Origin of the sequence: Bacillus sp. 3255, assembly GCF_031456485.1 — a bacterium.
In the GTDB taxonomy this organism is placed as follows: Bacteria; Bacillota; Bacilli; order Paenibacillales; family NBRC-103111; genus Paenibacillus_E.
In genome coordinates this window covers 115,344-173,014 of the sequence record NZ_JAVDUS010000018.1, presented here as the reverse complement: position 1 = coordinate 173,014, position 57,671 = coordinate 115,344, and the positions used below count along the sequence as shown (strand labels likewise).

At 53.6% G+C, this 57,671-nt stretch carries 44 protein-coding genes and 1 riboswitch (2 of these 45 cut by a window edge); of the genes, 14 read left to right on the top strand and 30 right to left on the bottom strand.

Annotated features, from left to right (window positions below; genetic code table 11):
• A protein-coding gene (locus J2X61_RS25505) for an ion channel (RefSeq protein ID WP_310191786.1) crosses the window boundary here: on the top strand, nucleotides 1-866 show its 3' portion. It extends 169 nt beyond the left edge of the window; the window shows 866 of its 1,035 coding nt (coding positions 170-1,035); the start codon falls outside the window, past its left edge; its stop codon occupies nucleotides 864-866.
• A 51-nt stretch (nucleotides 867-917) separates the two neighbouring features.
• On the opposite strand, the gene J2X61_RS25500 is transcribed toward J2X61_RS25505, so the two are convergent.
• The 4 genes from J2X61_RS25500 to J2X61_RS25485 all read right to left on the bottom strand — a co-directional run bounded on the left by J2X61_RS25500 (nucleotide 918) and on the right by J2X61_RS25485 (nucleotide 3,346).
• Complete coding sequence (locus tag J2X61_RS25500) at nucleotides 918-2,330, bottom strand: M23 family metallopeptidase (RefSeq protein WP_310191782.1); 1,413 nt, start codon at nucleotides 2,328-2,330, stop codon at nucleotides 918-920.
• 107 nt (nucleotides 2,331-2,437) lie between these two features.
• A complete protein-coding gene (locus tag J2X61_RS25495; protein ID WP_274471829.1) occupies nucleotides 2,438-2,665 on the bottom strand; it encodes a cold-shock protein in 228 nt (75 codons plus the stop codon).
• Between the two features lie 83 nt (nucleotides 2,666-2,748).
• Entirely contained in the window at nucleotides 2,749-2,949 is a 201-nt protein-coding gene (locus J2X61_RS25490; protein WP_274471830.1) for a cold-shock protein, read from the bottom strand.
• Nucleotides 2,950-3,181: 232 nt separating this feature from the next.
• Nucleotides 3,182-3,346, bottom strand: coding sequence for a hypothetical protein (locus tag J2X61_RS25485; RefSeq protein ID WP_274471831.1), 165 nt, complete (start codon nucleotides 3,344-3,346; stop codon nucleotides 3,182-3,184).
• Between the two features lie 177 nt (nucleotides 3,347-3,523).
• Between J2X61_RS25485 and J2X61_RS25480 the strand changes: the two genes are divergently transcribed.
• The gene (locus J2X61_RS25480) at nucleotides 3,524-5,638 is read left to right on the top strand and encodes a multicopper oxidase family protein (RefSeq protein ID WP_310191777.1); all 2,115 of its coding nucleotides are present in this window, start codon (nucleotides 3,524-3,526) and stop codon (nucleotides 5,636-5,638) included.
• A gap of 106 nt (nucleotides 5,639-5,744) precedes the next feature.
• Nucleotides 5,745-5,844, top strand: a riboswitch (purine riboswitch).
• A gap of 70 nt (nucleotides 5,845-5,914) precedes the next feature.
• Complete coding sequence (locus J2X61_RS25475; protein WP_274471833.1) at nucleotides 5,915-7,255, top strand: 5'-deoxyadenosine deaminase; 1,341 nt, start codon at nucleotides 5,915-5,917, stop codon at nucleotides 7,253-7,255.
• A 59-nt stretch (nucleotides 7,256-7,314) separates the two neighbouring features.
• Here J2X61_RS25475 and J2X61_RS25470 read toward each other — a convergent pair whose 3' ends face one another.
• Entirely contained in the window at nucleotides 7,315-8,415 is a 1,101-nt protein-coding gene (locus J2X61_RS25470) for an amidohydrolase family protein (protein WP_310191773.1), read from the bottom strand.
• 145 nt (nucleotides 8,416-8,560) lie between these two features.
• Between J2X61_RS25470 and J2X61_RS25465 the strand changes: the two genes are divergently transcribed.
• Nucleotides 8,561-9,649, top strand: a complete 1,089-nt coding sequence (locus J2X61_RS25465; protein WP_274471835.1) for a YncE family protein — start codon at nucleotides 8,561-8,563, stop codon at nucleotides 9,647-9,649.
• Nucleotides 9,650-10,260: 611 nt separating this feature from the next.
• Here the strand turns inward: J2X61_RS25465 and J2X61_RS25460 are convergent.
• The 18 genes from J2X61_RS25460 to desA all read right to left on the bottom strand — a co-directional run bounded on the left by J2X61_RS25460 (nucleotide 10,261) and on the right by desA (nucleotide 36,003).
• Entirely contained in the window at nucleotides 10,261-12,879 is a 2,619-nt protein-coding gene (locus tag J2X61_RS25460) for an SLC13 family permease (RefSeq protein WP_310191769.1), read from the bottom strand.
• Between the two features lie 1,140 nt (nucleotides 12,880-14,019).
• Nucleotides 14,020-14,220, bottom strand: coding sequence for a cold-shock protein (locus J2X61_RS25455; protein ID WP_126140957.1), 201 nt, complete (start codon nucleotides 14,218-14,220; stop codon nucleotides 14,020-14,022).
• A gap of 171 nt (nucleotides 14,221-14,391) precedes the next feature.
• On the bottom strand, nucleotides 14,392-14,610 hold the full coding sequence (locus tag J2X61_RS25450; RefSeq protein ID WP_274471837.1) for a helix-turn-helix domain-containing protein: 219 nt from the start codon (nucleotides 14,608-14,610) through the stop codon (nucleotides 14,392-14,394).
• 16 nt (nucleotides 14,611-14,626) lie between these two features.
• Nucleotides 14,627-15,019, bottom strand: a complete 393-nt coding sequence (locus J2X61_RS25445; protein ID WP_310191763.1) for a pyrophosphohydrolase domain-containing protein — start codon at nucleotides 15,017-15,019, stop codon at nucleotides 14,627-14,629.
• Between the two features lie 118 nt (nucleotides 15,020-15,137).
• Nucleotides 15,138-16,313: a response regulator gene (locus J2X61_RS25440; RefSeq protein ID WP_274471839.1), complete on the bottom strand. Its 1,176-nt coding sequence runs from the start codon at nucleotides 16,311-16,313 to the stop codon at nucleotides 15,138-15,140.
• A gap of 5 nt (nucleotides 16,314-16,318) precedes the next feature.
• Nucleotides 16,319-18,208, bottom strand: coding sequence for a sensor histidine kinase (locus tag J2X61_RS25435; RefSeq protein ID WP_310191760.1), 1,890 nt, complete (start codon nucleotides 18,206-18,208; stop codon nucleotides 16,319-16,321).
• Nucleotides 18,209-18,250: 42 nt separating this feature from the next.
• Nucleotides 18,251-19,132: a carbohydrate ABC transporter permease gene (locus J2X61_RS25430; protein WP_274471841.1), complete on the bottom strand. Its 882-nt coding sequence runs from the start codon at nucleotides 19,130-19,132 to the stop codon at nucleotides 18,251-18,253.
• 15 nt (nucleotides 19,133-19,147) lie between these two features.
• The gene (locus J2X61_RS25425) at nucleotides 19,148-20,038 is read right to left on the bottom strand and encodes a carbohydrate ABC transporter permease (protein ID WP_274471842.1); all 891 of its coding nucleotides are present in this window, start codon (nucleotides 20,036-20,038) and stop codon (nucleotides 19,148-19,150) included.
• A 95-nt stretch (nucleotides 20,039-20,133) separates the two neighbouring features.
• On the bottom strand, nucleotides 20,134-21,480 hold the full coding sequence (locus J2X61_RS25420) for an extracellular solute-binding protein (protein WP_274471843.1): 1,347 nt from the start codon (nucleotides 21,478-21,480) through the stop codon (nucleotides 20,134-20,136).
• Between the two features lie 833 nt (nucleotides 21,481-22,313).
• Complete coding sequence (locus J2X61_RS25415) at nucleotides 22,314-24,617, bottom strand: DUF4962 domain-containing protein (RefSeq protein WP_310191756.1); 2,304 nt, start codon at nucleotides 24,615-24,617, stop codon at nucleotides 22,314-22,316.
• A gap of 49 nt (nucleotides 24,618-24,666) precedes the next feature.
• A complete protein-coding gene (locus J2X61_RS25410) occupies nucleotides 24,667-26,661 on the bottom strand; it encodes a heparinase II/III domain-containing protein (protein WP_310191753.1) in 1,995 nt (664 codons plus the stop codon).
• Entirely contained in the window at nucleotides 26,658-27,425 is a 768-nt protein-coding gene (locus J2X61_RS25405) for an SDR family NAD(P)-dependent oxidoreductase (protein ID WP_310191750.1), read from the bottom strand. The genes J2X61_RS25410 and J2X61_RS25405 overlap by 4 nt, the downstream gene beginning before the upstream one ends.
• A 541-nt stretch (nucleotides 27,426-27,966) precedes the next feature.
• Nucleotides 27,967-29,811: a cache domain-containing sensor histidine kinase gene (locus tag J2X61_RS25400; RefSeq protein WP_274471847.1), complete on the bottom strand. Its 1,845-nt coding sequence runs from the start codon at nucleotides 29,809-29,811 to the stop codon at nucleotides 27,967-27,969.
• Complete coding sequence (locus J2X61_RS25395) at nucleotides 29,808-30,848, bottom strand: response regulator transcription factor (RefSeq protein WP_274471848.1); 1,041 nt, start codon at nucleotides 30,846-30,848, stop codon at nucleotides 29,808-29,810. The genes J2X61_RS25400 and J2X61_RS25395 overlap by 4 nt, the downstream gene beginning before the upstream one ends.
• 89 nt (nucleotides 30,849-30,937) lie before the next feature.
• Nucleotides 30,938-32,521: an extracellular solute-binding protein gene (locus tag J2X61_RS25390; protein WP_274471849.1), complete on the bottom strand. Its 1,584-nt coding sequence runs from the start codon at nucleotides 32,519-32,521 to the stop codon at nucleotides 30,938-30,940.
• A gap of 147 nt (nucleotides 32,522-32,668) precedes the next feature.
• A complete protein-coding gene (locus J2X61_RS25385) occupies nucleotides 32,669-33,550 on the bottom strand; it encodes a carbohydrate ABC transporter permease (protein WP_274471851.1) in 882 nt (293 codons plus the stop codon).
• A gap of 18 nt (nucleotides 33,551-33,568) precedes the next feature.
• Nucleotides 33,569-34,501, bottom strand: coding sequence for an ABC transporter permease (locus J2X61_RS25380; protein ID WP_274472000.1), 933 nt, complete (start codon nucleotides 34,499-34,501; stop codon nucleotides 33,569-33,571).
• A 470-nt stretch (nucleotides 34,502-34,971) separates the two neighbouring features.
• Nucleotides 34,972-36,003, bottom strand: a complete 1,032-nt coding sequence (desA, locus tag J2X61_RS25375) for a Delta(5) desaturase DesA (protein ID WP_274471852.1) — start codon at nucleotides 36,001-36,003, stop codon at nucleotides 34,972-34,974.
• Nucleotides 36,004-36,274: 271 nt separating this feature from the next.
• Between desA and J2X61_RS25370 the strand changes: the two genes are divergently transcribed.
• The 7 genes from J2X61_RS25370 to J2X61_RS25340 all read left to right on the top strand — a co-directional run bounded on the left by J2X61_RS25370 (nucleotide 36,275) and on the right by J2X61_RS25340 (nucleotide 44,213).
• Nucleotides 36,275-36,949, top strand: coding sequence for a response regulator transcription factor (locus J2X61_RS25370; RefSeq protein ID WP_310191743.1), 675 nt, complete (start codon nucleotides 36,275-36,277; stop codon nucleotides 36,947-36,949).
• Nucleotides 36,950-36,951: 2 nt separating this feature from the next.
• Entirely contained in the window at nucleotides 36,952-38,388 is a 1,437-nt protein-coding gene (locus J2X61_RS25365) for a HAMP domain-containing sensor histidine kinase (protein ID WP_310191741.1), read from the top strand.
• Between the two features lie 43 nt (nucleotides 38,389-38,431).
• Nucleotides 38,432-39,217, top strand: coding sequence for a DUF3919 family protein (locus J2X61_RS25360; RefSeq protein ID WP_310191738.1), 786 nt, complete (start codon nucleotides 38,432-38,434; stop codon nucleotides 39,215-39,217).
• A 24-nt stretch (nucleotides 39,218-39,241) separates the two neighbouring features.
• Nucleotides 39,242-40,276, top strand: a complete 1,035-nt coding sequence (locus J2X61_RS25355; protein WP_274471857.1) for an ABC transporter substrate-binding protein — start codon at nucleotides 39,242-39,244, stop codon at nucleotides 40,274-40,276.
• 89 nt (nucleotides 40,277-40,365) lie between these two features.
• A complete protein-coding gene (locus J2X61_RS25350) occupies nucleotides 40,366-42,024 on the top strand; it encodes an ABC transporter permease (protein WP_310191735.1) in 1,659 nt (552 codons plus the stop codon).
• 23 nt (nucleotides 42,025-42,047) lie between these two features.
• Nucleotides 42,048-43,127, top strand: coding sequence for an ABC transporter ATP-binding protein (locus J2X61_RS25345; RefSeq protein WP_310191732.1), 1,080 nt, complete (start codon nucleotides 42,048-42,050; stop codon nucleotides 43,125-43,127).
• A 75-nt stretch (nucleotides 43,128-43,202) separates the two neighbouring features.
• Nucleotides 43,203-44,213, top strand: coding sequence for an extracellular solute-binding protein (locus tag J2X61_RS25340; RefSeq protein WP_310191729.1), 1,011 nt, complete (start codon nucleotides 43,203-43,205; stop codon nucleotides 44,211-44,213).
• Nucleotides 44,214-44,551: 338 nt separating this feature from the next.
• Here J2X61_RS25340 and J2X61_RS25335 read toward each other — a convergent pair whose 3' ends face one another.
• Nucleotides 44,552-46,078 carry an MFS transporter gene (locus tag J2X61_RS25335; RefSeq protein WP_310191726.1) on the bottom strand — a complete coding sequence of 509 codons (1,527 nt, stop codon included), beginning with the start codon at nucleotides 46,076-46,078 and terminating at the stop codon, nucleotides 44,552-44,554.
• Nucleotide 46,079: 1 nt separating this feature from the next.
• The gene (locus J2X61_RS25330) at nucleotides 46,080-46,616 is read right to left on the bottom strand and encodes a helix-turn-helix transcriptional regulator (RefSeq protein ID WP_310191724.1); all 537 of its coding nucleotides are present in this window, start codon (nucleotides 46,614-46,616) and stop codon (nucleotides 46,080-46,082) included.
• Nucleotides 46,617-46,968: 352 nt separating this feature from the next.
• On the opposite strand from J2X61_RS25330, the gene J2X61_RS25325 reads away from it, so the two are divergent.
• Together J2X61_RS25325 and J2X61_RS25320 are read left to right on the top strand one after the other, a co-directional pair.
• The gene (locus J2X61_RS25325; protein WP_310191722.1) at nucleotides 46,969-48,453 is read left to right on the top strand and encodes an Lsa family ABC-F type ribosomal protection protein; all 1,485 of its coding nucleotides are present in this window, start codon (nucleotides 46,969-46,971) and stop codon (nucleotides 48,451-48,453) included.
• Nucleotides 48,454-48,476: 23 nt separating this feature from the next.
• The gene (locus J2X61_RS25320; protein ID WP_310191719.1) at nucleotides 48,477-48,599 is read left to right on the top strand and encodes a hypothetical protein; all 123 of its coding nucleotides are present in this window, start codon (nucleotides 48,477-48,479) and stop codon (nucleotides 48,597-48,599) included.
• Nucleotides 48,600-48,693: 94 nt separating this feature from the next.
• Here J2X61_RS25320 and J2X61_RS25315 read toward each other — a convergent pair whose 3' ends face one another.
• Nucleotides 48,694-49,821, bottom strand: a complete 1,128-nt coding sequence (locus J2X61_RS25315; protein WP_310191716.1) for a glycoside hydrolase family 88 protein — start codon at nucleotides 49,819-49,821, stop codon at nucleotides 48,694-48,696.
• Between the two features lie 27 nt (nucleotides 49,822-49,848).
• On the bottom strand, nucleotides 49,849-51,753 hold the full coding sequence (locus tag J2X61_RS25310) for a heparinase II/III domain-containing protein (RefSeq protein WP_310191714.1): 1,905 nt from the start codon (nucleotides 51,751-51,753) through the stop codon (nucleotides 49,849-49,851).
• A gap of 244 nt (nucleotides 51,754-51,997) precedes the next feature.
• Between J2X61_RS25310 and J2X61_RS25305 the strand changes: the two genes are divergently transcribed.
• On the top strand, nucleotides 51,998-53,200 hold the full coding sequence (locus J2X61_RS25305; RefSeq protein ID WP_274471868.1) for an MFS transporter: 1,203 nt from the start codon (nucleotides 51,998-52,000) through the stop codon (nucleotides 53,198-53,200).
• 57 nt (nucleotides 53,201-53,257) lie between these two features.
• Here the strand turns inward: J2X61_RS25305 and J2X61_RS25300 are convergent, their stop codons facing one another.
• The 3 genes from J2X61_RS25300 to J2X61_RS25290 all read right to left on the bottom strand — a co-directional run.
• A complete protein-coding gene (locus J2X61_RS25300) occupies nucleotides 53,258-56,497 on the bottom strand; it encodes an Ig-like domain repeat protein (protein ID WP_310191711.1) in 3,240 nt (1,079 codons plus the stop codon).
• Between the two features lie 132 nt (nucleotides 56,498-56,629).
• The gene (locus J2X61_RS25295; protein ID WP_310191707.1) at nucleotides 56,630-57,241 is read right to left on the bottom strand and encodes a flavin reductase family protein; all 612 of its coding nucleotides are present in this window, start codon (nucleotides 57,239-57,241) and stop codon (nucleotides 56,630-56,632) included.
• Nucleotides 57,242-57,265: 24 nt separating this feature from the next.
• A protein-coding gene (locus J2X61_RS25290) for an alpha/beta hydrolase (protein ID WP_310191844.1) crosses the window boundary here: on the bottom strand, nucleotides 57,266-57,671 show its 3' portion. The gene runs 206 nt beyond the window's last position; 406 of the gene's 612 nt are visible here — the last part of the coding sequence; its start codon lies off the right edge, out of view; it ends in the stop codon at nucleotides 57,266-57,268.

The following is a 57,671-nucleotide window of genomic DNA, read 5'->3' as shown; positions in this document are numbered from 1 at the left end:
CGACGACGGGATACGGGGACTTCGCGCCCAAAACCGTGGCCGGCAAATGCCTCGGCATCTTTCTGTACATCTTCGGCATCGGTCTCATATCCGTCACGATCAGCAAAGTAATTGACTCACTATTCGTCTATAGACAGCGAAAGGAAGAGGGTAAATTGCGATTTCAAGGCGAACAGCATTTTGTCATCATTGACTGGAGCAAAAATGCCGAATTGGCCATTCAGGAAATATTGAATACGGACACGACAACGGAAGTCGTTTTGATCGATACGTTGGATAAGACACCGATCGTACATAACCGGGTCCATTATATCCGCGGCAATCCCACCCACCTCGAAACGCTCGAAATGGCCAATATGGAGAAGGCCCGCTCCGTCTTCATTTTCGCCAATGAAATCACCGAAGATCAAGCGATGCTGCGCGACCCGTCGTTCGTCGACGGCAAGACGCTGCTCGTAGCCACCACTATCGAGCGCAATTTCCGCAACGTCCACTCCATCGTCGAAATCAAAAACAGTGAAAACATGCAAAATTTCCAGCACGTCAATGTCAACGAATTCATCCTCGGCTCCGAGACCATCTCGCAGTTGGCCGTCCGCTCCGCCTTCTCGCCCGGGTCGTCCCGCGTCGTATCGCAGCTTCTGACCAGGCAATCCAGCAGCAATCTTCATGTGTTGGGCAAAAGAAGCGAATGGCGCACGTACCGCGACGCTTTCGAGCAGCTGCTGGAGGAAGGCGCCACCCTGATCGCCGACCGCGATCAGTTGAACATCAACCGTAAGCTGGATCAGTTGATTCCAGAAGACGCGCAGCTCTTCGTCATTTGCGACGGGGACACGTTCCAGCGCATTTCCGCGCGGGCTTAACGAAACAGGACACCGAACTCTCATTGGCAGAGAGCCGGTGTCCTTCTTTATTTACCCTTTGGGTGCAGCCCAACGAAACGGCGTCGTATTCCAAAACAAATCCGGATTGACCTGCACGTTATGCGCCCAGAAGGTGAAATGCAGATGCGGCCCGGTGGAGAATCCGGTCGTCCCGACCAAACCGATGATGTCCCCTTGTTTCACCCGGTCGCCTGTCTTCACCTTCAGCTCCGACATGTGAGCGTACTGGGAGAACAGCCCCATCCCATGATCGAGATAGATGGAATTGCCGGTCAAGTACAGGCTGTCGGCCAGCGCCACGACCCCGTCGTTGGTCGCTTTGATCGGCGTGCCCTCTTTCGCGGCCAAATCCACCGCCATATGCGCGCTGTCGTATTTCCCGTTCACATAACGGGTATAGCCATACGGCGTCGTCAAAATCCCCTCGATCGGCTTCACGAACGGACCGCTGAACAAGAACTCCGGCTCGGACTTGCTGCGAGCCAGATCGATCTTCTTCTGATCGGCGGCGATTCGCGCCGTATCCTGCTTCATACTCTCCATCTGAGCCGTAACCTTCAGATACTGGGTCTCGAACTTCTTCGGCACGATGGTCAGCGTCTGATCGCCGATCGGGTATTTGCCGGGCTTGACCGCCATCGGAATCGGCAAATACGTGAAATACCCCGCTCCGTACGGCTGAAGCGTGTAGGTTTTGTTCTGCCAGGCGATGGTCCCCGGCTTGTTATGCCGCACCAGCACCGCATCCCCCGGTGCCGCCGTGTCCGGCACGAGCTTCCAATCGGCGCTCATGATGCCCTGAGCAGCTTCCTTCGTCGGATAAAGCGGAAGCTCCTTCGCCAGCAGCTGAAGCCGGTCCTGCTCCTTCCGGATGGCGGCTTTGACCTCCTCGGCCATACCGTCCGACCACGTCTGTCCGCCATCGGCTGTAACGAGCAGCGGGCTCTTCGCATCCTTGGAGCTGACAGGCAGCGCCCAGCCGATTCGCGGCGTCAGGAACTGCGTCATCTTCACGGGAACCTCGGCCGCCCCCAACATAACGGTCTGCGGAGATGGGAAGGCTCCTGTATCTCCCTCCAGGCGCAGCAGCTCCTCGAGCTTCAGTGCTCCCGTTGCAGTGGCAGCGCTTCCAGTCGGTGTTGGCAATGCACCGGCCGCTACGTTCTCTGTCCCTTCCCGCCACTGCGCTCCCCCGTCTTCTGTCACGACGAGGGCGTCCGCGTACCGCACCCAGCCATGTTCCAAATCCTCCATGCGGAATGTCTCGGCTACTCTGGGCGGCGGCGTAGGGGCCGGAGTCGCTGAAGCAGGAGCCGGGTCCGCTCTCGTCCAGGAGGAGACCGGACCGAACGGCGATTTGCCGATCAAGATCACAACACAAGCGGCAAGCAGACAAGCGCCTGCCAATAAAGGCCACTGCCGGCGGCGTTTTGCACGTTTCACAGCATTTATTCCCCCCTGTCCTGCAATGGGCTATGGGTTTCATTCATATGGATATGTGTCCATCATAACATAAAAAGCCCGAAGACAGCATCGTCTCCGGGCTTCGTTTAAATCTGTACGCTTTTCTTTGGTTCTTTCTGATCAATGCTCGTGTTGTTCACGAGAGGAAGCAACTTGACGCTTCGAACCATGGCAGACTGGCATAAATGGCAAGTCGGTTCGTGCTCGAAAGTGAAATTATCCCGCATCCAGCCTTTACAGCCTTCTTGTACACAAGACCATACCGTCACATTTTCTAGAGGCATCTCTTCAAAGGACTTTTTTCTGGAATACATGGTGATCCTCCTCCGTGTATGAACATTTAGTTAAATTGAAAAAGACTGCCATTACGCAAGGTAAGGCAGTCTTTTTAATTATATTACAGTTTTACAACGTTCTCAGCTTGCGGTCCGCGGTTGCCTTGAACAACGTTGAACTCAACTTGTTGACCTTCGTCCAAAGTTTTGAAGCCTTCGCCTTGGATTGCAGAGAAGTGAACGAATACATCGTTGCCGCCTTCAACTTCGATGAAACCGAAACCTTTTTCTGCGTTAAACCATTTCACTGTACCAGTAGCCATGAGTAATACCTCCAAAAAATTATTAACATGTTTTTTATTCTTCAAAGAGAAAAAATTCACACATTATAAAAGGTTCTAACAAAAATGAAAACCCTTTACAATATGTGAATTCAGGTTCTTTTTGTCGATTACGACCATCATATCATATCGCATTTGAAAACGCAAACTATTTCCAGTTCTTACATAGTGATGTAATCGCCCTCCACAGCACAGAAAAACTCCCATACGGGAGTTAGTCGTGGTGGTCTTCACCAAACAAGACGCCTTGAATTTCATTGTTCGCCTCTACGTTAAGCCTCGTTTTGAAATAGTCAACGACGGCCTCGACGGCTTTCTCCGCTTGAAACTCCGAAATGCCCGCTTCCTTGGCGACGTGATCCCGAACGATGTGCTTCATACAGTTTGCCTCCTTTCATGAGGGTTGTTTTCCGACATTTATGTTTTGCAATTAAGGGGAAGTTATGCAGTCCGCCCCAACTTTGGTCTAGGTTTCAATTAGCCTCAAGACCGTTTGCCGGCTTAAGCGAGGTCCCTATACTGAAGGTAATGAAGTTTACTGGGAGGGTCATTCAACGTGTACAGCATAAGTATAGGAGCCATCTTGCTCGGATCGTTATTCTATTTCATTTTCGCCTGGATCGGGAGTGTCAAAGCTTCGCGACTTCTATATAGCGGGAGCCCGGAGCGCATGCATCGCAAAGCGCGCAAGCTGCTCTTCTGGTCGTGGTTCCCCGTCATCCCGGCTGCCGCTGTCATCGGCGCTACGGTTTGGATGCAGCAGACGATGCAGGCTGCTTTCTGGATCGACCGCATGCTGGTCGGGGTGCCGCTGATCGTGCTGCCGCTTCTGACGGTCTGGTTCGTATCGGTGCCGAAGCTGATCAAGCTGCGCGCGCTCACGAAGCCCCTGTCCGGGGAAGGGGAGCCGGCTATTCCCGCGGACCCGGCTATCTATCCAAGAGCGGCGAGTCCCGCTCTCATTCTTCCTTTTCAGATGACGGCGCTGGCCGCATTAACGTCCTTCTATTTCGCCCTTGTGCCGCCGTTCCCGTTCCAGTGGCAGGACATTGCCGTACCGCTGGCCGTTGGCGCAGTAGCGACGGCAGCGCTTTGGTGGAGACACCGGGTGCGGTTCATGCAGGTTAGCAAAACGGAATCCTACACGGCTCCCGCTTTCTGGAGACGGGGCTTGGCCATGCTCGGCGTACTTGCCGTGCTGGCTGCTTCAGGCTACTACCTATTCACGTATGCCATGGAGCGAAGCGAGCTGCCTGCCGAAATCGATATGGCGAGCGGAACGCATGATTATGGCGGGGGCATGCCCGCAGGCACGAACCCGCATAACCACCACAGCGGAATGGCCGCCATGAACGCCTCATCAAGCGGCACGATCTCCGTTGACGAGTTGACCGGTCCCCGCGAAGGGACGCCGGATCGCCGATTCACGCTGACAGCCCAGAAGAAAACGGTCACGCTCAGCTCCGGCAAATCCGTGGAAGCCTGGACGTATAACGGACAAATTCCGGGTCCCGAGCTTCGCATCAAAGAAGGCGAGTTGGTCGAAATCACGCTCGTTAATCAGGATATCGAGCAGGGTGTGACAGCTCATTGGCATGGCCTGGATGTCCCTAACGCGGAGGACGGTGTTGCCGGTGCAACGCAGAATGCCGTTATGCCGGGCGAAACCTACACCTACCGGTTCCGCGCCGAGCAAACGGGCACATTCTGGTACCACTCGCATCAGGACTCTAAGGAAGCCGTCAGCAAGGGGCTGTTCGGAGCGCTGGTCGTAGAGCCCAAGCTCGACCCTTTACAGCCTGTGAAGGACATCACCGTAATGACACATCGTTGGAGCGGCGCTTCGATCGCCATCGGAGCTAACGACGGTCTCGAGCGGATGGCGATTGCTCCGGGAACTCCTGTGCGGATGAGACTGATCAACACCGACGATTGGGTGAATCAGAAGTATACGTTGACCGGCACGCATTACGAGGTTGCCGCCATTGACGGTACGGATTTAAATAAGCCGGATGTGCTGACGAACACCCATATCATTGTGCCTACCGGCGGCCGCTACGACATCACCTTCATCATGCCGGAACGCCCGGTATATCTCGGGGCAGGGGCGAATGGCGCAGGGATTCTGATGTCTGCAGACGGCAGCGGCGACATCCCGGCGATCGCGCCAACCGTTGCCTTCGACCCGATCGCTTACGGCAGCCCGACATCAACGCCTTTTGACGCAAGCAGCCGGTTCGACAGAGCGTTTACGCTTGTTCTGGACAATAAGCTCGGATTCTTCAACCGCAGCTTCGATTTCCTTTACACGCTCAATGGCGAAGTATTCCCCAATACGCCGATGTTCATGGTGAAGGAGGGCGATCTCGTCAAAACGACGATCATCAACCGCGGCAATGTCGAGCATCCGATGCATCTGCACGGGCATCACGTGCTCGTTCTCTCCCACAACGGCAAGCCCTCCACCGGCAGTCCCTGGTGGTCGGACACGTTGGATGTGCAGCCGGGCGATACCTATGAAGTCGCCTTCGTCGCCAATAACCCAGGGCTATGGATGGATCACTGTCACAACCTTGTGCACGCCGCTGCCGGCATGACCATGCATCTGATGTATGAAGGCGTAACGTCGCCTTATACCGTAGGCAGCGGAACAAACAATCATCCCGAGTAAAAAGAGGGAGGGGATGTGCGGTCCATGTCACTATATATAACACATCATTGACAAATCGGTACCGGAGCCGTTACGCTAGAGAAAGCAGGAACATTCGATTGAAACGGAAAAACCGAATACTCTTTTTCGTATAACCTTAATAATCGGATTAAGGGTCTCTACTTAGAAACCGTAAATTTCTAGCTACGAAGAATGTGCGCATTTGCATATTTTTCGTGGCTAGTTTTTTTATGTTCCTGGCGTCATACAATAAACAGAAGCAGGAGGTTTATGCCCATGGCGACTATTCTAATTAAAAACGCGGAGATCGTCACGATGAACCGTGACGGGGATATTTATACCGGAGATATTCTCATTGAGGATGACAAAATTAAGGAAATCGGACCCTATGTGAACGCAGATCCGTCCAAAGCGGATAAAGTGATCGATGCCAGGAACCGCACGGTCATTCCAGGCTTCGTTCAAACGCATATTCATTTATGCCAAACGCTGTTCCGCGGCAAGGGAGATGACCTTGAATTGATGGATTGGCTGAAGCAGCGGATATGGCCGCTTGAAGCGTCCCATGACGAGGAGTCGATCTATTATTCCGCCTTGCTGGGCATCGGCGAGCTGATCCAAAGCGGAACAACGACCATAGTCGATATGGAGACCGTGCACCATACCGATTACGCCTTCCAAGCGATTGCCTCCAGCGGCATCCGCGCGTTGTCCGGGAAAGTCATGATGGACAAAGGCGACGAAGTGCCGTTCCCGCTGCAGGAGAATACGGTCGATTCACTTCAACAAAGCGTCGACTTGTTGGAGAAATGGAACGGACATGACGGCGGCCGCATCCAGTATGCCTTCTCACCGCGATTCGTCATCTCATGTACGGAAGAGCTGCTGCGCGAGGTCCGCAGCCTGTCCGAGCAGTACCAAGTAAAGGTGCATACGCACGCTTCCGAGAATCAGGGCGAGATTGCGATCGTGCAAGCGGAGACCGGCATGCGGAATGTGGTTTATCTCGACCATCTCGGCTTGGCGAATGACCGCCTCATTCTCGCACACTGTATTTGGCTTGACGAGGAGGAGAAGCGGATCATCCGTGAGCGCGGCGTTCATGTCAGCCATTGTCCCGGCTCCAACCTGAAGCTGGCCTCCGGGATCGCGGAGACGCCCGATATGCTGAAGCTCGATATCTCCGTCTCGCTTGGCGCGGATGGGGCGCCGTGCAACAACAATCTCGACATGTTCAACGAGATGCGCCTGGCCGCGCTGATCCAGAAGCCGGTACACGGACCGACGTCGATGAATGCGCAAACGGTCTTCCGCATGGCGACCATCGGCGGAGCCCGCGCCGTCGGTATGGAGCACGAGATCGGCTCCCTCGAGGTCGGCAAGAAGGCCGATCTGGCCATTCTCGATCTGTGCAATTTCCACACGTATCCGTCCTTCGACGTGGATCCGATCTCACGCATCGTTTACTCCGCGACGCGCGCCGACGTGGAGACGACGATTATCGGCGGGCGGATCGTCATGGAGAACCGGATCATGCGGACGATCGATAAGGAGATCGTCCTTCCGGAAGCGAACCGCTCCATTCAGCGCTTGCTGAAGCGCGCTAATCTGCGTTAGACGTTCATTAGGCCTACTGTCCGACAGCCTTTCCGGTTGCGGACAGCAGGCTTTTTTGATTAATGGGCATAGAGCAGCTTTCCCGCCTCCAGCTTACTCAGATTGGCCACATCGCGCGACGGGTCCTTCTTGAGGATGGCTTCCTTCTGCGTCTTCGTAGCAGGCTCTTTGCGGATGATGTCATTCAAGTTATCGTAAGCGACTTTCTTGATGATGACCGGATCACCGATCGCATCCAAAACGCGATACATCGCTTCGATCGCAGCATGCTCCGACGCTAGACCGTATCCGGAGTCGGTGCTGAGCATGAATTTGTCCGGGTACTGCTTAATGACCGGAAGGAAATCCTCCAGCTTGTTGCCGCTATCCGGATTCAACAGGGTGAAGCCTGCGAAAAAATCCATGTAGATGTTATCATATTTCTCCAACAAAGATTTGATATTTTGCGGCGAATTGTAGGCGTTGGCATGTCCGAAGATAAACGTCGTCTTCGGGTGCGCCTTCAAAGCTTCCTCCAATTTATCGATAACAAAGCCGTTCGGAGGATCGATGTGCAGCAGAATCGGAGCTTGATACTCCGCACAAAGCTCATAGATTTGCGGGAGATAACCGTCCATCGGATCCATCGCCTTCCATTCCACCGTGGATACGACCGGTGAGTTGTAGGAGGCTCCCGCCACCTCGCCGAGCCCGAAGTAACCCCGCTCCAGTTTGTTCCGAACCATCTCCAGGCTGGAGGGAGCATGCAAATCGAAGCCGGAGAAGTACGGGATATAGAAATCAGGCTTCGCCAGGTAGGCATCCCACGCGTAGGCGTCGGTTCGAAAGGCGCTGAACTCCGAGACATCTCCGAAAATCACAACACGATCCACGGCATCGCGTTTCCACGTATTTCCCATACTTGTATATTTGGAATCACTGGCATCATGATTGTGAGCATCGGCAAGCGGCAATGAGCCGTATTTCTGTAGAAGTTCGTCGAAGCTTCCGACTGCCGGGGATGCGGAAGGCGTTCCTGTTGTAACGTTCTCCGGTGTTGCCGCTTGGCTTGCCCCTCCCCGAGCAGGGAACGAACGGAATCCCCATACACCAAATCCGACACAGAGGATCGCTATACTTACAATTACGAGTGAGCTGCCTTTCCATTTAGACCCGGACATCACTACCCCTCATTTCAGGACGATTGTAGAAATTCCCCTTTTATCAAACGTTTCAGGGATTGCCCAATATTTTCCACATACAAGTTCCCAATCCTTCTTTTCACCATATACTATTGCAATTAATCGTAACGGGAAGGGGACCCCTATGACGAACTTCTCAAGGCCTCTTATCCAGCAAATGGCTCAAGTCAGGCAGGTTAAACCAGAAGTGCTTATGAAGCAGACCTTACCACAGGTCATCAAAATCGTACCCGTAGCCGGTCAAGTCGGCGACATCCGTGTCAACTCCGCAACTGGCCGCGTCTATTTCGTTCATAGCGAGAACCAGATAGGCGTGTTGGACGGTACGACCAACCGAGTCATCCGGAATATAACAGCTGGGGACGGCACCACGTTCTTGGCCGTCAACGCCTTCACCAATCGGATTTATGCTACGAATTTCCGCTCGAATACCGTCACAGTCATTGACGGCGGCAGCAATAACGTCGTGACTAGCGTGCCGGTTGGCGTTCGTCCATTCGGCATCGCCGTTCATACCGGGCGCAACCGCATCTATGTCGCCAATACGAACGGATCCATTAGTGTTATTGACGGCAAGACCAACCGCATCCTCAAGACGTTCCGCGTAGGAGGATCACCCGCCCTCATCGCCGTTAACGAAAGAACCAACCGGATCTACGTCACGAATACGGGCATGGACTCCGTCCATGTGATCAACGGATCGACACTGGCATTGGTGAAGACGATCAAAGTCGGACGAAATCCGATCATTACTCCCGGCATCGTCCCCCAGACGAACCGGATTTATGTGGCCAATAACTTGAGCCGTTATGCCTCGGTCATTTCCGGTTCCACCTTGGGCGCAAGCGTTCCGGTTCAACTCGGAAGACTGCAGAGCGAGCTTGCCGTCAACAGCGCCTTAAACCGCATTTATATCACTAGCGCGCAGCAGGTGAGCAAGGGCAAGCTATTCGTCATCAACGGACAGTCCAATGCTGTTGCACGAAAGTTAACCATCCCGACCTACGCTTCACTTCTTGTCAATCCATTGACGAATCGATTCTATGTCGGGGACACGGAAACAAGGGATTTGTTCGTCTACAACGGACTCACGAACTCGCTGGCGGTGAAGCTGCGAACCGGCCAATCCGCCGGGAACATGGCTTTGAACACACAAAACAACCGGATCTATGTCGGCAATGAACAATCCATTACCGTCGTGCAGGATCGTTAATGAGCAAAGCCTCCGAACATTCGCACAAGCGAATTTGGAGGCTTTTGTCCATCGTCGCATAGGGTCGACTAGGATGCCGATACGACGTGGGTGCGCGTTCAGGCAGCATGCTCTGTACTGGCGGTTGGCGTGCAGCTTGGTTTTTATTTTTAATTTACAGAAAATACGAAACATTCGTATTTATCTAATTTTAAAAGTTTCTGCTTCAGTAGCAACCAGAAGCATGATCGGGGTAATCGAGAGGTTGGATCCGAGAAATAGAGAACTATTTGTATATACAGTGTTGGATTATAGCGATTATTTAATAGTTAGAAAATACCAAAAATTTATTTTGTGGAAATAAAAGATAAAACCATCGACATTTTTTGAAGTTCATTTGACAAGAAGTCTTAATATTCCTAAATTTTTTTAATGGAAAAATTCGTAAGGAAATCGGCTGCGCAAACGTATCAAAGAAGCAATTCCAATTTTCGGAGCAAAAAGAGGGAGGAACCGCTCCGACATACACGGGGTCTCCTGACAGAGGCCAGAAATCGGGCGCAAGCAGACAGCAAAAAACCTCCATACTACGAATTTCGCATCGTTGTTGGAGGCATTTGTGAAACCTATTGTCAGGAGAGAAGCCCTAGCCATTGCCAGTAGGGGATACATAATATCGCGAGCAGCAAAACAGCCGCAGCGTAACCAAGCGCGATGATCTGGCCCTGCCGATGGCTGAACGCTTTGCCTTCCGAACTGTAATAGGCTGTCAGATAGGTAGGCGATTGATACGCGAAGAAGAACGGATCCGTTGACAGCAGCACGACGAAAACGAGAATCCACGGATGGACCCCGGCCTGCTCGGCAAGAGGGAGCAGCGCTGTCACGAGCAGGATAACCGCCGGATCATCCCTTACGATCAATGTGACTGCGAACGACAGTACGATCGCGGCGGGCAGGAAGTAGATCGGCGATGAGACGAAAACCCCCATATGACCTCCCAGGAAGGCCGAGAGCGCCTCAACCAGCCCCAGTTCGCTCGCTGCCGTAGAGAAGCTGAAGGCTACGCCTAGGAAGAGCAGGAACGTCCAGTCAATGCCCGTGGAGATTGTCCGCCGGTCCAGCACGCCGCTGATGACTAACACGGCGAAACCGATCAGCATGACCCAGGCGCTGTCCACGCCGTGCAGCGGCTGAAGAACGAGCGCCGCGATGCTGCCAAGTACGGTGCATAGCGCGATGCGCTCTTCGCGGGACAGCGGTCCCAGCAACCGCAGCTGTTCGTCCAGCACTTCGCCCGAAACCGGCTTCGCCGACTCCGTTTTGCGGAACATGAAGAACAGGAGCGCGAGCAGCACTCCGCCGAATATCAGAAAAGCAGGGAGCGCATACATCAGCCATTGGATCCAGTTGACCGGCGAGCCCGACGAGACGAGGCCGTAAGCCATCACGTTCGTGTACGAGCCTGTGAGCACGAATGGCGCCGTAAAGCCGTAGAAGAGCATTGCGGTTAATCCTAGCCCCGCTGCGCCTCGGCTCCCCGCCTTGAAGCCCATGGATTCCGACAGCGTCTGCGCAATAGGGACGCCAAGCGAGACTTTCGCCGACGAAGAGGGGATCAGCGGGTTGAGCATGACGCCGCCGGCGACAATCCCCCACAGCTGCCCCCGATAATGAGCAGGAAACCGCTTTAAGGCATGAAGGGAGAAGCGGTACAGGAAGCCCGACTTCGTAATGACGGCGCTCATCGCCATGATGAAGATCATGTACAGCCACGTTGGCGTGGCGAAACCCGACAAGGCCACCTCGGGCTCGACCACACCGCCGAGCACCCACAGCATGGCCATGCCCAGGGCTACGATGTAATCCGGCATGATCCCCGAGATCCAGAGAATGACGGCGGCCAGCCCGATGCCGATGAAGTCCATGCTTTGCTGTGACAGACCCGCCACCGGATCAGCCAGATGGAAGCCGAGCACGGACAGCACGGCAAGAACGACCGCCGCAATGCCCAACAGGCGGCTGCGGCCCGCAAGCCGGCGTGCGCTCTCGGCGAGAAACTCGCTCTTGCTCCTGGCCAGCATCTGCTTAGCCAGCCCATAGATCCGGTCCTCGCTGATCTTGGACCGATCCCGCTGCCCTTGCCCCTGCTGCCGGGTCTCTGCCAGCTGCAAATATTCCAGCGCAAGCTGCTTTCTTCCCAGCTTGCGGCACAGCTCGGCTCCCCGCTCGTAGAGCGTAATGAGCTGCTGCGCCGAATAGGCGGCCCCTTGCTTGTCCAGTGCCGCCTCGACGATGGACAAGCCCGCCTCCGGCGCGTGCTCCGCGCAATAGCGGAGGTGCTCCAGCATGACCGTATACAGCTCGGTCAACCTCTCATGCGGGCAGCGCCGGAGCGCTTGCCCGATCGCCTGCCGCTGCGGATCCGACTCCGCCAGCGCAGCCCCGGCAGCCGCGGCCAACTCCAGCGCGAGCTCCCACTCGCCTCGCTCCGCATAAATCTCTATCGCGGCAGCCCATTCCCTCTCGGCCAGGTAGAAGGACGCAGCCTGTTCCGCCCACAGCTGCTGTAGGCTGCTGCTGCAGTTCTGCGGCACGAGATCCAGCATCGTGCGTATCATTTCCTCGCGTACGTGAAGGAAACCGTCCGCTCTGCGTACCAAATGCTCCAAGCCATGCGGGACCTCGCCATTTGCAGGCAGCTCCTGCTGAAAGACATGCACAGCCAGCTTCTCGCTCATCCCTCTCAAGCAGGCGCATGCGAAGAGAAAGTCCCGCGTAGGCTCCGCCAGCTGCGCAAGCTCCTGCGTCAGCCAGGCGGCCTTCGCTTCCTTAGAAGCCTGCAAGCGGTCATTGGTCGACACCAGCCGCTGGGAAAGCAAGCGAATAAAATATGACGATATCTGCGGCTGATCGATAATTAATCGCTCGAACGTCTCCCTGTCGATTTCATACAACACACTGTCTACAGCCATGACGGCAGTTGCCGACCGGGGCTCATTGGTCAATAAAGCCATCTCGCCAAGCGCATCGCCGGGATGCAGCTGCGCTAGCGATTGCCGGGCGCCGTCCGGCTTCTGGGAGAAAAGCTCGATTCTCCCGCTCTCGATCAGATACATCCGGTCTCCGGGATCGCCTTGTTCGAACAGCACGGACCCCGCTTCCCGCTCCAGCTTCTCCAGCTTACCCAAGAGCTTGGCTAATTCTATGTTGGAGAAATTTTTGAACATCTCCATATGTTTAATTGCCATGCACAATCTACACTCCTGACTGAACTTATGTACAACTGTAAAGCTTACAAAGATTACTGTACTCTCGATACGCATGGTCTGTAAACCAGAACATGAAAGGCAGCCCCTGCTCGTGGAAGGGAGAGGTGGAGGTTGAAGTTGAAGCAGTTGCAGTTGCAGTTGCAGTAACTGTGGAAGTAGCAGTAGAGAAGCAGTAGCAGTTAGCAGTTAGCAGTAGCAGCAGTTGAAGTAGCAGAGGTAAAGGTAAAGGTTGAGGTTGAGAGGTGGAAGTAAATGTAGATGTGAGTCAGGAAGAGGAAGAGGTACAGGCAGAGCTAGGTAGAATAAGTTCGCGCCGAGGAGGTGTTGGCGTAATAAGACGTTTACCGAACGAGATGAAGAAGATGCTGCTCAACTTCGATGTGATGGATCCATCCTAACGTTGTACTAGGTGGTCCAGGCGTGACCATGGCGCCACTGAGTGGCGCAAATGGAATTTCTCCTGTTAAATGGACGAGTTGGGGAGCGATTTGGTCAAATTACTGGAAAAGCTCCCGTTATTTCATACGATCTTCCCAATAATTCGCCTTCAATGGGCAGATTAACTGGAGGAATTCCAGGTACGGGGCATGCGAGAGGCTCTTGTGGAAAATATAGCAGGAGAAATTCCAGCTAAGCACCTCCAGCGGTTACGGTTAGGACGATTCAACCCGTCTGATGGATCCATCCTAACGTTGTACTTGGTGGTCCAGGCGTGACCATGGCGCCTCAGAGTGGCGTAAACGGAGTTTCTCCTGTTAAATGGACGAGTTGGGGCGCGATCTGGTCAAATTACTGGAAAAGCTCCCGTTATTTCATACGATCTTCCCAATAATTCGCCTTCAATGGGCAGATTAACTGGAGGAATTCCAGCTACGGGGCATGCGAGAGGCTCTTCTGAAGCATTTAGCAGGAGAAATTCCAGCTAAGCTTAAAAACCTCCAACGGTTAGAACGACTCCTCACCCGCATCCACATCCACATCCAGAAGAAGCAAGAAGCAATGCTGCACAACCCAGACGCCTGATAGATCTCCACAGAAAGAAATATGCGCAAAAAAAGAACAACTCTTAACTTATCGTTAAGAGTTGTTCTCCGAACTGCTATCTATGCAAGCTAAAGCTTACAGCTTCACAACGTTCTCAGCTTGTGGTCCGCGGTTGCCTTGAACAACGTTGAACTCAACTTGTTGACCTTCGTCCAAAGTTTTGAAGCCTTCGCCTTGAATTGCGGAGAAATGTACGAATACATCGTTGCCGCCTTCAACTTCGATAAAGCCAAAACCTTTCTCTGCGTTAAACCATTTAACTGTTCCTACTGCCATGGGTAATACCTCCAAAAGTTTAATTAACATGTCTTTTTTCTTGTTTCGAACAAAAAAATTACACATTGGAAAAGGCTTCACCGTTTTAAAATGATAACCCTTTGCAATACGCAATTAGGTTTTACCCTTCAAGACTAATATTACTGTACCACACATAATTGGGTAATGCAATTATCCATCGGAGGCATTTGCTGCCAAAGAAATTAGCTCGTCTTTATCCTCCAATTTCAGCGCAATTGCCAGCGCCAATGCGACATCTTTCGACGGCTGCATTCGACCGTTTTCGATGGAGTTAAGGAGGGAATAGCTGACGCCCGCTTTCTCTCCAAGTTTGCGAAGCGTTAAATTTTGCGCTTGTCTCAACGCTTTCAGCTTCATATGAAAAGCCACGCCCGTCCCTCCTCGTTTACTTGCTCATCTGTCTGCGAATTTCTGCTCTAATTTTGTCGAAAGGGTCCTGCCATCCGGGGGGCTTAATGGTTTTACCAAATTCGTTCTTATGGACTAGACCGTCCGGCCAAACTTTGGCCATATTCGCTCCGTGTACGATGTCAAAAATCGGCCCCGGCTCGACCCCTAATTCGACCAAGGTGCCAAGTACGAAGTACAATTCGTCGATCATGGCATCCACTTCGTCTTCCAGCGTCGCCGCCTCCTTAAACTCATCCAGCTCCTCTTGCATCCAAGCCAAACGGGCTGCCTTACGGCTCTCCGTCAAACGCTGGGGGGTCGCTCCTACCGGGTGCTCAAAGGTTTCATGAAACTTTTTGACATCTTCATACGCTTTGTTCAAGTTCATCTCGATTGTCCTGCTCCCTTACGTCGGTTTACTTAGATATACCACTAATGGGACGCATCGGTCAATTACAACGGCGGCCTGTGATGGACCAGTCCTCTGCCATCCCTCTTGGTACGCATCATACAGGATTGGTCGAGTGTTCCTGCCGGTATTCGGAAGGCGTCATGCCGTACTTCTTGCGGAATACCTGAGAGAAGTGGCGCATGTCTTGGTAACCGATCCGCTCAGCCACGTCCGCTAGCTTCAGCTTCGGATTCATGAGCAGCTGTTTCGCTTGCTCCAGGCGGAGATGAATGACGTACTCCTTGAACCCTTGACCCGTCTTCTGCTTGAACAGCTGGCTGAAGTAAACCGGGTTCAAATACACGATCGCAGCGACCTTCTCCAGTGACAGCTCTTCCTGATAATGCGTGCGGATATATTGCAGGACGACGTCGACGGACCGGTCGCTGCCGCTCGCATGGTGTTCGTAGACCTGTGTCGTAGAAGCTTGACGCATGCGCTGCACCTCCGCCGGCACTGTCTCCAAGCGGTCAATGAGTCCGGTGCTCATGATTTGAAACGGCACCTTCAAATATTTCACAAGATGACTTCGCAGCTCATCCACCAGCGCTGTCAGGTGCCCCGTCTCCGGCAATGTGACGAGCCCGAGCAGGCTTTTGCTGTCGTGAACCGTCACGAAGCCTTTGCCGTAGCGCTCGATCAGCTCCAGCAGGACGTTCTCGATGATGAAGTTTTCGAGGAAGACGGCCTTGTCGCTCTCCATTTTGACCATAATCAGGTGGAAAGACGGGTACTGCTCAAGGAAAGGCGCCATGTCGATGCGCCCGGTGTCCAAGCCCTGCACGAAACGTTGGAAGACGGCTTCCTGCAAATATTTGCGGTTCGTCTTCAGCTGCTCGGCCTCCTCGGTCAATTCGTTCTCGCGGGCAATCTCCTCGCTTAGCTTACGGATCATCTCGCTCAACACCTCTTTGCCGATCGGCTTCAGCAGATAGTCCTTCGCCCCGAGCCGCACGGCTTCCTGTGCATACGAGAATTCGGAGTAGGCCGAAATGACGACCCATTTCACATGCGGGTGCTTGCTTCTGGATAGATTCATCATCTCCAGCCCTGTCATGCCCGGCATGAGAATGTCCGTTAGGACGATATGAATATGGTGGCTTCGCAGCAGCGCTATCGCTTGTTCTGCATTAGCGGCAAGATGTATCCTATACTCCGGAAAGCGGTTATGCAGCGTGCGTTGAATGCCCTCGCGAATGACGGTTTCATCATCCACAATGAGAATGTCCATGATGATTACTCTCCTCTCCGGGGAGGCGGCATCGCAATGATAACGGTTGTACCTTCCCCCTGTTTGCTATGAATGCGCAGGCCGTAGCGGTCGCCGAACATGAGCACGATGCGGCGGTGCACGTTCGTCAGCCCGATGCCGCGTCTTGTGTGGTCGTGCGCTACTGACATCACGGAAGCGCCTACCGCGTCGTCGCCCCGCAAGGAAGCCATCGCTCCGTCAATATCCGTAGCATCCTTCTTCAACTGCTCCTGCATGCTCTGCAAGGCGCTTTCCTCGATACCGACGCCATTGTCCGCAATGACGATTCGGAACTCCTGGTCGCCGATCTCCGTCGAGACGCGCAGCAGTCCGGGACGATCCAGGCTCAGCGGCTCGAGCCCGTATTTCACTGCGTTCTCAATGATGGGCTGCAGCGTCATCTTCGGCAGGACCACATCCAGGCAATCGGGGTCGACCTCCAACTCGGTGCTAACCCTGCCCTCCAGCCTGTTCTCGATAATCGTCATATAATGCCGCATCTGATCCAGTTCCTGGCGCAGCGTCGTCTTGGACGCCTCCTGCCAATCGCTGCTATATCTGAACATATGGGACAAAGCCAGAATCACCTTGCCCAACCGATCGTTCTCGCGTTCATCCAGCATCCAATAAATCATATCCAAGGTATTGTAGAGAAAATGCGGATTAACCTGGGATTGCAGCGCTTGCAGCTCCGCGTTCTTCTCGCTTACCGTCGCGAGGGTAATACGCTCGATCAACTCATCCATCCGGTGCACCATTCGGTTGAACGATGACACCAACGAGTTGATTTCCTCGAATGATTTGACCGTCACCGAGCCTTTGAAATTCCCCATCTCGACCTGCTTCATCTCGCGAATGAGCAGCTTAAGCGGCGAGGAGATATTCCGGGAAATAATCGTGGCCAGCACCAGAGACAGGAATACGAGCGCCAAAACGACGAAGTAGAGATACTCTCTCGTTTTCACAATTTCAGCATTAATATCTTCCTTCGGCGTCAGACCGTATACGGTCCAATCCGACATCTTCGCCTTGGCGGCGACAATCAATTGATCGGTCCGGTCATCGACGATAATTTCATTGGTTTGCGGCCGCGGCAGTCCTCCGAACAAAGGTAGGCTGCTTTTCTCCTCGGCAGTGGAAGCAATCAGATGGTCTTCTTTATCGACGATATACACCTGACTGTTCGGGGAGATCGTTACGTTCGAGAGCGCGGCAAGAATAGGCTGCGGGTTCGTTTCTATCACGAGGACACCAATCAACCTGTGGTCAGTTAAATCATAGAGCTTGCGTCCGAAGACGAACACGGAATCCGTCTGAAACCGGTTGATGATGGAGCCTCTGGCAAGCCCGAGCCAGACCATTTCTCCGGAAGAATCCTGCAGCTTATGGTACCAGGCCGTGTTGGCATAATCGGTTTCAATCACACTGTCAAAGCCCCGTGCATAGTTATAGTTTTTGCCTGCGTTCGTAATGACATGAATCCCGATAATATCATCCCGGGAGTAATAAGCAGCTCCCAAAATGTTCGTAATCGTCCGTTCGTTAATAATATTGACTGCTTCATCCTTACTGATATCCCGGTCATGAATCAACCGAAGCATCTCGTAGTTGCTGTTCAGCGACTTCGTCATGCTGTCGTAGCCCTGAAGCAGCAGATCGAAGAGGCCGACGGTTTGGGAAATATTTTTCTCGGCCAAGTCGCTGATTTTGCTATGAATGATATCCGTCGTCTTCTTGTAGTAGAGTACACTGACAAGCGTTAGCAGAATCAGCATACAGGAGATGAAAAGCAAAAACAGCCGGTTATGAATGGAATGAAGGCCCCGTGTCACGTGAGAATCCGGTCCCCTTTCGTCGTCTTTACTCGCTATCATATCACAGGCCTTCTCTAAAATAGCAAAAAGCGAGGGGTGAAGTTAACCCTTCACCGCTCCCGCTACCATGCCTTTTGTAATTTTGTCCGCTAATAAGAAGTAGATGATTATGACCGGCAGCGCACCCAGCACCAGGAAAGCGCCGATGGCCCCGTAATTGACCGAATACTGGCTGACGAAGCTGTTGACGCCGAATGGCAGCGTTTTGAGCCGTTCGGACGAAATGAACGTCGCCGCTAGAATGTACTCGTTCCAGATATTGATGAAGGTAAGAATACAGACGGTCATCATCGGAGGAATAGAAATCGGAATAATGATACTGCGGAATATCCGCAAAACCCCTGCGCCATCCATAATCGCAGATTCTTCAATTTCAGCTGGAATCGAACGCATGAATCCGCTCATAATGAAGACGGCTATCGGTGTTTGGAAGGCGATATAAGGCAATATGATCGAAATATGCGTGTTCAGCGCATGCAGATTTTTGAAGATCAGCATGAGCGGCAGCAGCGTCGCTTGCAGTGGCACCATCATTCCGATCAGGAAGATGACCATGACGACTTGCCCATATTTCCAGCGGAACCTGGCGATCGCGAACGATGCTAGCGAGGCCAGAAGCAGAACGCAGACCATCGTGACGGAGGTGACGAACAAACTATTTTTCAAATATTGAAAATAGTGTCCCGCATCGATCGCATCGGTAAAGTTCTTCCACTGCAGCGTTTGCGGCAGAGCGAAAAATTTACCCGACAAAATTTCCTCATTGCTTTTGAGTGAATAAATGAACAGCCAAAGCAGCGGATAGACTTGCGTTACAACAAGTAAGGACAAGAATCCTACGACAATGATTTTCGTAATAGAGAGGCTTTTGCGTCTCCGTACGGCTGCAGGCCTAGCCGCGGCTATTTGACTTGCATGATTCATGGTGACCCCTCTCCTTTACGTAAATCTTCTTTCCAGACGGTTGAAGATAAAGTTGATAACAACAGTTGCAAGTAAACATAGAGCGACTAAGAATGCGGCAATCGCGCTTCCGTAACCATATTTCATGGAGAGGAAGGACATGTTGTACATGTGAGTTGAGATGACGTCTGTCGCGTGCGCCGGGCCGCCTGCGGTCATGACCATGATCATGTCGAACGCTTGCAGCGAGCCGATGAAGGCGAGGACGATCGATATTTTGAAAATCGGAATATTCATAGGGAAAGTAATATGCCAGTCGGCTTTCAGCCCCTCGGCCCCGTCAATTCGCGCCGCTTCGTAAACATCGGCCGGGATGTTCTGGATGCCGGTGAACTGGATCAAGGTGTGGTACCCCAAGTACTGCCACAGGGCCACAAAATAAAGGGAATACATCGCAATCTTCGGATCCGTCAACCAGGATTTCGACCAGCTATGCAAATTCAACATATCGAGGACTTGGTTCAGCATGCCCCCCATCGCGGCAGGGTTATAGATGGTTTTCCACAATTGGCCGATAATGACGACCGATAAAATAACGGGCAGGAAGTAGGCTGAAACGAGAAAGTTCGGTTTTTTGATAAAACGGTTGAGCAGAATAGCTACACCCAAAGCAACCGGAATCTCCGCCATGGAGAATACGGCAAACATTAACGTCCGTTTCACGGATGGCCAGAAAACAGGATCTTCAAATAGCAACGTGTGAAAATTTTTCAATCCGACAAATGTCGATTCCCCGATGCCGTTCCAATCAAGCAGTCCGCTGTACAGAGATACGAGAATCGGAACGAAAACAAGTCCGACATAGATCAGCAAACACGGCAGTACAAACATGGCAATCGTCCACTTGGAGACTCTTAACACATTCACTTGGCTCGCCTCCTTCATGGGATATGCCAAGCGGAACTTACCCTTCGCGGGCCCTTAGGCGCTAGGGATAAATTCCGACTTGGCTTTATTTCATCTTATTTCTTGTTGGACTCGTAAGCTGTTTGATGCTCTTTCGCTACTTCAGCAGGATCTTTCTTCTGTACGAAGAGGTTTTGAATGCTTGTTAAGTGGCCTTGAGCTGTTCCAGGGTTCATCGTGTTATCGAACGCAAGGTCGCCGCCTTTAACTGTTTTGAACATACCCAGTACTTCCATGGCCATATCGGAGTATCCGGCAGCTTTGAAGTCGCCTTCCACTTTCTGTGCGATACCTACTGCGCCTTTCACGGCGAAAGCTTCTTTCGGGAAGTTCAGCATGAAGTAGTTCAAGAAATCCTTAGTCTCTTTCAAATGCTTGCTGTTAGCAGATACGGCGAACGCGCTTCCCGGTGCAAGCATGAACTCATCCGGGTTACCTTTGCCTTTGACCGTTGGGAACTTGAAGACGCCGACTTTACCGTTAACGGACGAAGTTTCGATTCCGCCTGTCGCCCAGGAGCCCATGTAGTACATAGCCGCTTTACCTGTTTTGAACAAGTTCTCGCCTGCGTTGTAGTCGAAGGACGTTGCCCCCTCTTGGAATGCGCCTGCTTGAACAAGATCTTGGAAGGAGCTTACCGCATCCGTGAATGCCGGGTCATTGAACGTCTTTTTGCCGTCAACCACCGCTTGCAGGAAGCCAGGGCCGCCGTTTGTGCGAAGCAGGACGTTCATGAATAAGAAGGAACCCGTCCAGGAATCTTTCTCACCGATTGCCATTGGCTGAATGCCTTTGCCTTTCAGCGTTTTGACCGCTGCGACCATTTCTTCGAATGTTTTCGGAACTTCTACGCCCGCTTGTTTGAACAAGTCTTTGTTGTAGTAAACGAGACCGATGTTGTTACCGTCAGGCAATGCATAGATGTTGTTATTGAATGTATACCAGTTCAAAATGCCTTCTTGGAATGTTCCTTTCAAGCCGTTTTGCTCAACCATGTCGTTCAGCGGGGCGAACAGGCCTGCATCAACGAATGGCTTCATTTGAGCCGCTGGATTCACGATGGTGATATCCGGAACTTCTTTGGAAGCGGCTTGCGTTTTGAGCTTCAGCTTTTGTTGATCCGTGTTCAGGGAGTCCAGCTCGATTTTGATGTTCGGATTTTTAGTTTGGTAGTCGTTGACGATTTTCTTCAACATACCGTTCTTTGGATCTGTCGGATCCGGATATATGTTTTGGAACGTGATGGTGATGTTTTCCTTCTTCTCCGTTGTGCTGCCGCCGCTTGGTGCCGCGGATGCGCCCGGTGCCGGAGTGCTTGTGCTCGCGCCGGAGCCGCAAGCAGTCAAGGAAATAGCCAGCAAGCTAGCTGCCGCTACTTGTAGAGCTTTATATTTTTTAACCATTGGTAAATCCCCCTCGTTTGTTGGTGATCTTGATGTCCCTATTATCCCTTGAAAGCGGCATCTTCTACAATGTGCGAACTTTAGGATTCATGTTAACTTTTTATAGGTTATCAAGCGCCGACCTGAAGTTTACACACATGCGGGGTATGCCTGCCGGGGGCATGTTAGCGTCTAATTACCGCCTAGAATTCCCTTGCGGTGTGGCTATTAGCGGCGATGGAAGGAGGGAATGTGTGGGATGGCCGATGGGGCGGGGCTGGATGGGAAGATGTTGAGACGCGGCGGAGCATGGTGGAGCACGGCGAAGTGCGCCTAAGCGTTGCGGAGCTCTGTGAAGGACGGTGAAACACAGCGCGAAGCACAGCGCAGCGTGATGGAGCGCGGCGAAATGCGCCTAAGCGTTGTGGAGCTCTGTGAAGGACGGTGAAACACAGCGCGAAGCACAGCGCAGCGTGATGGAGCGCGGCGATGCACAGCATAGAATGCGAAGTGCGCATTGCGCGGGCAAAATACAAAATACGAGTTGTGCCGAAGGTAACCCTCGGCCAGCTAACGGACACAGCGGCCGTTATTCCGCAGTTTCGGGCGGCAGAAGGATGATAACGGACACCAGCGCCGCTATTTGCTTCAAAATGGACGATTTCGAAGGAAAAGCGGCAAATAGCGGCCCTCCAGTCCGTTAGCGCCGGATCCGCTCACGGATCGCCGATTAACGGCCGTGGTGTCCGTTAGAGCGGCGCACGGGCCGACCTTGTGCCAAATGTGGCTGCACTGCACGATCGCCATGCCGCCCCAAAATAAAAACCACCCGCCAAAACGGCAGGTGGAGTAAATTAATATGCCTTAGGCACCTCAACACGGTGTGTGACACCATCTTCGGTGAAGTAAATGTGCGTATCGAACCCTTGATCGTCCATGAAATAGGACACATACTTCGGCTCGCCATGCTTGATCGGCACGAGCAGCGTCGCAATACGGTGGCTGCGCGCCGGCTTCGTCGTGGCTCGGAGATGCCAATGCAGCGGCAGGCCCTCAATCTCCGACGGCTCGACATCCGGGAAGCCTTCTTGCTGCCTTAGCTCCAAGTCTCCCGAGGAGCAATAAACGAAACGGCCGTCCATATCGGCCTTGCGGCCTTGGACTCTGAACGTCTGTCCGTTCAGCTTCATCTCATAAAGCGTTTGGAACAGCCAATCGACCGTGCCCGTCTGCGTCAAATCGATATGATCGACAACGACCACATAAGTGCCGAAGAAGTACAGTTCGCGAACATACCGCTCCAGATATGGAACGTACTCCTTATAAGCTGCAGTCGCGTTGCTGCGGGAGTAGCCGTAGCCTTTGCGCTGTTCTGCCACTTCGACGACCCCGCTCGCCGCCATGTTCAGCACTTTGTTCTTTTCCGCGTATTGACCAAGCCCGTCGATCAAAATGTTGTTCGTCGAGCGCGTCTGTCTGCGCCAGTTCATGTGCATCGTTGAGCCGAAAGCGACATAGTACCCGCTCTCGATCGCCAGCGGCTCTCCGTAAGCGTGCAGCAGGAAGCCGTTCTGGTCGCCGTGGCTGTGGCTGACGGAGCCGTACTTGCTGCTCTTCGTCAGCAGCATGATATGGCGCTCGGGATCTGCCATGTTCGAGTGGAAGGCGACCCAGCCGATGTCGCGGAACCATTTGACCCCTTCGATATTCGCATCTGTCGGCGCCAGAGCCTCTACCTGCGGATAGTCGTGGCGGTATACCATTTCATCGAAGCGGAAGTCCCACCAGCCGTAATTGTAAAACTTCATTTCCGAATCGGTATCGATTTCCCGCACTCGCTCGAAGTACCATTGGTACAAGCCGTTTCCGGTGACGCCCGCGAACTGGCGGATATTGAAGCCGGTCTTCAAACTGACAGGATCGCCCAAGGTCGACTGATCGCCGAAGCTTGCGCGCAGTGTATCCGGGCTGAAAGCATAGAGCGGGAAATCCCCTGTTTTCGTAAAAAACGGCCGCTTATAAAAGTTAATGCCGGTATATTTCTTAAGCAAATTCATCGCTTCTGTGACGAAAGCCATCCCGGTGGTCCAATACATCGGACCTTCCGCCCAACCGCCATCCGCTCCGCCCCAAGGGGAATAGAGGCACGCATAATATTCCAGCGTGTAATCCAGCCACTCTTTCGCTTCCGGCTCCTCGTTCAACAGCACTATACAGCTGGGCACAAGCACGCTCGAAAGTGAGCGAACCGCATGGCTATCGAACGGCACGTGATGAATTTTGGAATGATCGATCACATGCGTTGCAATTTGACGCGTACGAGCCAGCAGCACCCCTCGGACCAGCTCCCGCTCTGCATCCGACAGCTGCCCGTATAACCAATCGTACCCCCAGGCAACCGCGCCGGTCATCCGGAAGGACGCTTCGTCATTATAGTCGCGGCTCGTCGTGCCGTTCACGTCCCAGTTACAAACGTGCAGGAGCCAGGCTTTGGCCCGGTCCAGCAATCCGGCGTCATTCAGAATCGTGCCGGCCACGGCCAAATGACGGATCGCATACAGCACTTCCTGCGTATCCATGTACATCTGGCGCCATAGCTTAGCAACGCGCTTATTGCCCGGATACGGCAGCGGCTCCGCGATCAGCTCGCGGTCGATCCAGGGCTTGACGGATTTCTCATAGAACACGTCGAAGCCGCAATAGGCAGGATCGTCAGCCAGCTGCTTGCGGAAAGCCTCCAGCTCCGCTGATTGCAGCCACAAGCGCGGATGCTGCGCCGAAGCTTCGGCATAGCGGCGCTCCCGGCTAGGCAGCGGTGTAGCCGGCAAGCCCGCCGGCACCTCGAATCGTCTCACAACGCTCCAAGCCGTTGGCTCGCCGCTTTCTTGAATCAGCGCATAACGCCAATAATACGTTCCAGGCTCCAGCACATCATCAGGTGTATATAAGTTGTACGGAATTGGTCCGATCGTCTGCGTTTCCCCTCCCGCAAAGTCAGAAGACGGCGAAATTTGCAGCAGATAACGGTCGTTCTCCAATTGCGCCGGAATCCATGTGAAACGAGGCGGATTTTCCAGCAGGACGGTGTGCTCGTTCGGTTCGTATTGTACGGTTAAAACACCGCTCTGCGGTTCATATAATGGCGACAGGGTTGTCATTTCCAATCTCCTCCCGATAAGTCCTAATGTGGCTCCTAACCCAAACTCTCTATATGAAAATTAAACCTTGATCTTCCGTTAGTCGAAGGCGTGCCTCGGAGCCCGGCTGTCCGGGAACCGCCACCGTAATCTCCTGCGGGGACACGCGCCGGATTTCCACAGGGCTGCCCGCACGGTAGACATGCACAAAATCGGCGCTGCGGTCATGCCGGCGATGCAGAATAGCCGTAAGCGGCTGGCTCGGGTCGATCGAGTCTCCCGGCGTGCTTACCGCCAGCAGCTCATCACCCGCCTGAACCAAAGCCGTATGGCTGACGACAGAGCCGGCAGCAAGCCGGTATGCCACAGTCAGCTGGGATTGCTCCGGTGCGAACTGTCCGGTGATCGGCAGTTCGCGCTCGGATACCGCCACATCTTTGTCCCGGATTCGCAGCGTATATGAATCTCCCCGCTCCGCCATCCCATCCGAGGCAGGTTGAACGGCAGGATGCATCCACCACTCGATGCTTTGCGGCGCTTCAGCTCCCAGCTCGACCTGGAACCAATCCAGCATCCACTCCCCCGTTAGGAGCAGATGACGATTCATCGTGCAGCCCTCGTAGGCTCCTGTCGTTTGCAGCCATGCGTATACCGCACCTTCTTCGGCCGCATAGCGGACGCAGCGCCCTTCATGCGGCGCTTGGGAGAAACCGTTCAGCGATACGGTGTTGTGGCTGGACGTTTCGGCGAACCACGATTTCCGCATCGACGAGCCGTAAGGCACCATCCCGAAATCGGGGGTCAGGGTTTGCTCTGCGTGCATCAGCGTCAGATGCAGCTTGTCGTAATGGCCATGGGAACCCCCGTGCTCGCCGAAGTCGGCGAGGAAGGACAACGGGTTCCCCTGCACGCGGCCGATGACGAAGCCGGCATCCGGCCAGAGCCGTGAACCGCGCGGCGCAGGAGCCGCTTCCGCTGTGCCGCCGTATAGCAGCGCCTCGAGCTGTTCGCCTCCGCCGAGCTGGCGATAGGCCTCGCGAAGCACCGGCGCGAGGCCGGCAATGCCATAGATCGCGAGCCCCTGCTCCGCGATCTCGGCGATTTCGCGGGCATAGGGAGCCCGCGCGAGCGGGCCGTCATGCAGCGCAGGCAGCATGCCCTGGCCGTCGGCCAGGTCGGCGAGCGCCTCCAGCATGCCGCGCATGGATTGGCCGTCTGTGCCAGTGACGGCGTAGAGGTCAATGCCGAAGCGCTGTGCCATCTCGGCAGCGATCAAATAGGCACGAAGCACGAAAACGTGATAATACGTGCTTCCCTCGAATTCGAACTGATCGGGCTTGACGCCGATTGACAGATGATGCTTGAAGCCGCCTTGGCCTTCAATCAGCGCTTCCAGTGCCGATTGCTCGCCGCGCGCGGCATAGACGCAGGACAATGACGCGTTCAGCCAGGCGGTGTAATTGTTCTCCGCATTGTTGCGCTCATGAATAAGAATGTGCCGGTACTCTTCCATACTGCCGGCCAGCAGACCCAAGAAGACGTCGATCGCCTCCTGCTCCTTCGCCTCGAACGCTACGCCCTTATCACGCAGCAGCAGATAGGCGCGAATGAGCGTCGTGGACCAGATCGCCTCCGTCAGCGCCTGGTGGAAGGCACGCCCCTTGAGCATCCAGCTCTGCGCTTCCGGGTGCACCGGATAAAGCGGAAACTGCTCGGCATATTCAACGAGCAATCTCTTGCTTAGCTGCGCATAGGCCGATTCGCCCAAAGCCGCAAAGACAGCCGCGGCTTGCAAGGCTACGCGTGCCAGCGACTGGTGCTTGAACACGAGCCATGCGCCGTGATAGGCTTCGCCTTCGATGGTGCAGCCGTGAGGGCAGGCGAATGCGGTAGCGTCCGCTTGCACGTCATCGAACACCAGTTCGGTATGATGGTGCGGACAAACATACTGGTGCCACCAGCCCCCAGGTTCTTTGGGAATGGACAGGCTGCCCGCTTGCTGCAGCCTGTCGATTTCCTCTTTCAATATTTGTACAGTACGGTCCTGTCTCAGCGCGGTACTCATCGCATCATCATCCCGCCGTTAATTTCGATCGTTTCGCCCGTTATATAAGACGCCAATTCCGAAACAAGGTAGAGTACCGCGCCGGCTACGTCTTCCGGTGTGCCTTCGCGTCCGAGCGGAATGCCGTTAATCGTTGCCGCACGAGCAGCGTCGGTTGTGAACGTGGCGTGGAACATCGTGTTGCCGATGAAACCAGGCGATACGTTATTGACGGTAATGCCGCTTGCCGCCACTTCCTTCGCCAAGCCTTTGGAATAGGCCAGTACCGCCGCTTTGCTCGCTGCATACACGCTGGATCCCGGCCCGCCGCCATTATGTGCTGCAACGGACGTCATGTTGACGATTCGGCCGCCGCCTTTGGCTTTCATGCCGGCCAATACTCTTTTGCACATGAAGACGGTGCTTTTCAGGTTCACATCCATGATTCTGTTATACATATCCTCAAACATTTCGGAATTCGGAACGCGCTGCACCAGATGGCCCGCGTTATTCACCAGAATATCGATCGTGCCGCCAAGCGCTTGCTCCACTTCGTTAACGAGTCTGTCGATTTGCTCCAAATCAGTAACATCCGCTTGTACCAACACGGCTTCCCCGCCTGCAGCTTGAATGGCCGCTACGACTTCTTGCCCTTGCGCTACGTTGTTCAGGCAGTTCACGCCCACTTTAGCCCCGTTGCTGGCGAGCGCCAAGGCGATCGCGCGTCCGATCCCCGCGTTGGATCCTGTTACCAGTGCAATTTTCCCCGTCAAATCGATATTCATATGAATTCCTCCCATGTGTGTGTTTGTTTTATTCGTCTATGCATCATCCCTCTACCATCACGCAAAGCTCTAACGGACAGGAGAGACGTTAAATCATCAAATTAAGCGTCAATTTACTTCCAACGGACTGGAGTGCCGCTATTTCCCGTTGGAAGCGCTTCTTTATTAGCAAATGAAGCAAATAAGGGCCGTGGTGTCCGTTACAATTTCAACGGTGGTTATTTCCCCCAATAAGGGCTCCTGTGTCCGTTAGCGCCAGCGGATGGCCCTCTCAATGGGCTAATCCGGACTCAGTGTCCCTGGACCGAAGAGGCTTGCTGCCTCGGACCAAGGACCCTTATGTCAGCCCCTATGTCCGTTAGCGTCAACGATAGCTCCCCCACCAGGGCCAATCTAGACCCAGTGTCTCATGTGTAGAGAGGCCTCCTGCTACGGTTCAATGGCTCCTGTGGCCGTTAGCGTCAACGATGGCGTCTCACCGGCCCCGCCTCTGCCCGTCAGCGTGAGCGACGGAGCGGCACAACGAGCCAAGCCGCCCCGGTCATCCCCGCATCCGCGGACGCGTCGTCTCCGGCATCGTCATCGTCAAGCACGTTCCGCGCCCCCACTCGCTGTCAACGGACAGCCCGTAGGCTTCGCCGAACACCATCTGGATGCGCCGGTGGACGTTCATCAGCCCGATGCCGCCGCGCCGCTGCGTGCCTGTCTCTTCCGGCTCCGCCAGGCGGTTCTGTTCCAGCTTCTCCCGCAGTTCCGCAAGCCGGTCCGGCTTCATGCCCACGCCGTTATCCTCGACGAACACCTGGAACAAACCGTTTTCTTTCTTGGCGTTGATGCGAATGTAGTGGTGCGGCTCCACGCCGTCCGCAAATGCATGCTGGAAAATATTTTCGATCAGCGGCTGCAATGTCAACCGAACCATTTTCTCCAACAGCAGGCTTGGCGGAATCGCCACGTCGATTTCGAACTCTTTGCCTGTGCGGTGCTGCAGCACGATCATGTAGTTCCTTACATGATTCAGCTCATTGGCAACCGTGATTTCTTCCAAGTTGGTCTGTACCGAATAGCGAAGCATGAACGCCATCGCCTCTACCATTTCGGTAATTTCCCTCGAGTCCTGCACAATGGCATAGCAATTGATCGTCTCGAGCGTGTTATATAAAAAGTGCGGATTAATCTGCAGCTGCAGCGACTGGAACTCCGCCCGCTGCCGCTCCAGCTTCGTTTCCCCGAGCTCCAGCGCGTTCTTCTGCTGCTCCAGCTCCGCTTCATACACCCGCTCGATCATATCGGATAAGCGCGTTACCATCAGGTTATAGCTGTGGATGAGACCGCCGATCTCATCGGCACGGCCGGTATCGTCAATGTACTGCCAGTTCCCCTTCTCCGTCTCCCGCATACTGTCTTTGAGCCACCGGATCGGCGCAATAATGGAGCGGCCGAAACGGAAGGCCAGCCACAGCGCTATCCCCAGCGTAAGGAGACCGACAATGATCGTGGTCGTGCGAATCGTGTTCGCCGGGCGGCGCAGCTCGTCAACCGGCAGGGACGCCACGAGATTCCAGTCGGAATACGCAGACTTACGGGAAACGAACATGCGCTCCTCCTCGTCATACTTAAACGTGAACGGCTGATTGCCGCTGGCGAGCACGCGCGAAGCCAGTTCATCCTGCGGCTGCCGCCGGCTCATCGACACCGGGTAGATGTAGTTGCCGGCATCATCCACGATGAAGAAGAAGCCTTTCTTCCCCAAGTTCGCCCGATCCCAAGTCTTGGCCAGTTCATCGAGTTTGATCTCGATCGCTACGACCCCGCGGTTCAGGCCGTATGAGGGTCCCCTCACTTTAACGGCCATTGTTACAACCGAACCCTTATCGACCTCTCGGATGCTCATATTCAAGAGCGCGATTTTACCGGTATCCGGTGTCATTTTCATCAAATAATCGTACTTCTCTTTCACCAACACGGGGTCGAAGTTCAGCAAATTCTGATTCTCGTAGATGACGGAACGCCCATGCTGGCCGACAGCATAAATCATGTTCAGCTGCTTATACAAGGTGATGACCGACGTGACCGATTTACTGGCAAAATCTTTAATCTTCTCGTTATACATATAATACTCATACGAATCGTCCGGCTTAATCTCCATGAACGCGCGCACGTCCGAATTAGACGAGAAGGCGCCGCTGAGCAGCTCATAGGCCTGCAGATAACTGTCCGTTTGATAGTTGGCGCTCTCGATCATTTGCTCCATGTACTGCTTCACTTGACCGTCCAGCGCTCTGGAAGACTGTACATAGGAGAAAGCCCCTACAGAGACAAGAGACAGAATGATCACGATTAGAAAGTAGGAATAAATTTGGCGTGACAGCGTCTTGCCCCTCATGAACGAATCCCCATCTGCTGACGGTATTCCGAAGGAAGACACCCTTCATATTTCTTGAACGTTTTCGTAAAATGCGGATGATCGGCGTATCCGACTTCACCCGAAATGTCCGTGATGCGCCACTGCGGCTGTTCAAGTAATTTCTTCGCCTTTTCCATACGTCTGCGCGTGCGGTACTGCACGAACGTCTCCCCTGTGCTCTGCTTAAATAATTGGCTGAAATAAGAGGGGTTGAGTCCGATAAAGTCCGCCACTTCCTCCAAGGAAACCTCCTCGGCAAGATGTGTCTCAATGTACTGTTTCGCTTCCTCTACAGGGTCCTTAAGCTTACCTTTGCGTTTGTTCTTCAGTTCTTCCAAATGGCCGTACACCGCAGCCGTGAAACGATGCCACGCTTCCTCTTCGCTTGCGGCGCCGGTTAATGCCAGCTCTCCTTGCATCAGGTAGACATCCCGCACATTCAAGCGCTGGTACAGCAGTGTATGAAGCTCCTGCAGAATATCGTGAACCCGATTGAGCTTCAGCTTATATTCCTTGAGCTCTCCGTGAATTTCATCCAGTAACTCGGCTAACTCCGCTTGCTGCAGCATCCAGACCGCTTGTTCCATGCGGCTTGCCCACTGCTCCAGCTTCGTTACCGCGACGAACGTCTCGGAGCTTACTTTGGTTTTCGTACGGATCAGCTTCTCCAGCACGCCCTGAAAGCCCTTGATGTTCACAGGCTTCAGCAGGTACTCTTTGACGCCATAAGATACGCATTTCTGAGCATATTCGAAATCGCCATAACCGGAAATAACCACGACCTGAATGTCCGCATCCATCTCGGCCACGCGGGCGCATAGCTCCAAGCCGTCCATTTTGGGCATTCGAATATCCGTGAACAGGAAGTCAGGCCGGTCCTCTTGAATCCGCTGCAGTGCGACAACGCCGTTCTCTGCCGTTCTCAGGCTTTCGATCGGCAGCCCCGATTGTTCCACCAGTTTCTGTAATCCTTTGCGTATCATCGGTTCGTCATCGACAATCAGTATGCGGTACATGAGGCGCCGCTCCTTTCTTACCCTTATGAAATGCCCGCTCCCCACGCGCTTTAAGCTCGTGAGGAGTCGGTCATGCTCATACCCTGAGCTTATTTACGAGGCATTGAAATCGTTGTGCCAGGATCTTTGCCATTGAATTTGTCTGTCGCTTCTTTGATTACATCGTTACCGCCCTTGGACTTCCACTCTTCCAGCACTTTCGGCCAATCGGAGATCGGCTCTTTGCCGTAAACCATTTTGACCATATGCTGCAGAATCACTGGAGGCGCTTGGTCGGAAGCCGGGGAAATATCCGGGTTTTTCATCAAGGATTCCAGACGCGGCTCGAAATTGATGCCGTCACGTCCTTCATTTTTCAACGTTGTATCATAGATGTTCATTAACTTCTTGCCTTCGTCCGTCAAACTAAGTGTGCCCTTATTATAAGTTGTATCTTGAACCAACCACAAGAACGATTGACGATAACGCTCTTCATCTACACCCGCTGTATCCGTAGGCGCTTTGTATTCGATTTTGCCGTCAACGGTCTTGTACGTGTCGCCTTCGATACCGAATGTGAAGAATTTCTCCGCTTCATCGGACATCATCCAATCGTAGAACTTGATAATTTGCGCAGCATTTTTCACATTCTTGTTAATGAAGTACGCGCGCGGCGCAGGTCCGTACAAGTAGTGACCGCCTTTGCCGTCAGGTCCGGTCGGAGCAGCGATGATCTCGATGTCGCCTGTCGGTACAGTCGTTTTGAGCTGTGTTTCCCATTGCAGCATTTCGTTCGCATTCATGGACCACATGCCCGCTTTGCCGGAAAGAATCGTGTTCTTGAACACCGTTGCATTAATCGTCGCAAATTCTTTGTTGATCAAGCCCTCATCAAACATCGTTTTGTACGTTTGCAGCGCTTTGGTCATATTCTCGGTGTCGAAGAATTTCGGCAGCACTTGATCGCCAACCTTCTCGAACATGGACAGGTAAGGGTACACGTCATAAGCGCCGAAGAAGGAATCCGCGTATTTGAAGTTCTCACGTCCCATGAACGGGTTCTCTACGCCCATTTCTTTGAACTTGCGAAGCACCGCCATGTACTCGTCAACCGTTTTCGGTACGCCAAGGCCTGCTTTATCCAGCAAATCCTTACGCACGAAGATCGCGCGGCGGGACGGGTTGGACAGGAACTCTGGAATCGCGTAGATTTTGCCGTTATAAGTTACGTTATCCCAAGCGTCTTTCGGCACTTTTTTCAACAAGTTCGGACCGTACTGCTTCAGCAAATCGTCCAGCGGCATGAAGACGCCCGCTTTCACGGAACCCGCCATTTCTTTCCCGTTCACACCGCCGCTTCCTTGTACGACGTCAGGAATGTCGTTGGTTGCGAACATTTGAATCATTTTTTGTTCATATTCTTTGTGCGGAACGAGCACGATATTCAAATCGGTATTCGTTAACTCTTCGAGTTTCTTCACCCATTTATCTTGATTAATATCAGGCGATTTCTCAACGTGACCGAATGCCAGTGTACGCAGGGAGATGGAGAACTTCGTTTTCTCCGCCGGCTTGGAGCTATCCGTGCCTGCTGCCGCGCTGGATGCCGGTTGTTCAGCTGGTTTCGAAGAGCAAGCGGCCAACATGCTGGCGAGCATTACGGCAGCCATCGTTGTGGGAATCCATTTTTTCATTTCTACCCCTCTTTTCGTTTCGATTAAATATGACGCTTTCACACTCTCATTGTAAAAGCGTTTACAATTCGTCGATATGGGCTGGCTTTAGTTTGAATTGTCTTTTTTTTAGAATGGTGTCAAAACAAGACATACCATACAATCTTTTTATGATTTCACGGATCCTACCATCATCCCTTTAACGAAGTGACGCTGCAGGAACGGGTAAATCAGAATAATCGGAATCGTTGCGATAATAATCGTCGCCATTTTGATCCCTTCCGGGTCCATATTCGCCAGTCCGCTGAACTGTGCGGAATTCGGATCGATAGAGATGTCGTCAGAGACAATGAGCTGGCGCAGCTTAACCTGAAGCGGCCATAGCGCCGGTTTATTGATGTAGTACAGTGCGCTTTGGTACGTATTCCAATGGCTCACGGCATAGAAAATACCTAGGGAAGCCATGACCGGCTTGGATAGCGGCAGCACGATGCTCCAGATCATTCTCAGCTCGGAGCAGCCATCGATGCGGCCGGAGTCAATCAGCTCGCTCGGAATTTGCAGGAAGAACGACCTCATGACGAAGAAGTTGAAGGCGCTGATCGCACCTGGAATCATGAGAGCCCAAAGCGAGTTCGTCAAATGCAGGTTTTTCATAAGAATAAAGTTCGGAATGAGCGGCGCCGTGAACACCATCGTAATCAGAACCATGATGACGACAACGTTGCGTCCGGCATACTCAGGCCGCGATACCGGATAGGCCAGCGAAGCGGTGGCAACCAAGTTGATGAGCGTACCTACTATCGTAATATACACAGTTACGCCGAAGGAACGCCAGATTGCCGCGTCGCTAAATACGTATTGGTAGTTAATCGCCGTGAATTGAACCGGCCAGAATAATACCTTGCCATTCACAATGGCTTGGGAAGAACTGAACGATTGAGCCAGCACGTTCAAGAACGGCAGGAGCATCGCCAGTGAAAGGAGCGTCAGAAACAGGACGTTAAATAAATTAAAAACTTTCCAGCCCGCTGTCGGCTTGCGATTCATAAAGCGTTCACCTCCGTCTTAGTACAAGCTTTCACCCGTTGTTTTTTTGCTGAAAATATTACCCGCGACGATGAAGATAACCCCGACCAACGCTTTGAACAGCCCGATCGCTGTCGTATAACTGAACTGTTGGCCCAGCAAGCCTGCGGTATAAATGTAGGTGTCGAGAATTTCACCGTTTTCTTTATTCAGCGGATTCAGGAACACGTAAACGCGTTCGAAGCCGAAATCGAGGAATTTACCAATGTGCAGCAGGAACAAAATCATAATCGTCGGCAGCAGGGCTGGAATGGTGATGGAAATCGTTTGTCTCCAACGATTCGCGCCGTCCACTTCCGAAGCTTCATAGAGATCCGGATTGATACCCGCAAGCGCTGCCAAATAAATGATCGTCCCGTAACCGGAATCCCGCCAAATCCCCGAGGTGATCAGCACCGTACGGATCCAGGATTCTTCCCCCAAGAAATAAATCTCCTTAAAGCCCAGCCACGTGATAAATTGGTTCACGGCGCCTGTTGAAGGCGAGAGAATGCCGATTGCGATCCCGCTCACGATAACCCAGGACAAGAAGTGCGGCATGTACACGACCGTCTGGAGCAGACGCTTGTACACAACGACCCGCAGCTCGTTCAGCAGTAGGGCCAAAATGATGGGCGCCGGGAAGGCCAGCACGAGATCGTAAACCCCGATGAGGACAGTGTTTTTCAAGATTTTAAGAAAGTCATAATGGGCGAACATGCGGGTAAAGTGCTCGAACCCTACCCATTTGCTTCCTGTAAAGCCGTCAAAAATGTTGTAATCCTGAAAGGCAATGACGGATCCTAACAGCGGTACATATTTGAATACTATAAAATAAATAATCCCTGGCAACGATATCAGATACAATGCCTTATACTTCCAAAACGTTCGCAGAAAGGAATTGCCCTTTTTCACTTGCGCACGTTTATCCATTTGTTCTACTGCTTGCGCGCCTACTGCCATCTTCTGGCCCCCCTCACTATTCTTCGTTGATGATATAGCCTTATGGTACCTTCCTAAAGCGCTTGCAACAATGGAATGTCTTTTCACTGACTTGTGTTTTTTTTAGATGCGAAGTGACCGTATGGCATTGCATCAAAGAGCCGGCCGTCAGCACCCCTAAGCACAAAGACCAAGCAAAGCTAACGGACACAGCAGCCGTTATACTCACAAAAGACGTCCTGTTTCGATGCTAACGGACTCCAGAGACCCTATTCGCATGAATTTCGGAATAATCGTACCCCAACCAAGCAATTAGCGGCGCGTGTGTCCGTTACATCTTCAAAGCTGCCTTTCTTCATCGAATAAGGGCTCCTGTGTCCGTAAGCACGATGCCTCATAACCAAAAAAGCCGCCAGCCAAAGCAGATTTCCCGCTTCAACTAACAGCTCCCTATCACTCACTCAATCAACTTCCACTGCTTTAATAAGACCTCTTCTCGCACGGAAAGCCTTCAAATCCTTAAACCGAATAAACTTCTTCTTCTCCTCGCACCACACGCGGAACTTCAGCGACTCCAAGCTGCTTAAGAGCGTAATCGTCTGAACGTTGCGCAGCACCTCATTCTTGTTATGAACCTTCTCCAAATGATAATTCGGGACACGCGGACTTAGATGATGAATATGGTGGAAACCGATGTTGCCGGTAATCCAATGCAGCACTCGCGGCAATTTGTAAAAAGAACTGCCATGCATTGCGGCTTTCACATAATCCCATTCTTCTTCATTCTCATAGTAGGTCTCTTCATAATTATGCTGAACATAGAACAGCCAAATGCCCATCATGCCCGACAGGAAAAATATGGGTCCTTGGACAAGCAGTACGGACTGCCAACCGATTCCCCAGCAAAGTAAAGCCAAGCTCCCCACGATACTGATGTTCGTGATGTACGTATTCATGCGTTCTTTCATCCCCGCGCGCTTACGGTTAAAGCGATAGTCGATCAGGAAGATGAAGATAGGCCCAATAATAAACATAATGAACGGATTGCGGTATAACCGGTAGTACATCCTTCTGATCCAAGAAGAAGCCAAGTACTCTTCAACCGTTAGCGTCCAGATGTCACCGACGCCTCTGCGGTCCAAATTACCGCTGGAAGCATGGTGAATCGAATGCGTATAACGCCATTGATGATAAGGAACAAATGTCAGAATCCCTGTCACGGTACCCACGATCTCATTAGCCCATTTATTTCTGAAAAATGATTTATGACAGCAGTCGTGGAAAATAATGAAAATGCGAACCAAAAACCCTGCGGCGATCAGGTCGATCACAAACGTAAGCCATATCGAGACCGAAAGACTTAAAAACGCGAAATACCAAAGTGCAAAAAATGGAACTACCGTATTAATAATTTGCCAAACGCTGTGCTTCATCTGCGGTCTTTCGTAGGGCGCAATGTCGGAACGCCACCCACCCTTGTCTTCATGCTTCATTCAGTTGGAACTCCTTCTCTCCGCGTTATGTCGGAATCTCTGATTTGATTGTCACTGTTGTACTACGTTGCGAATGAAATAAAGTTCCCTACTGCGGCAAGAAAGATTACACCGCACCTCCATCATAAGGTTGAAACTGATTTTTGTAAAAGCCAATATAAGTCATCGGTCCTAGAATTCATTTGCCCCTTCCCGTTTGTTGTGTAAAATGAATACTCAAGAGCTCCGGTGCAGGAGTTCCGCCAATCGTATACGGAAAGGAACTTGTTCTATGCACATCCTGATCATCGAAGACGATTCCAGCATTCAAATGCTGCTCAAATTAAGTCTGGAAGTCGAGGGCTTCCAACCGACCGTGGCCGGCACGATCGCTGCCGGTCTCGATGTGCTCGCCTCGCAGCCCGTAGATCTCATTCTGCTGGATCTGATGCTGCCCGACCAGTCCGGCTTCGAGCTGCTGAAGACGCTTCAGCAGTGCTACAAAGAAATTCCTGTGATCGTCCTTACCGCGAAGAATGAGATGAACGATAAAATCCTGGGCTTTCAGCTCGGCGCCGACGATTACCTGACGAAGCCCTTCGAGACGCGCGAGCTGATTATGCGCATTCGCGCCGTCATGCGGCGCGTGGCAACCGATTCGCCGGGACCAGCCTCCGACGTGCTGCAAGCAGGCATTATCGAGATGGACCGAAACGAGCGGTCATTGAAGGTGGCCGGCAAACCGGTCAAAACGACGAGCAAAGAATTCGATTTTCTCTGGCTGTTGGCCAAAAATCCGAAGAAGGTGTTCACGCGGGAGCACATTCTCGATCAGGTCTGGGGATTCGAATATTATGGACAAACCAGGTCCGTCGACATGCTCGTCAACCGGCTTAGGGAAAAAATCAAACCCCACGATCATGTGTTGGCCACCGTTCACGGCATGGGCTACAAGCTGGAGGTTTAACCATGAAGCTTCGGAACAAGCTGTTCGTTCAGCATACCATAACGATCGTCATGCTGCTTGCCGCGATGTATGTGGTAGTAGGTTACATCCTGAGTAAAAGCATGATCGAGCGCGATACCCAGACGCTAAGCCAATATTACGACCTGCACCGCATCGAGGCGTTGAAAATCGTAAACGATAAGAAAATCAGCATCGAGCAGCTGTTCTCCGGGACGTATGCTCCGCTCATCGCCTCGCATCTCGCCGCCAACAGCAATTTCCAGGTGCAGCTGTTCGATACCGAGGGCACGATTATCGGAGACAGCGGGAACAAGGAGGATCTGGTGAAGCGCAGCGATATCGATGCCGCGCTGGCGGGACAAACCGCGAGCCTCCTTACAGAAGGCGAGAACAGTAAAATGCTGATTTATGCCTCGCCTTTTGTTTATGAGGGCAAGATCGTAGGCGGGTTCCGCTATCTGCTGGATTTGAATAACCATGAAGAAACCTTGTCCGCCATGCGAACCTGGTTTATTGGCGTCGCGCTCGGCTGTCTTCTCCTTGCCCTGCTGGCTAGCTACTCCTTCTCCTTCTTCATTATGAAGCCGCTGCACGCCCTTCAGCAGGCGCTGAAACGCGTGACGGTCGGGGACTTCAGCCGCAAAATCACGGTCCGCAGCCAAGATGAAGTGCGCGAACTGGCGGACGATTTCAACCGCATGTCCGAAGCGCTGCAGGAGCATATTGCGCTGCTGCATGTCGAGCAGAGCAAGCAGAAGAAATTTTACGACAACGTGACCCATGAGCTCAAAACGCCGCTTACCTCCATCATGGGCTTCTCCGATCTCATTGACAAAATGGAGCGCACTGACGATATCCGAATATGTAATGCGTATATACGCAAAGAAAGCGCGAGGCTCCTCCAAATGGTCGAGGAACTGCTGCAATCCTCGCTCAAAGGCGATGAAGCTTGGCGCGTACATATCGAGAGGGTGGACCTGGCAGCCATCCTGGCCGATAGTCTGCGCATTCTGGAGCCTACGCTGCAGAAGTCCAATATAACGACAGCCGTGCAGATGGAGCCGTGTGACGTATATATCGATCCGAAGCGGACGCAGCAGGTCTTGTTCAATGTGATCGAGAATGCGATCAAGCACAGCGAATGCACGCAGCTGACAGTACGTCTGGAGCAGCAGGAATATCAGTGCCTTGTCCGCATCGCGGATAACGGCAAGGGCATGAGCGCATCAGAGGCCAGTACGCTGCTCCTGCCCTCCGGCCGGAGGCCGGACCGCCCTGTATCCGCCCAATCGCACGGGCTCGGATTGCTGCTATGCAAACAATTCATGGAGCTGCAAAGCGGCGATATTGCGGTGCACAGCCGCGAGGGAAGCGGCACGGAAGTGGTCTTGACCTTCCAGATGGAGCCTGTGCGGGCGCAAAGTCTGTTACAAAATTGATACAAATCGATGATTTTTCTGAGATAAAAGGAGAGTAATCTACATGCAAGAGGAGAAGAAAGGGCTTTCATGGCTGCGTCTCATCTTATTGCAAATTGTTATCGGTTGTACGTTGATCGGTATTTTCGCCTATGTATTCCGGATTGGCGTCAACGAAGTCCGGCTGATCCCGCTGGATCCGAACAACCGCGACATGTTCGACGGCGTTCCCATGCGTATGAATGTCACATACCCGGGCATCGGCACCATCGCCATTGACGATCCCAAAGAATTGATCGCTTGGAAAGCGGCGTTCGCCCGAGTATTGAATGGCGGCGGGCAGCCCGCCCGTGCAAACGCTTCCCGGCTGCTGCTGACAGGCTCGATCGCTTACTTGGATCAAGAGGATGTGCCGTTCCAGATCGGAACCAGCGGCTTCCGCTTCGGCAGCGATATTGCGGGGTCGCTGGACATCAGTGCAGAGATCCGCAAGCTGCAAAATATGCTGATCGACAAAACGCTCTCCGCCGAAACGATCGGCAGTGTGATCGCCAACCGGAATCATCAAGTATTCCGGCTGCAGGACGGCCTCCTCACTGTGCTGCCCGATGCCGAACGCACGGCTTTGACGGCGCAGATGACGACGGCGGTCCGCCTGATCGACTTCAGCCATTTCGACTTCATGGCCGAGCAGCCCAGCACCCATTATGTCGTACAGCTTAAGGACGAAACCGTCAGCGGGAAGCATTGGCTTCATATCGATCTATACAAAAATGCGTATTTTATCGTTTTCGATTTGCTGGATGAAACGAACCACAAGGCCTATTTCAAGTTAAGCGACGCCTCCTAACCTATCGAGGGGATGGTTGATGAAATGGCTAGAAAGAAAAATAACAGCTCTATTATGATTTTATCCGTCATTGTTGTCGTGCTGGTCGCCGGATTCTTCCTGTACAAATCCGGTGTATTCGGCGGGAAAGCGAAAGGCAAAATTACCGTGTATTCCATTTTCCAAGAGGAAGAAGCGCGTAAGATTCTGGATAAGTTCAAGGCGGAGACGGGGATCGACTACGATGTTCTGCGTCTGCCCAGCGGGGAAGCGGTAACACGCGTGCAGAATGAAATGGGCAAACCGCAGGCCGACTTCTTGATGGGCGGACCTGCAGACTCGCACGAGGTATTGAAGAAAGCGGGCGCCCTGGAGAGCTACATCTCCCCCAACGCCAAAGACATTGCGGACAATATGAAGGACAAAGAAGGCTTCTGGACCGGATTCTACTTGAATCCGATTGCGATTGGCATCAACGAGCAGCGCTGGAAAGAGAAGTACGCCTCCGCTCCTTACCCGCAGACGTTCCAGGAGCTGCTTGACCCGAAATTCAAAGGTGAAATCGGCATGTCCGACCCGGCAACCTCCGGCACTGCCTATACGGCCGTCGCATCCCTGGCGCAAGTCTGGGGCAAAGACAAGATGCTGGATTACGTCGGCAAGCTGCTGCCGAACCTGAAGGAAAGACCGAAATCCGGTATCGAGCCGATCCAAAAAGCGGCGAAAGGCGAGTATACGATCGGGATTACATTCCTCGGCGACCAATTGAAAATGAAAAATCAAGGCAGTCCGATCGTCTCCATCGTTCCTGAAGCCGCAGGCTACGAAGTGGGCGGGCTCGCGATCGTCAAAGGCGGAGCGAATACCGAAGGCGCCAAGAAACTGATGGACTTCATGCTGACCAACGAGCCAGGGCTGCTCTATACAGAGTCTGCTTTTGCAAGCTCCGTGAAACCTACGGTACCGATTCCTAAAGGCGGCATCGATATCAAAACAACGAAATACAACACGACCTACAGCCTGTGGAAAGCTGCCGAACAGCGGAAGGAACTGCAGGACGCGTTGAAAAACCTCAAATAAGAAAGCGTTATCAATCCGGGCATTGGATTCGCATATTGGCGCCAATGCCCGACTAAACCATGAATGTGGAAGGCGGTCGTAAGCCCCTTATGATCATAGAAAAAAAAGGCATGGGCACCTCGATCAGCAAGCTGGTGAAAGATCCTTCCTCGCTGATATTCGTTCTCATCAGTTTCGCCGTACTCTGTCTCTTCGTCGTTTATCCGCTTATTTATGTAATAGCACTCCCGGGAGCGACGGATTGGACGACTTTCTTCAGCAAAAGCCGTTATGGCACAGCTCTGCTGAATACGGTCGTCAGCTCCTCCCTCTCCGCACTGACAGCAACCGTATGCGGATTTATTTATGCCTATTCGATTCATTACAGCAACATTGCGGGGAAAAAGTTTTTCCGCTTCATCGCGTTTCTTCCGATTCTTGCGCCGTCTGTCATGACGGGTCTGGCGTTTCTGCTGCTGTTCGGACGCGGCGGCATGGTGTCGCAAACGCTCAAAGCCTGGTTTAACGTCGAGCTCGACTTATACGGCTTGCCGGGGCTGTGGATCGTGCAGACGATCTCCTATTTCCCGCTGGCGTATATGACCATAACCGGTGTACTGCGCTCCATCTCGCCGAATCTGGAAATCGCCGCTCAGAACCTGGGGGCTCGCGGCTTCAAGCTGTTCCGTACGATCACGTTGAAGCTGGCGCTGCCTGGGGTCATCAACGCCTTCCTGCTGGTCGCCATCAACTGCTTCGCGGATTTCGGGAATCCGAAGCTGATCGGGGGCAACTATTCCCTCCTGGCCGTCGAAATTTACGGGGAAATCATTAATAACGAGCCCGGACTCGCGTCCGTCATGGGGGTTGTTCTGGTCATCCCTGCACTCATCGTATTCGTCGTTCAGAACAAGCTGCTGTCCAAAGGTTCTTATTCCACCATTACGGGGAAGCCTGTCTCTGGCCTTAACCGGGTGAAAACATCCCGCAAAATGGATATCGTTCTATTTATTTTCAATAGTGTGATGGCACTTTTCATTCTGGCCATGTTCGCGATCACGATCTTGTTCGCATTTACCAAAAATTTCGGCCGCGACAACACCTTTACCCTTAGTCATATCACCAAAATGGTGTTCAACCCGTCAAGCCCCGCTGTCCTCAACAGTCTGGTGCTGTCGCTCATTTCCTCCATTCTGGCCGTCGCCTTCGCGCTCGTTCTGGCTTATGTCGTTGTTCGCAAGCCATTCCCGGGCAAAAGGTGGCTGGATTTCACCGCCGTTCTGCCGATCGCGCTGCCGGGTACATTCGTGGGCTTGGCGCTAATCGTCGCTTTCAGCAACGGACCGATTATGCTGCAGGGCTCGGCCATCCTGATTATCGTAGCCATGCTGCTTAAGCAGATGCCGGTCGGATACCGGGGACTCACCGCTTCCTTCAAGCAGGTGGACAAATCGATCGAGGAAGCCGCCACGAATCTTGGTGCGGACAGCCGCCGCACCCTGACGACGATCGTTTTTCCGATGCTGCAGAAAACGATTGTCGCCAACTTCGTGTACGCTTTTATGAAAAATATGAATACGTTAAGCACCATCGTCTTTCTGATTACACCCAAATGGGTCGTCGCCGCCGTATCGATCTTCAACTATGCAGAGACCGGAACTTACTACTGGGCTGCCGCCGTTGCCGTCGGTTTGATGGGGACTACGCTCGCTACGCTCGGTATTATGAAGCTCATTTTCCGCTCGAAGGTTAAAATATTTGATTTCTAGCACGTTCTAAGGAGTGAGATTGCATGAGTTCATCCATATTGTTGGATTTAAAAAATGTCAGTAAGGTGTTCGGGAGCAACCACGTTCTCAAACAGATCGATCTGCAGATTGAACGCGGGAAATTCATTACGTTCCTCGGGCCCAGCGGCTGCGGGAAAACGACGCTGCTCCGCTCAATTGCCGGCTTCTATACCATAGATGACGGTGAAATCCGCATCGACGGCCAGGTTGTCAACGATCTGCCGCCATATAAACGGGGAACGCCGATGGTGTTCCAAGAGTACGCCCTGTTCCCGCACATGACGGTTTTCGATAATATCGCTTACGGTCTGGATATTCAGAAGCGCCCTGAAGATGAAGTGCAGGAGCGCGTTAAAACGGCGATGGCCAAAGTGAAGCTGACCGGCCTGGAAGAGCGTTACCCGCACGAGATGTCCGGAGGCCAGCAGCAGCGGGTCGCCATGGCCCGCGCGCTGGTCATGAACTCGCCGATCATCCTGCTGGATGAGCCGCTGAGCAACCTCGACGCCAAGCTGCGGGAGGAAGTTCGCGTCGAGCTGCGCACCATTCAGCAGGAGCTCGGCCTTACGGTCATCTATGTGACTCATGACCAGCTCGAAGCTTTATCAATGTCGGATCACATCGTCGTATTCAATAAGGGAGCGATTGATCAATACGGCACTCCCCACGAAATCTACTATAAGCCCCGCACCACTTATGTCGCCGATTTCATCGGGACGACCAACTTTGTGGACGCGGTTGTCCGCGATTTATCCGGCGGCAAGGCGACGGTCGAGTATGGCGCGAGTGGCCGCCAAGTGAGCGTCATCACCGATGAAGCGGTGAAGCCCGGCGAGAGCGTGCTGCTCTGTGTGCGCCCGGAATCGATGCGGCTCGGCGCTGCGGAAGAAGGCGATCTGCTCCTTAGCGGCTTCGTGAAATCGTCCATGTTCTTGGGCGAGAAGGAACGTTATTTCATTTTGGACGATAATATGAAAGAATGGATTGTCGATGCCTACGACATTGGACTGACTCGCTTCCAGGGCAACGTGACGATATCCGCCGCGAATGATAAAATTCATTTAATCAAGAAGAACGTATAGGACATAACAGACATAGCATGGGCTGAAAAGGGGAACTTTGGTTTCCTTTTTTGGCTGTTCGGGAGGTATTGCATCATGTGGAAAAAAGGCTTGCTCGTGCTCCTGGCGGGGATCTGCGTGTTCTTCGGCTTGCGCCTGTTCGGGGAAAAGAAAAGCAACCAGCCTCTCAAAGTTTACGTCATCTTCCAAGAAGACGCCGGCCGCATTCTGCTGGAAACCTTCAAGGAGAAAACGGGACAACCTTACGACATCATCCGGATGTCGAGCGGGGAAGCCAGCTATCATCTGCTGACGCTCGGCAAGACCGGAATCGACGTGGTGCTTGGCGGCCCGGCCGACCTGCATGAACAGCTGAAGCTCCAAAGCAAGTCGCTGCGGTACACCCCCGCCGGCGCCGGCTCCATCGCCGCCAAATACAAAGACGCCGCCGGCTACTGGACCGGCATCTATATGGGCGCGCTCGCCATTGGCGTCAACCAGACCGTCTGGCTGCAGGATCCCTTGCTTCGGGATCTGCCGCTGCCGCAGCGGTACGAAGATCTGCTCCGCCCCGAGCTCAAGGGCAAAATCGAAATTCCCGACCCCGAAACGTCGGGAACCGGCTATACGCTGCTGGCTTCGCTTGCCCAGCAGCGCGGGGACAGCGAAGCGATCGCCCTCATGCAGGCGCTCAAGAAGCAAAGCGCCGCCATGACGTTCGCGGGCAATACGAGCGCGCAGCATTTGGCCGAAGGCGAGATGGCCGCGGCCGTCTCCTTCTTAAGCGATCAGCTCCGCTTCAAGAATTCGGGCTACAGCATCTCCTCCTTCATCCCGCCGCAGGCGGGATGGGAGATCGGCGCCGTATCCATCCTGAAGGGCGGGAACAGCAGTGCAGCGGCGAAGCAGCTGGTCGATTTCATGCTGTCCCGCGAGGTGCAGACCGACTATATGAATACGGCGTTCTCCTTCCCCGTTGCGCCCGACATCCCGGTGAACCCGCTGCTTGAGCCCGTGAAGCTGGAGAATCTGCTGGCTTCGTACCGCTTCGACCTTGCGGCGCAGCAGCATGAGAAGCTGCTTGCGGCTTGGCGGACAGCGGAGTAGGCCATCACATGGGGTGCTGTGCTAAGATCCGTTAGCCCGGTGCAGCACCCAGCTTTCTAACGGACTGTACGTCCGCTATTGACCTGAACAACGCCGAGTTCCGATTCTAACGGACACAGCGGACCCTATTTGCCTATTTCAGGCTAATAAGTCTCTCGGAAGGAGCAAATAACAGCTCCCTTGTCCGTTACATGTTCGAGGAGGCCCTTTTCCATCGAATAAGAGCAGCTGGGTCCGTTAGAGTGTCGCGCTCCACTCCCCCAATAACAAAAAGCTGTCAGCTCAGCAGAATGACTGCCTGAGACTAACAGCTTTTTTGCTTCGCGTGTTACGCCCTCTTACGCATGCACAGGACTAACGTCCTGCTGCCGCTTAGCCGCTTGAAGCCGGCTCGAGCCCACGAACATCGCCGTAACGAACCCGATCACGCCTACACAGATACTGAGAATGAACCCGTGGTTGATCGCCGTGGCCAGCGCTCCTTGCAGGAACTCCCGGATCTCCGGCGGAATCGTTCCGCCCGCCCGCATCAGCAGCTCGGGATTGGCCAAGGTGCCGATTTGGTCGGCCGGAATGCCGACCTTGCCCGCGCCGTCAGCGATAAGATGGCCGAGATTGTTATTCACAATCGTCGCCATAATCGACGCCCCCATAATGCCGCCGATGCTGCGCCAGAAGCCCACGATCGAGGAGCTGACGCCCATATATTTGGGGTCGACATTCGCGGCAACGGCGTTCTGCGCCACACTCATGAGCGGTCCCACCGCGCCGACGCCGAGCAGAATCATAAGGCCGATCATATAGCCTCCGGAAGCATGAGAGCTTACGAGCGTTAACAGCAGCGACACGATAACCGTCATGATCATGCTGACCATAAGCAGCGGCCGGAAGGCGAATTTCGACTGCAGGAAGCCGAACAGAATGGCGCCGCAAATGAGCGAAGCCATCATCGGCGTCAGCACGCCGTTGGAGTTGGGATGGCCAAGCACAGCTACAGTGAAAATAGGCAAATAAGTAATGGCCGAGAACATGAGCACGCCTTGGCAGAACACGATGATGCTGGTTCCGAGCACCATGCGGTTCTTAAATATCGTGAGCGGAAGAACCGGCTCCGCCGCCCGTCGCTCTACGAGAATAAACACCGTGCCGAAGAGCGCCGCTGCGGCAAACAAGCCGATTTCCTGCCAGGAGCTCCAGGCGTAATCTTTGCCTCCCCATTCCAGCGCCAGCATGAGAGACACCGTTGTCACGATAAGGAATAATGTGCCGAGATAATCGATTGTCGGCTTACGCTCCGAGCGTGTCTCCTTCAGTGCAACCATCAGGACAAGCATAGAAGCCAGGCCGATAGGGACATTGATGTAGAAATTCCATCTCCATCCCAAGTGCTCGGCGATGAAGCTGCCCAGCTGGGGGCCGGCTACGGACGAGAGCCCGAAGATAGCGCCGAATACGCCGGACATTTTGGCCGCATCCTTCGGATCGCTGAAGATCGTATAAATGATCGTAAAACTAATAGGAAACAGCGCACCGGAACCGATACCTTGAATGACACGGAACCAGATCAGCTGATCGACGTTTTGAGCGATTCCACACAGGGCGGAGCCGATGAGGAACAGCGCGATCCCGATCAGATAGAACATTTTTCTGCCGAATAAATCCGACATTTTCCCGAAGACCAGCATCGTGCTCGTCGAAGCCAGCATGTAGGCGGTGAACACCCAGCTGATTTTATCGAATACGTTGAAGTCCTCGCTTAATTTATTGATGCAGGAGGCCACGATCGTATTATCCAAAGACGACATCAGCAGACCGAGCGCCATGGCCAAAACAATTAAATTTTTATTCGAACCGGACTGGTTCATGTTAATCCCTCTCTTCGTCCTTAACTTGTTTCATAAGGGTCAGCCCCTCCTGAATCGCATCCAGCTTCGCTTGATACTCTTTCATTCCGATTTGAATGCAAATAACCTGCGACGGCTGCATGTCATCCTTAAAGCGCAACCGCATATCTTTCAGCTGCTGCAGCTGTTCCTCGACATGAAGGTACGCCTTCTCCAGCCACGCGATCACCGTGTCCTTACTGACAAACTCGCCGAAATACAGCCGCATCAGGAAATCCGACTTCACGCTATCCGATTCAATCGGACTGTCCAGATATCCGTTGAATTGCTCCTTTCCTCTCTCGGTAATGGTGTACACATTCTTGTTCGGTTTCCCATCCTGCGCAACGCTTTCCTTCGTCAGCAGCCCCTCCTTCTCCATCCGGTGAAGCATGGGGTAAATCGTTCCGTAACTGGAGCTGTAGAAATAGGAAAATAAAGTCTCAAATAGTTGTTTAATTTCATATCCGGTTAACGACCGATTCATAAGTGTGCCTAGAATGACGTCCTGACTGTTCATGTTGGAAAGCTCCTCCGTTTGTTTCGTTGTTATATAACGATCCTTACTATATCATATTGATATATATCATGTCTATATATTTGAAATGAAAAACTGAGTATGTTACAATCGCACTATCACTTAACGATTGGAGTTGAAGAGGATAATGTAATATTTCTTGCGACCGATTTAAAGAATAAAGCAGCTAGGGTTTTATTCTTTATCCGAGCAAGGAAGTTACCTTATTCTTTTCACTCAAAATATATCCGGTACCGGCCCTGCTGCAGGCAGGCTTTGCCGTATCTTTTTGAGCTGTGAGAAAGGTAACTTTCTTGCAGCTCATTTTTTATTTCCATCAAAGGAGGTTTCGGCTATGTCATTAATCAAAGTAACGAACCTGACATTTGCCTATGACGGCAGTTACGACAACATCTTCGAGGATGTCAGCTTTCAAATCGATACCAATTGGAAATTAGGCTTCACCGGAAGAAACGGCCGGGGGAAGACCACGTTCCTTAACCTGCTGCTCGGTAAATACGACTACAGCGGAACCATTTCGGCCGGCGTAAGTTTCGACTATTTCCCTTTCCATGTAGCGGATAAGGAGAACAATACCATCGATATCATCACCGATCTCTACCCGGATTATGAGCACTGGCAGCTTATGCGCGAGCTTTCGCTCCTGAAGGTGTCGGAGGACGTGCTCTACCGGCCTTTCGAGTCGTTATCCAACGGGGAACAAACGAAGGTGCTGTTGGCTGCTCTATTTTTGAAGGAAAACAGCTTTCTGCTCATCGACGAGCCGACCAACCATCTGGACATCCACGCCCGGAAGCTGGTCAGCGAATATTTGCGGGGCAAGAGCGGGTTTATTCTTGTGTCGCATGACCGGTCATTTCTCGATAACTGCGTAGACCACATTCTCTCGATCAACAAAACCAATATTGAGATCCAACGAGGGAATTTCTCCGATTGGTGGGAGAACAAACAGCGGCAGGACAACTGGGAACTGGCCGAGAATGAGAAGCTGAAGAAGGACATTAAGCGTCTGTCCGATGCGGCCAAGCGAACGAACGACTGGTCGCACGAAGTCGAGAAAACGAAGAACGGCACCCGCAACTCGGGCTCCAAGGTTGACAAAGGCTACATCGGGCACAAAGCTGCCAAAATGATGAAGCGGTCCAAGTCCATCGAACAGAGACAGCAATCTTCGATTGACGAAAGATCCCAGCTTCTGAAGAACGTCGAGAGCTCGGAAAGCCTGAAAATCACACAGCTTGCGTATCATAAGCACCAATTAGCCGAGCTTGACCATGTTGCCATCCAGTATGGCGAGAAAAGCGTTTGCCGCGATGTCAGCTTCACGATTGAGCAAGGGGACCGCATCGCGCTGACAGGTCCGAACGGTTCCGGCAAATCCAGCTTACTCAAGCTGATTTGCGGCGAGGATATTCCCCATTCCGGCGTGTTTCGCAAAGGGAGCCAATTGAAAATTTCCTACGTTTCGCAGGATACTTCTCATTTGCGCGGGAATCTGACGGACTTCGCCCGAAGCAGCGAGATTGACGAAAGTTTGTTCAAGGCGATTTTGAGAAAGCTTGATTTCTCACGCTTGCAATTCGAGAAGGACATCGCGTCTTATAGCGGAGGACAGAAGAAGAAGGTGCTGATTGCGAAAAGCCTCTGCGAACGCGTTCATTTGCATGTCTGGGACGAACCGCTCAATTTCATCGACGTCATTTCCCGGATCCAAATCGAAGAACTGCTGCTGGAGCATTCGCCTACCATCCTGTTCGTGGAGCATGACAGCGAGTTCAGCAAGCGTATTGCAACCAAAACAGTGGAATTAAACGGATAACCAAGACTAGGAGGATGAAAGCGATGATTGAGATTGAGGTTGTAGATGATTCCGTGAACCGGTTCTTGTTGTCGGTCAACCCGGTTCACGAGCAAACAAACCGACGGGCTGAAGAGACATACGTATCCATCGATAGATGCACATAGCGATGCTGTAGGCGGGTGAAAAGTAAGGCTCTATCAAGCACACACAAAAAACTGCCCAAGGTCATCCCTGACCCTAGACAGCTTCCCCATCACCTTACCAGAACAACTCTCCGTGCCCTAACAGGCGCGACAGTCCTTCCACGAAATAATAGTCGCCGTAAATGAGCGGCACATCCACATTCTTGCCTTCCGGATAGTGGCTCGTGCCGTGCAGAATGAGCCCTTCCTCCGTCTCCGAATCCCACGCGCCGTAGTTCGTGTAGAGCGAGTGCAGAATGCGCTCGCCCGCCTGGCGGTACAGGCTGCTCTCCTGGCCGCCGACCTGCTCGGCGATCAACAGCAGACCGCAAGCCGCACAAGCGCCGGCCGATGTGTCCCGATAAGCCGTGATGCCTTCCGGCAAGCGGAAATCCCAATGCGGCACGCTATCCTCCGGCAAGTTCGCGAGGAAGAAGTGCGCGGCGCGCTTAGCCCCGTGCAGATACCGCTCATCCCCCGTGTGGAGATGGCTGAGCGCCATGCCGTATACCGCCCATGCGGTGCCGCGGGACCAAGCGGACTCGGGAGCGAAGCCTTGTCCGCCCTTCACTTCCAGCTTCTCGCCCGTATGCGGATCGAATACCACGATATGGTTCACGGAACCGTCCGGGCGAAGGAAGTGCTCGAGCGCCATATCGGCGTGCCGGATGGCGATCTGCTTGTACCGCGGGTCTCCGGTCGTCCGGGAGGCCCAATACAGCAGCGGCAGGTTCATCATGCAATCGATGATGGCCCAGCCGGCATTGTCTTCCCCTTCACGCCACGGATTCCAGGCGCGAATGTAGTTCCCCTGCACGTTGAAGCGTGCAGCGAGCAGATTCGCCGCGAGCAGCGCGCGGCGTTTGGAATCCTCCGCGCCGAGCAGCTTGTAGCGCGCAACACTGGTCAGCGTCCACATGAAGCCGATATCGTGGTCCAATCGGTAATAATCCGCGATGACCTGGTCGAGCTGACGCTCGCAGGACTCCGCCAGCAGCTTCAGCTGCTCGTCTTGCGTGTCGCGGTACAGCAGCCACAGCAGCCCCGGCCAGAAGCCGGCCGTCCACCAGGAAGCAGGCTCCAGCTGATATTCACCCTTCACGCTGGCGTGCGGGAAGCCGTCGCCGATCCGTTTGCTCGTTCTTGCTACTTTGGCCGTCGTCTTATCCCAAGCTTCCTGAGCCCAATCCAATGTCGTACTCATCTCCACCACTCCTGATCGAAAGATTTGTTATTGAAATTCAAAACGAAACGCCGCTTCCAGCGAAAGTCCCTGAGCTGCGCCGGATGCTCCGACACCTGGTTTCAACGTGAAATCGAGTGCGTAACACGTCTGGGGCTTGTCGAAATGATCCACATGATGCAGAGCTTCTACCTGCCATTCGAACAGGCTCCGGTCATAAGAAACATAAACCTGCGCCGCGCCGGATGCCGCGATAATAATTCGCCCATCCTCCGCGAGCTGCGGACGGTGCCAAGCGATAAAGCGCTCCACGAGTGACGCGGGCGCTTGTCCGAACGCGTAGCGGTCCGCCACCTCAAGGACCGGAGGCTCGCTCTTGCGCCAAGTGAAGCGCCGCACCAGCTCTGTCAGCTTCTCCGTGCCGTAGGCGCTGGAGATTTCCAGAACAAGAACGTCCTGCTCAGCGCTGCTCTCGAATGCAACGACCTCGGCCCGATGCTCCTCTCCGGCCTGCTGGTACAGGCCGTCAACGATCGGGACGGAATGGCTCTGCGAGCCGTTGCAGAGGATCTCATACCGCTCCGGTCCGAAATATTTCCGCGAATATTGCCCGCTTCCCAGATCCGGGAGCAATGTCTCGCCCTGCGCATACAGGATGAAATGCCCGATGTCGTTATGGTTGTGCGGTTCGTTATTATGTCCGCCTTTGGCCGCCAGTACATAGGCGCCTTGCTCTTGTAATTGCCGGGAAATCAACCACTCCGCGTCCGGCAAATAGTAGGTCGCCGTGTGCCATGCAGTCCCTTCCGCATCTTCCAGCGACCACAGCAAATTGCGGAGCGCCGGCGCCCAGCGGCTGCAGTGGTCGTCCCGGAACCCTGCGCGAAGCGCAAGCTCCGGGTGCTCCATCTCGGGATAGAGCCGCTTCAAGTAGCCGCTCAAGCCCATGAAGATGCCCGCTTCCCCTTGCGAATCGGAGAAGTTGGCCAGCTTCCTGTCGTGGAGGAAGCATTTCTGCTGGAACAAGGCGACCTGCCGCACCTTGTCCGATTGGAACCAGTTCACGGCGCCGCCGGTACGCCGCATAATCAGATCCGCGGCATACGTAAAGTAGCCGAAGCCGTACTGCCAATACATGTACCCTTCGGTGCATGCTCCGTCAGCGGCGAACCCGCTCAGGTACGAAGCCAGAGCGGGGAAAGCTCGCGCCAGCACCGCGGCGAGCTCGTCCTCATCCTGCAGCGTATAGATCGCTGCAGCGGCAATGGAGCCGCCGCAGACGGATGCCCAGTTGTGAGTCGCGGTCTCCCAGTGGCTGGGAGGCTGCGTCACGAAGGGGCGCAGGATGCGGCGAAGCACCTCTTCGCGGATGCGGACGCTAAGCAGCTGGGGCAGCGAATCGCCGACCAGCGCGCTGATTTCGCTCAGCGCGAAAGCCGTCTCCGCGGCGAAGAGATCGATCGTGAACCTTTCCTGCGAATGGTTCATAAGCCCTTGCCCCTGCGTGTCTGCGTCAGACCGCATCTCAGGGCCCTGCAAGACATGGGCGGGCAAGCACCAAGTATATTCATCCAGGATGGACATGATGGTATCCGAAAGCGCATCCATATAGACGCTGTCTGCACCTTCCAGCCAAGCAAGCAGACCGAATGTCGTCAATCGGTTGCGCCGGCGGAAATAAACAAGTTCGTATTCTCTCCGAGAGCCCGTCGTGGAAAACAAATGAAATAACGAATACGTAAGCTCCGGCATCGTTTCCTGCAGCAATTTGGCGCCTTCGCTTTGTATTTCCGCGATCAGCTTCCCGCTTTCCTTTCCTTGCAGCAAACGGGTTTTCACTTGTTCCGCCGTCTCTCCGGGAAACAGCAGGCTAGTCGGTACATCGGGGGCAGCGAGAAGCGCTGCTTTGATCTGTTTGAGGTCCCATTTATCCACCATAACACTCACCGTCATCCGACCTACTTTCTCATAGATTATGAAGGCGGCTGCCTTCCGTTGCTCGCGGACTTGCGTGATTGCACGGCCTGCCAAAAAAGCCTGTCTTTCTTATTATAAAGAAATCGGGCACCGGCGAAATCATGTTATTTTGACTTTTTTGACTCATATCTTGACCAATTGGGCGGAATGCCGCAACATGGGATGATGGTAGAGAGAGCAATATATAGAGACCATTACTTTATCGGGTTGGAACACTGTTATGAGTCATGAAGCCGTACTGGGCAGCCACGGGAAAGAGGTGCCCAAGGGGCGGTTTCCCGTTTCCCTGCTTTCATTAACCGCAGGCGCTTTCGCTATCGGCATGACAGAATTCGTGATTATGGGCTTATTGCCCAATGTGGCCGAAGATCTGCATGTAACAATTTCACAAGCCGGACAGCTCATCACGAGCTATGCCATGGGCGTCGCGATCGGAGCGCCGATTCTTGCTTTATTCACGAACAAGCTGCCGCAAAAGCTGCTGCTGTGCTTGCTGATGGGCGTATTCATCCTTGGCAATGCCATCAGCGTCATTGCCCCCAACTACACCATATTGATGGGCGCACGCATCGTGACCGCTCTGGCGCATGGGACGTTCTTCGGGGTAGGCGGCGTGATTGCCGTCCATCTCGTTCGGCCCGATCGCAGAGCGGGGGCCATCTCCGTCATGATGGCCGGCCTGACGATCGCCAATATTATGGGCGTGCCGTTCGGCACCTTCATCGGACAGCAGCTCGGCTGGCGGGCATCCTTCGGTGCGATTGTCCTCATGGGGATCGTCTCGCTGATCGGTATTATCGGCTTGATACCGCGCATTCAGCAGGAGAAGAGCGCCGGCATTATCCAGCAATTCCGTGCACTAACCAGACCTAGGCTGCTGCTCATGCTGCTGATGGGCGCGTTGGGCAGCGGCAGCTTGTTCACCGTGTTCACCTACATTACACCGCTGTTGGAACAAGTGACCGGCTTCTCGGAGCATCATGTCGCGTGGATTCTCGTTCTCTTCGGCTTCGGTGTCACCTTCGGCAACATCATCGGGGGCAAGCTGGCGGATTGGAAGCTGATGCCCGCTCTGCTTGGCAATTATGCGGCCTTGGCGCTCATTCTTATTTTGTTTCAATTTACCGTCCACATCCCCGTGGCCGCCGTTATAACCATATTCATCTGGGGCGCCGCCGCATTCGGCATTTTGCCGGGGCTTCAGCTGCGCATCATGAGCATGGCCAAAGACGCACCGATGCTCGCTTCGACTTCGAACCATTCGGCGAACAATTTGGGCAATGCCAGCGGCGCTTTCATCGGCGGATGGATCATCACGCACATGGGGCTTACTTATCTGCCTTGGGCAGGGGCGCTTCTGCCTGTGCTCGGCCTACTGCTTGGGCTTGTCAGCTACCGCTTGGACAAGAAGAAAGCTTCGTAAAACATCAAAAGCCTGCCCTTGCATAAGGGCAGGCTTTTGTATGCCGGGGAGGCGATACTATCTATTCACTCCCGAAACCGGTTCGATCAACTTCAACAGCTCGATCAAATCCGCCTTATCGAACGTGCGATTACCATCCATGTCATAGCGGAATGGCATCGCAGCCAGGACACTGGAAATATCCCATCTCGTCTGTTGATAGAATAGAGACACAATGTGCTCCGCCGATGCCGTGCCGTCCGCGCTCCGCACTTGGATCCAGAACCGGTTAATTCCTTCCGTCAGTTGAATCGGCGAACCCAGGTCTACGACGGTTCCCGCCTCACCGCTGACCGGCTCGATCCGTTTCACTTGAACGGCGTTCCCCGCCTCGGCTGAAACCGGATGAAGGTTCCATGGGGAACTGCCGCCATGAACGACTGCTGAGAGCCAGGATTCACCGGCTGCGAGCGTTAGCCTGTATTCGCCGTTCGCAAGAACAAGCTGTGTAAGCGCCGGTTGAACGACCACAACCACCTCTTGCGACTCCGTCCCGTTCGTCATCCCTTCTCGCACATACAGCGCCTTATAGCGGTGCGTGCCCGAGCTGGCCCCCGTTATACTGAGGTTCGCGTTGCCGTACACATCGGTTGTCACTCTCGCTACTTCCGCCCCGTTCTCCCTCAGCGAGATATGTCCCGTTACGGTCGGATCACCGACAATCCCGCCGACGGACGCGGACAACAGAACCGGTTCATCTAACCGGAGCACCCCGCTCGGGTGGTTCAGTATGAGCGTCGTTCCCTGCGTATTCGGCATCACGACCTGTGTTACGGCATCCGAGACTTGAGCCTCATGCAGCGCATCGGGCACATAAGCGGCCTGCACGGTATAGGTGCCGGGCAGCAGCGCCGCCGTCTTCAGCTCGGCGTAGCCTGCGGCGTCCAACACGACCGGTTCCGCAGATATATTACCGCCGCTGAACACGATCGCACCTGCAGGCAGCTGCGGCTCTTCTCCGGTGTTGGTCACATGCGCGGTAAATGTAACGGGAGTCCCGTAATACACGGCTTCTGTAACCGATGACGTAATCTCCACTGCAACCGGGATCGGTTTGACTTGCAGACTGATGCCGGCGGAAGTGCCTGCGTGATGATCGGCATCACCCAGATAATTGACGGAAATCGTATGCGTACCGATCACGAGCTGATCCGTCTGCCAGGTTGCTGTCCCGTTCGTTAATGTCAGTTCATTCGGCCAACCGTTAAACCCGCCCGTACTCGATAAAGCAACCATACCCTCCGGAACGGAACTCCCGCTCCCTGTATTCGTCACCTGCACGGTAATCGTCACAAGATGCCCGTAGACGGTTTCTCCTGTTTGCGGTGTATAGCTTAACTGGACATGAACCGGCGCTTTGGTTACCGGCTGTGTGACAGCTGCGGCCGTGCTGGCCAAATGATTCGCATCGCCGGCATATTCCGCCTCGATGGACCGGTCACCGGCCGGCAAGCCCATTAAGGTGATCACAGCCTCCCCGCTCCCGTCCAAAGCCGCGGCCGGAGTTATCGCTTGCCCGTCTTGTTTGAACGTCACGGTGCCGGTTGGAATCAAGCTATTGTTCACGGTATTTACAACCCGGACCGTCCAAGACACCGATTCCCCCGCTTCAATCGGGCTTGGCTCCGCTATTGTAATCACAGTGCCGGCTTTATTCACCGTATGCGGTACAGCCGTAGACGAGGATACGCCATGCTTAGCGTCACCGCTGTATTCCGCTTTGAACGAGTGAACGCCTGCTGCTAATTGGGGAACCGTCATGACCGCTCTCCCTGCGCCTAAAGCAGCCGTACCCAGGATCGTTCCCCCATCCTTGAACGTAACCGTACCGCCCGGAGCAAGGGCGCTGCCGTTCGTATTCGCTACGGTTGCCGTGAATGTCAACGAAGTGCCGTAGGGTGAAGCGTCTCCCTCGTCTCCCTCGTCTCCCTCGCCTCCCGTCACCGATAAAGTGGATGCCGTAGGAATGAGCTGAATGACAACCGGCGTAGAGCTCGAGCTGTTGGAAAGGTGTGTAAGACTGCCGCCGTATTGCGCAGTCATCTGGTGAGAGCCTATATCTAGATCCGGCACCGTTATGGAGGTCACTCCGAAACTGAGTGTCCCTGTGCCGAGAAGATTCGCTCCGTCATAGAACGCAACCGTCCCCGTCGGCCCCAGCAAACTAATGGCGCTATTCGCCACCGAGGCGGTCAACGTCACGGCATTCCCGTACGTCGCCGAGCCTGGACTCGCGCTGATGGACACGGTCGTTGGGATACCCAGAACGGATTGTGTCAAACTGCTTGACGTGCTGGAATGGTGCTGGCTGTCTCCGTTGTAGGACGCTGTGACGGAATAACCGTTAACCGGCAGCGAGGAGGTCGATAACACCGCGACACCGCTTCCGTTAAGGCCGGACGTTCCCAGCACATGGGCTCCTTCCTTGAAGGTTACTGTTCCTCCGGGCACAACCGGACTGCCGTTCGAATTGGCGACGGTTGCCGTGAACGTAATCTCTTCGCCGACGTAGATGAGACCGGCATTCGAGGTTAACGATGTATTCGTTTGAATTTGATCAACCGTATGTATGAGAGAAGAGGATTGTTCCTCGTGATTGCCATCCCCTGCGTATGTGGCTGTAATGGTATGCAAGCCGGCCGGCAGATTGCCGATCGAGATGGAGGCATACGCGTTAAAATTTTCAAGCTCTGCCCATGTGCGCGTCGTGGTGCCGCTCTGACCGTTCAAGGCGACCGTCCGGGAGGCGGAATTATCGACGGTGATGCTGTTCACATAGCGGTTGCCGCCGATTTGCCACGATTTGACCAAGCTGTTATTCGCATCATAGGCATACAAATACACGTAATAATTGTTATCCGTATCATCGTAAGCCCAATACGTCAAACCGCCCCATTGGATGACGGGACAGTTCGCGCCGCAGGAAAGCTTCTTCCCAGGCTGTGCCGGGGCGAGCGCTCCGTTCTTATACGTAACGGTTGGCTCTGTCGCCGCTAACGTCTGGACACCGCCAATCGGTGTTCCCCCGTCATAAAATGTGACGGTGCCTGTCGGGGTCGAACCGCCGGATGCGGCATCCGTGATGACGGCTGTAAACTGTACCGACTCCCCGTAAGTGGACGCAGCCGGTCCCGTCAACACGTTCCCGACAGGCATTATTGCGAATGCCGCAGGCTGCCAAAGGTTCACCAGCAGCGCAATTAGCAAAACCGCACTTATCCAGCGCAGCTTCGATGTTTCCACCCTTGTACTTTTCATATACATCCCCCGCCCTGATGTGAATCTCTCTAGTTAGTATACTAGATATATCGGAATTTGGGCTTTTAAATATAATAGAAAAACCATTCGCTCCGCATGACCTGCAGGTGCAAATGGTTTCTCTATTACGCCTCAAAGGGGGCGTTCCATCACGAATTGTTCGCCTAGCTTCGCATAAAAGCTGCCTGCGAGCCGGCTGACCGGCTTCAGCTCCCGGGCATTAATATGGCCTCCGTCGTACAATCTATCGGCTATATGAAACTGAACGACCCTGCCGATGAGCAGATCGGCGGTCGGAGTGCCTTCCGTTCCGCCAAGCGGTATCGCCTGCTCGAGGACGCATTCCATGCGAATATTGGCCTCGGCGATGCCGGGTACGGCAATTTTGACGCTCGCGACTGGCGTTAAACCCGTTGCCGCCACCTCGCTTTGATCCGGGGGCAGCGGCGCCGCCGCTTGATTGATTTGGCCGATGTACGATTCGTCAGAAATATGGACAACGAACTCGCCCTTCTCGATCGCATTGCGCGAAGTGTCTTTGCGCTCTCCTTGCTTTCGCTGTACGGATACAGCGATCATCGGCGGATCCGCCGTTACGATCGTGAAGTAGCTGTAGGGAGCCGCGTTGAGCACGCCCTCGGAAGAGAGGGTTGTGACGAATGCGACCGGCCTTGGAATGATGCTGCCGATCAGCAGCTTGTAGTTCTCCCTTTCCGTCTGGCTTGAAGGGTCAATGGCTCTCATTGTGTACCACCTGCTTTACGCGGATTAACTGGCGAAATTCGCCTTGAACCAAGTTCTTGCCGCCTCGACTTCCGTACGTGTCAATTGGTGTCCGGCATTCTCCCAATGAACCTCAATCTCAGCCCCTGCGTCGCCGAGCAGCTTCTGCAGCTCTTCGGTCTCCTGCGGCGAGCAGATCGGATCGTTACGGCCTGCACCGATGAAGACCGGCGTGTCCGTCAAATCCGGAAGCTGGACACCCCGCCGCGGCACCATCGGATGATGGAGAACCGCGCCGCGCAGTGCATCCGGGTAGTGGAACAAGAGGCTGCCCGCGATGTTGGCGCCGTTGGAGTAGCCGACGGCCACCACATTCTGGCGGTCAAAGCCGTACTCCTTGGCTGCCGCGTCGAGGAAATCGTTCAACTCCTTCGTGCGGTAGATGAGGTCT

Excerpts from the sequence above, each read along its gene's own strand:
- J2X61_RS25495 (WP_274471829.1), bottom strand. The coding sequence starts at position 2,665 with ATGTATTCCAGAAAAAAGTCCTTTGAAGAGATGCCTCTAGAAAATGTG.
- J2X61_RS25490 (WP_274471830.1), bottom strand. The coding sequence starts at position 2,949 with ATGGCTACTGGTACAGTGAAATGGTTTAACGCAGAAAAAGGTTTCGGT.
- J2X61_RS25485 (WP_274471831.1), bottom strand. The coding sequence starts at position 3,346 with ATGAAGCACATCGTTCGGGATCACGTCGCCAAGGAAGCGGGCATTTCG.
- J2X61_RS25475 (WP_274471833.1), top strand. The coding sequence starts at position 5,915 with ATGGCGACTATTCTAATTAAAAACGCGGAGATCGTCACGATGAACCGT.
- J2X61_RS25470 (WP_310191773.1), bottom strand. The coding sequence starts at position 8,415 with ATGTCCGGGTCTAAATGGAAAGGCAGCTCACTCGTAATTGTAAGTATA.
- J2X61_RS25465 (WP_274471835.1), top strand. The coding sequence starts at position 8,561 with ATGACGAACTTCTCAAGGCCTCTTATCCAGCAAATGGCTCAAGTCAGG.
- J2X61_RS25460 (WP_310191769.1), bottom strand. The coding sequence starts at position 12,879 with ATGGCAATTAAACATATGGAGATGTTCAAAAATTTCTCCAACATAGAA.
- J2X61_RS25455 (WP_126140957.1), bottom strand. The coding sequence starts at position 14,220 with ATGGCAGTAGGAACAGTTAAATGGTTTAACGCAGAGAAAGGTTTTGGC.
- J2X61_RS25445 (WP_310191763.1), bottom strand. The coding sequence starts at position 15,019 with ATGAACTTGAACAAAGCGTATGAAGATGTCAAAAAGTTTCATGAAACC.
- J2X61_RS25440 (WP_274471839.1), bottom strand. The coding sequence starts at position 16,313 with ATGGACATTCTCATTGTGGATGATGAAACCGTCATTCGCGAGGGCATT.
- J2X61_RS25435 (WP_310191760.1), bottom strand. The coding sequence starts at position 18,208 with ATGATAGCGAGTAAAGACGACGAAAGGGGACCGGATTCTCACGTGACA.
- J2X61_RS25430 (WP_274471841.1), bottom strand. The coding sequence starts at position 19,132 with ATGAATCATGCAAGTCAAATAGCCGCGGCTAGGCCTGCAGCCGTACGG.
- J2X61_RS25420 (WP_274471843.1), bottom strand. The coding sequence starts at position 21,480 with ATGGTTAAAAAATATAAAGCTCTACAAGTAGCGGCAGCTAGCTTGCTG.
- J2X61_RS25415 (WP_310191756.1), bottom strand. The coding sequence starts at position 24,617 with ATGACAACCCTGTCGCCATTATATGAACCGCAGAGCGGTGTTTTAACC.
- J2X61_RS25410 (WP_310191753.1), bottom strand. The coding sequence starts at position 26,661 with ATGAGTACCGCGCTGAGACAGGACCGTACTGTACAAATATTGAAAGAG.
- J2X61_RS25405 (WP_310191750.1), bottom strand. The coding sequence starts at position 27,425 with ATGAATATCGATTTGACGGGGAAAATTGCACTGGTAACAGGATCCAAC.
- J2X61_RS25400 (WP_274471847.1), bottom strand. The coding sequence starts at position 29,811 with ATGAGGGGCAAGACGCTGTCACGCCAAATTTATTCCTACTTTCTAATC.
- J2X61_RS25395 (WP_274471848.1), bottom strand. The coding sequence starts at position 30,848 with ATGTACCGCATACTGATTGTCGATGACGAACCGATGATACGCAAAGGA.
- J2X61_RS25390 (WP_274471849.1), bottom strand. The coding sequence starts at position 32,521 with ATGAAAAAATGGATTCCCACAACGATGGCTGCCGTAATGCTCGCCAGC.
- J2X61_RS25385 (WP_274471851.1), bottom strand. The coding sequence starts at position 33,550 with ATGAATCGCAAGCCGACAGCGGGCTGGAAAGTTTTTAATTTATTTAAC.
- J2X61_RS25380 (WP_274472000.1), bottom strand. The coding sequence starts at position 34,501 with ATGGATAAACGTGCGCAAGTGAAAAAGGGCAATTCCTTTCTGCGAACG.
- desA (WP_274471852.1), bottom strand. The coding sequence starts at position 36,003 with ATGAAGCATGAAGACAAGGGTGGGTGGCGTTCCGACATTGCGCCCTAC.
- J2X61_RS25370 (WP_310191743.1), top strand. The coding sequence starts at position 36,275 with ATGCACATCCTGATCATCGAAGACGATTCCAGCATTCAAATGCTGCTC.
- J2X61_RS25365 (WP_310191741.1), top strand. The coding sequence starts at position 36,952 with ATGAAGCTTCGGAACAAGCTGTTCGTTCAGCATACCATAACGATCGTC.
- J2X61_RS25360 (WP_310191738.1), top strand. The coding sequence starts at position 38,432 with ATGCAAGAGGAGAAGAAAGGGCTTTCATGGCTGCGTCTCATCTTATTG.
- J2X61_RS25355 (WP_274471857.1), top strand. The coding sequence starts at position 39,242 with ATGGCTAGAAAGAAAAATAACAGCTCTATTATGATTTTATCCGTCATT.
- J2X61_RS25350 (WP_310191735.1), top strand. The coding sequence starts at position 40,366 with ATGATCATAGAAAAAAAAGGCATGGGCACCTCGATCAGCAAGCTGGTG.
- J2X61_RS25345 (WP_310191732.1), top strand. The coding sequence starts at position 42,048 with ATGAGTTCATCCATATTGTTGGATTTAAAAAATGTCAGTAAGGTGTTC.
- J2X61_RS25340 (WP_310191729.1), top strand. The coding sequence starts at position 43,203 with ATGTGGAAAAAAGGCTTGCTCGTGCTCCTGGCGGGGATCTGCGTGTTC.
- J2X61_RS25335 (WP_310191726.1), bottom strand. The coding sequence starts at position 46,078 with ATGAACCAGTCCGGTTCGAATAAAAATTTAATTGTTTTGGCCATGGCG.
- J2X61_RS25330 (WP_310191724.1), bottom strand. The coding sequence starts at position 46,616 with ATGAACAGTCAGGACGTCATTCTAGGCACACTTATGAATCGGTCGTTA.
- J2X61_RS25325 (WP_310191722.1), top strand. The coding sequence starts at position 46,969 with ATGTCATTAATCAAAGTAACGAACCTGACATTTGCCTATGACGGCAGT.
- J2X61_RS25320 (WP_310191719.1), top strand. The coding sequence starts at position 48,477 with ATGATTGAGATTGAGGTTGTAGATGATTCCGTGAACCGGTTCTTGTTG.
- J2X61_RS25315 (WP_310191716.1), bottom strand. The coding sequence starts at position 49,821 with ATGAGTACGACATTGGATTGGGCTCAGGAAGCTTGGGATAAGACGACG.
- J2X61_RS25310 (WP_310191714.1), bottom strand. The coding sequence starts at position 51,753 with ATGACGGTGAGTGTTATGGTGGATAAATGGGACCTCAAACAGATCAAA.
- J2X61_RS25305 (WP_274471868.1), top strand. The coding sequence starts at position 51,998 with ATGAGTCATGAAGCCGTACTGGGCAGCCACGGGAAAGAGGTGCCCAAG.
- J2X61_RS25300 (WP_310191711.1), bottom strand. The coding sequence starts at position 56,497 with ATGAAAAGTACAAGGGTGGAAACATCGAAGCTGCGCTGGATAAGTGCG.
- J2X61_RS25295 (WP_310191707.1), bottom strand. The coding sequence starts at position 57,241 with ATGAGAGCCATTGACCCTTCAAGCCAGACGGAAAGGGAGAACTACAAG.